Origin of the sequence: Peribacillus faecalis (assembly GCF_014712675.1) — a bacterium.
Taxonomy (GTDB): Bacteria; Bacillota; Bacilli; order Bacillales; family DSM-1321; genus Bacillus_AD; species Bacillus_AD faecalis.
Genome location: NZ_JACXSI010000004.1, coordinates 1 through 57,671, shown reverse-complemented (window position 1 = coordinate 57,671; position 57,671 = coordinate 1). Strand labels below are relative to the sequence as shown.

Here is a 57,671-nt window from a genome sequence, read left to right as displayed (position 1 = left end):
AGTGGCAGAATGCACAACATCGGAGGTGTCAGTGTTATTAATTCCTGGCATCGGAACAAAACATGATTTAGAGCAGGCAGCAAAATTAGGGGCGAAAATGGTCCGTGTGGCAACTCATGTCACGGAGGCCGACGTAGCTGCACAGCACATTCAGTTATCTCGCGAACTGGGATTGAAAACGGCCGGATTCTTAATGATGAGTCATATGGCTCCTCCTGAAAAAATTGTAGAGCAAGCCAAATTGTTTGAGAGCTACGGCGCAGAAATTGTTTATGTAACAGATTCTGCAGGAGCAATGCTTCCGAAAGATGTGACTGAGCGAATCTCCGCACTAAGACAAAATGTGCAATGCGAGATTGGTTTCCATGCGCACAATAACTTGTCGATGGCGATGGCCAACACGATTGCAGCTGTAGAAGCAGGTGCGACTTATATTGACGGGAGCATGCGTGCCTTAGGCGCTGGTGCTGGCAATACGCAAATAGAAGTGATGGTGGCTGTTTTAGAAAAACTCGGTTATGAAACCGGCATTGATTTATATAAATTAACTGACACAGCAAATGTAGTCATCGCGCCACTCATGCAGCAACCGCAAGAGATTACAGGCAGTAGCCTGATTTTAGGCTATTCAGGTGTATATTCCAGTTTTTTACTGCATGCACAGAAGGCCGCCAAACAATTTGGTGTTGATGAACGTGATTTATTAATGAAAGTCGGCGAAATGAAGACAGTCGGAGGGCAAGAAGATTTAATTTATGAAGTCGCACAAAATTTAATGAGATAAGTAAAGGAGAGAATCGCTATGCAGGTAATTTATGTAAATGCTGATAACTTACATGAAATCAAAAAAGAAGCTCCGAATGCAGCGATAGCACTCGGTTATTTTGACGGCGTGCATTTAGGACATCAAAAAGTGATTTGTGCAGCGAAAGAAAAAGCGGAATTACAACAGTTATCAACGGCGGTTCTCTCGTTTTTTCCGCATCCTAAAAGTGTGTTATTTTCAGAAGAAGTTGCTTATTTAGAACCTCTTGAACAGAAGGCCGAAAAACTAGCGAATCTTGGCGTGGATATCTTTTATGTCGTGGAGTTCACAAAGACATTGGCTAAAGTAGAAGCTGATACATTTTTAAATGATTATATTGTTGGATTGAATGCAAAGGAAATCATTTGCGGTTTCGATTATACATACGGCGCAAAAGCAAGCGGAAATATTCACACTCTAGAACGGTATGCAGCCGCAAATAAAGTCGGTCTGACAGTGATTGAAGAGCAAAAATGGAATAAACAAAAAATCAGTTCAACGTTGATCAGGGCACACTTAACAGAGCGAAAGCTGAATGAACTACCGAATCTGTTAGGGGGCTTCTATAAAACGAAATATTGTCAAAAGAGCGGTTTATTGCCGAATTATTCTTTACCGAATATAGGCAGTTATAAAATATTGATTGAGCATCGTCATACATATATTGAATGTGTAGCGACTGTAAAGTGTAAAAAGTATATAGAGATTGATCATGAAGTATCGGGCTTGCCAAATTTATTAACAATACAGTGGATTGATCAATTAGAAACTATCACAAGCTAATCAAAGTGTATGACTTACTCAGCAGTCGGAACACAGGGGCCAGGAATGGAAGAACCGTTACAACCGGTCCGAATATTTCTCTGACGAGTGGCATGCGGGAATAATTGCCGAATCTAAATTTGTGTTTTTTGCATGGCGGAGGAGCATTACCATACTTATTGACACGTATTGTTCAAGCATGGAAGTATGGACGTACATCCGAAAAACAACCTATCCACCAAGCCATTACGCCAAAAAGCTTTACTTCGATGCATTAGTCTATGACACTCAAAATCTTCAATCTATGGTTGGAAAATTCGGAGTTGCTAATATTATGGAAGAATCTGACTATCTGTTCCTCCTTCGTGAAACCCCGGCAGGTAGGTGTTGATTAATGGAGGGATGTGAGTTATTAGAGTTATATGAGAGCACTTCTGCTTCAAGAATATTTTTGCCAAAACTTAAAAACTATTTTGAAGGAAGTTTTCAAAGTCGCTCCACTCTAAAATTAGTACGATCATCTAACATGATGCATAAAATAATCGTATCATTTATGGAGAGGATTGAGAAAATGTATTACGTTCCAAATAGTTATTCATACCATCCCCATAATACTGTCCCCATATATAGACAGTCGGTTTATAGCACGCAAAATTATTCTTTCTTTCAGCCGATGAATCGTCAAGTTCCAGTTGCTTTAACAGATTATGGGGGACAGCCTTTTGTTGTAAATATTCATCAAGCTACTTTACGAAATGATACTTATCGTACAGCGCTATGGACAGGATCACAATTTCAAATTACATTAATGAGCCTCAATAAGGGTGAGGATATTGGTTTACAGATGTTCCCTGACATCGATGTATTCCTGCATGTTTCTCAAGGGAAAGGGCTTGTTCAAATGGGTAAGGACCAAAATCATATAGATTTTGTTAGGAAAATTGACCCGCAAACTGCCATCATAGTACCTGCCGGTATGTGGAATAATATTGTAAATGTAGGGGATGGTCCATTAAAGCTCTATTCAATCTATGCACCGCCTAATCACCCAATTGGCACGATTTACGCTACTAAAGAGCAGGCATATACTGCAGATGGACATGGTTAATCCGGATGGGATTTTGAATGATTTTTGCTAGTAGCTCCTAATCAATGGTTTGGAGCTTCTTTGTTATGCTAACGCTTACGGATAATACGTTTTAGAATAAAAGAACATGCTGTTGCCGCTAACCAAGCATAGAGAATGCAGAATAATGCTATGAGCAATAAGGAAAGCAACTGAAAAGATGTACCGACAGCCGGTCCTAACACAGGAAAACGGAAAAGATAAAGAAGCGCTACGATACCTATAAATAATGAGGCTCCCGCTGTGAGAACAACGAATACTCTTGACTTCGGGAAGGCTACACCAAGTGCTAATCCCAGAATCCCTGTTGTGAAGGGGAAAATAAAGAGTTCGCTCGGTTGGATTAACAATAAAAGCAGAATCGTAACAAAATAAGAAAGAATCCCATATTTAACAGATACAAATGTTGCCAGAAAGATGGGCAAAGTCGTCAAGGGGCTAACAACAAAACCGATGCCGGGCATAAAACCGCCTGCTGACTGAAAGATGGCGGCAGATGAGCTTAATACAGCTGTAAGTAATAGTTTTGCAGTTGATGAAATTTCTGCAGAGTCATACTTGACTTTTAATAAAGGGTGCTGCCAATACGGAGCGGCTTTTCTTTTTGTATTCTTCATAAACTCCGCCTCCAACATAAGTATGCTATTCCTTGTTTTATGATATCATCGTTCTTTTTATGACCTCCTTGTATTAAAGAAACAATTCTAATCATATCTTGATAGAAGAATATGAAGAGAGGTGTGCGGTTTGCCGAAAAAAGTAAAAGTTCGTTTATTGCCGATTGTAGTCAAGGTAAATTTGCCGACTGTATTGAGAACAGCGATTTTTCCGGGTGATTCAAGTGAATCGTTATTTGTTGCAACCCAGGTTGGAGAGATTTTTTACATAAAAGAAGGAAGGTTAAAGATATTTTTAGATATTCGCTCGCGAATTATCAAGTTAGGTGCTTCTGGTGGATATGATGAAAGAGGATTGTTGGGGCTGGCATTTCATCCCGGTTTTTCTGATAACGGTCTGTTTTATTTGCATTACTCAGTAGCGGGTACACAGGGAGCTGGGGCGTTTAGCGAATCCTTCTCGCCAAACCCGTGCGACCCTGCAACGTTAAACTTAAAATGGAACGATAGGGATAAACAATATGATCATATAGATACTGTAGAAGAATGGCGTTGGGCAGCGAATGGCCGACCTCAAAAACAGAGGACATTACTAAACATAAGAAGACCCTTCTCGAATCACAATGGTGTCAATAGCTTAAATTTCTCGCCTGAAACAGGAAGACTCATTTTAACTAATGGAGATGGTGGTTCCGGCTTTGATCCATTTAATTTAAGTCAGGATAATTTGGAGATAGCCGGAAAAATAATTGAAATTGATGTTTCTAAAAATACATCAGGTCAAACTCCGCCCGCCGTTACGAGGTTTGATGAACTTCCTGAATCTATTCAGGAGACACTTACTCTTATGGCTAAAGGTGTTCGGAACATACCGGGCATTTCGTTTCAACGGACCAATAATCAATATATCAAATATGCAGGAAATGTTGGACAAGATTTGGCAGAGACCATTTTTGCATTCAATTCGTACAAACCTATTCCGGTTCCTGAGCTTGTTCGCTCCGGAGCTGCCGAAGAAGGATTGATTAACTTTGGCTGGCGGGCATGGGAGGGAGTTTTCCCAACTTCGATTATAAGGAACTGTTCGACTAATGGCGATGAGAAAACAATGGCCTATTACAATGAAGCGGTGAAATCTTCAGCGGGTCGTCTTTCTCCTTTGATAAGCTATTTTCATCAGGACACCCGCCCGGAAAAGTTTGAAGGAAAGGCTCTTACAGGAGTGCAAGCTTATATGGGGAACGGAATCCCTGATTTAACCGGAAGTGTTGTATTTACCGATCTTGCCCGAAAGGAAAAATTCCAATCTGAGGCCAGAGGAGTTTTAGCTTATGGACGGATAGGAACAGATGATTTTAGCATTATTGAGACTGATTATAATTTTGGTTTAGAGCCGGCGTATTTTGTTAGTTTGGGAACGAATTTGGACCAAACAATCCTCTATTTGGGAGTAAACGGCTCGATGAAAGTGACTGATTTTAACCGAGGTACTGTTTTTGGAGTTATGCTGTGATAATGAATAGATGGCAGGTAAAATACGGAGTTCGCTGTTTGTACCATTTTAAGGCCGCAATGCTTGTGTTCCAAGCTGTTGTGGCTTTCTCTATTTCTAAAAAAAGTGAAGTCTAATTTAAATTGTTCAATATATTGTAATGCCTTATTTTTTCAATTATTAATAGTTTTGTAGTGAAAAATACTTAGTTAAAAACTGTTAATGTAAACCTACTGGTAGAAGCACCTTTATAGGAATGGCATTTGGTACTTGGTGTCCGGTTTGTGGGCTTCTATATGTGGTTAAGGCTGAGAGAAATAATAAACATCAGGAAATGTATTCATCCAACTATTGTTGACTTGTGCTCCGGGTGTGCTTAAGTCGGTGACGCTAATGTCTTCGCTTGTCCAAATATTGCTTGCTATGACGCGATTTAAGTATGTTGTAAATTTCTCACCTTTTGCTCGTTTCAGGCCCCATTGGTCTAATTTGAAATCGTAAATAAGCGAGTCGGGGTTCTTTCCGGTGATTTTTGCGAGGTTTAGAACAATTTCTTTAATCAGTGCGGCTCCGCGACTTTCGTCATCTGCATATTGACTGCCGTTATGAGGAGTGGTAAGATTCGTGTTGCTGAAAATCCAATTATGTCCGCCTGCAAATAAAGGGGACATTGCTTCAGTTTCTGGATGGGCTTCATGATAAGCACGCTCTTTTTCACTGCCTTCCCGGAGCAAATCTGTTACACCGCGAATAGTGAGACCGCCCATACTATGACCGATTAGATGGACAGGATTATTTTCATCCCATTCAGGATATATGCCGAGGTAGGTGCGTCCATATCGGCTGTGACCATGTTCTTCGGCATGAGCCGCTCCGTAATCGACACGTCCGCTTTTAATATAATAATAGTGTTCTACAGAACGATCATAGTTGCTGGAAACTGGGCCGACACCGTTGCGGCATATGTTTCGTGGCCTTTACTGTTCAAGTAGGAGACTAAATCTTTAAATCCTCCCCAATATTTAATGCCTAAAGCCTCATCAGGGCCCCAGCCAGCTAAAACGTGAACGAGCACTATCGGATAATCATTCCCATCTGTTTCTGCCGCTTCACTATTATTTGGTGTCGCTGGCAGGACGCTTAGCAAGACTATTAATACGACAGTAATTTTCCAGCTCTTCAACTTCATTCCTCCTTTATTATTTGCTGTTTTCATATAATAGAACGGAAGCGCTTACAATTAATGAGCTAGAGGGATTAATAGTGTTATAAAGCTTTAGTAGCAGATAGGGTAAACCTACCGCAAATTCGAGATTTTTCGATAATTCTCGGGCGATGACAGGCACTTTTAACAATCTTTTCGACAAAAAACGGGGCGTGACAGGTACTAAAAAGCTACAAAATTTTCAGAAAAATCACTTGCAGCATAAGCTCGTCTGTTATACAATACAAATTATCTGAAAATTAAAATACTTATGGAGGGTTTTATGTTTACGCTTATTGGTGCTATTATTCTATTATTTCTTGGTTATGTTGTTTATGGGAAGTTTGTGGAGAAGGTGTTTGTTGTTAATGACGCCACTCCGACACCAGCTTATACGAAAACGGATAATTTGGATTATGTTCCGATGCCTGCTTGGAAGGGGTGGGTAATCCAATTATTGAATATTGCGGGGCTTGGTCCGATTTACGGTGCGATTGCCGGTGCTTTATATGGACCGGTTGCGATGGTTTGGATTGTGCTTGGCTGTATTTTTGCCGGTGCTGTCCATGATTATTTCGCGGGTATGTTGTCTGTTCGCCATGGTGGCGCCCAATTTCCGGCGCTTGTACAAAAATATTTAGGAAAAGCGATGCGTGTATTCACAGATGTTGTGTCAGTTGTATTAATGATCTTAGTTGCGGCCGCTTTCACTGCAGGGCCAGCAGCAGTCATTTCAGCAAAAACAGGAATCACATTCATAGTAGCAATCGGCATTATTTTCTTATACTTTTTATTGGCTGCCATACTACCGATCAACAAAATTATTGGTAGAATATACCCAGTATTCGGAGCCGTACTATTAATTACAGCAGCAGCTGTTCTAATTGCGTTGCTGACTTCAGATATTAAAGTGCCGGAATTGACATTTGCAAATATGCATCCGGGTGAACTGCCGATTTGGCCGTTGCTGATGGTTACGATATCATGCGGCGCAATATCCGGATTCCATTCAACGCAAAGCCCAATCATCTCCCGTACGCTGAAAAAAGAAACGGAAGGGCGCAAAGTATTTTATGGAGCTATGATTGGTGAAGGTGTAATCGCTTTAATCTGGTGTGCTGCAGGGATGAGCTTCTACGGAGGAACAGGCGAACTTGCATCTGTAGTCTCAGCAGTTGGAGCTGGCGGTGTTGTTGATCAAATTTCAGTCGGATTATTAGGAACAATCGGAGGTCTGCTGGCTATTCTAAGTGTCATCATTCTGCCAATCACTACAGGCGATACGTCATTGCGTTCAGCTCGTATGATTGTGCTGGATTTCATAGGCTCTCGCATTAAAGCGAACCAAAAAACAGTTGCAGTCATCGCAACAGTAGCCGTTACAATTCCGGCATTCTATCTGTCTACCATTGATTATCAATTTTTATGGCGCTATGTAGGGATGACAAACCAAATGGTTGCGACAGTGATGCTATGGGTGGCGACTTCTTACTTATTAAAAGAAGGAAAACTGCATTGGATCACAGGCCTACCAGCTGTATTCATGACCGGAGTTGTCTTCTGTTATCTAATGGTTGCTCCGGAAGGCTTTGGTTTAGAATATAATTTTGCGATGATTATCGGTCTATCATTTACAGCGGCTATCGCGTTATTTTACGCATACCAAATTTTCCGCTACAGCAAGCTGAATGTTCCAGCTTTAGCTAAAGAATAAAAAATGAGGTATCCTGCTTTTATAGCGGGATACTTTTTTTATGACTTAAAACAAAAAATGTAATCTTGAGGTAAAGTATTTGTGGGCAAAGGAGTGAAAATGTTCAGCAATAGTATTTTGGGTATTCTACTACACTTTGGTTTTTATAGAGAAGAAGTGCAAGACTTCATATAAAGGCATCAATTTTCTGCAAACGGGAGAGATTCAAATTCCACCGGATACTCATTGCCGGAGTGGCAGCCGTGCGTTTAAAGATAATTACTGCCAGGCGTTTGTGTTTAATCACCATAAAGCTATTTATGTAGCCAATTTTTAATATTGTTTTCATAAAATATTGAAAACTGCTATGTATAATGAATTTAACTGCTAAAACCGGTAGTTAATAATTATTTGGGGTGATTATAAATGAAAGCAGCTCGTTGGTATAAAGCAAAAGACATTCGTGTAGAAGAAATTGAAGAACCAAAAGTGACAGCCGGTCGTGTGAAAATTGAAGTAGCTTGGACAGGTATTTGCGGAAGCGATCTTCATGAATATGTTGCCGGTCCTATTTTCATTCCGGTAGGAACTCCGCATCCAATTAGTAAAGATGTAGCTCCAATTGTCATGGGGCATGAATTTTCCGGAATAGTATCAGAAGTCGGTGAAGGTGTCACTTCTGTTAAAGTTGGCGATCAAGTTGTTGTTGAACCGATTTTAGCTTGCGGTGAATGCCCGGCATGTAAACAAGGAAAATACAACGTTTGTAAACACTTAGGCTTCCACGGATTATCAGGCGGAGGCGGCGGATTCGCTAAATATACAGTAGTAGATGAGCGATGGGTACATAAAATGCCGGAGGGTCTTTCATTAGAACAAGGTGCAATCGTTGAGCCATCAGCAGTAGCGCTGCATTCTGTACGCATAAGTAAGTTGAGAGCAGGTGACAAAGCGGTTGTGTTCGGGGCAGGTCCGATTGGTCTATTAGTGATTGAGGCTCTAAAAGCGGCGGGTGCTTCTGAAATCTATGCGGTTGAACTATCAAAAGAACGTTGCCAAAAAGCGGTAGAGCTAGGTGCGACTGTCATCAATCCGACAGAAGAAGCAGATGTAGTCGGTCGAATTCGAGAATTGACAAATGGCGGGGCAGATGTTGCCTTTGAAGTGACTGGTATTTCATCCGTTTTACAACAAGCAATTGATTCGACTAAATTTGAAGGTGAAACAATTATCGTTTCAATTTGGGAAAAAGAAGCTTCCTTCCAACCGAATAATGTTGTATTAACAGAGCGCAGCATGAAAGGAAGCATTGCCTATCGTGATGTTTTCCCGGCTGTTATGGAATTGATGCAGCAAGGTTACTTCCCAGCTGAAAAAATCGTTACAAAGCGTATTCCATTAGATGATGTTGTGACTGAAGGTTTTGAAACGCTAGTAAACGATAAATCACAAATTAAGATTTTAGTAGACCCTAAATAAGTAACATGAAAAAATAGCTTGCAGATTCTCGTTAAGGAGGGAATACTGCAAGCTATTTCTGTTTCATCTTCCTTGTTCCAAATGCCATCGATATACTGTTCGCGCGGAGTTTCTGAAACGGTATACCCGTTCTCATTCGCCCAGTTTAAGGCGAATGCGTAAGCTTCTTGAATGCCGTTGTAGCTGCCTTTATGGTAGACGCAAACCGCTTCAATTGGTGAGAGCGTTTTGAATTTAATATTTTCTGTTTCAATTCCTTTTTTGGTGACTGCCTGAGCGTATTCAATTCGCATATTTTCTGGCTTAAAATCTTCGTCAAGATAGGAAACATAACAATAATCAGGCTCAAAGCATGTTAAGGTCGGGTTGGCTTCTTTACATTCAGCTCCGGCGCTTAAGATAAATGCCGTCATGTCGTTGAAATTATGAATCATTCCTTGTTTGTAATAGACAGCGTAGGCAGGGATTTGTTTCACAATAGCTTGATAGATCATTTCTGAATCCTCCTTTAACTTCTGTAAAATGAAATCGATACGAAGCAGTGTATCTTCTAATTGCTGTTTTTCCTGTTCGAGAATCGCTTTACGTGATTCCAAAATTTTCGTCATATTATTCCCGGTCATCATTTGTTTAATCTCTTCTATCGATAAACCAGCTTGCCTATATGAGACAATTTTTTGCAGAGGATAAAGCTGCTCGGTCGTATAGTATCGGTATTTTGTCGTCTCATCGATATATGCCGGTTTCAGTAAGCCGACTTCATCGTAATAGCGCAGCGTCTTTACAGTCGTTTTCGTCATTTTTGAAAACTCACCGATTCGAAACATCGAAACCAGCTCCTTTAATCTACTTTCATTCTATAATCTCCTGCAGCAGGAGAGTCAAAGTGTATGATTGTATCTACCCTTAAATTATCAGGCTATTCCCTATGCTAATGGGATTAATTATATAATAGAAAGAAGGGAAAGAGGTGATTTCAATGAAATGCAGTAGTTGTGGTGGTAGTTCATTTGTACAGGCAACTGATTATATTAATCTTCGACCTTTAGGAAAGAGGAGCGCTTTTGGTTCGGAGAAAGTGTATACTATTTGTTCCGATTGGGGAGAAGTTTTATCAATTAAAATAACGAATCCTGAAAAATTAAAGCAATGAAATAATTCAGCCACAAAATATGCTTTGTGGCTGGATTTTTAAAATTGAATAATAAACCCTTTAAATTGATGAATACTGCACTAAAATGAATTTTAATGAATAGCTTATACCATTTTCTTATAAGTATTAAGTAAACATAATATTTAGTGAGTATTTGGAAAGGGGAGATTTGATGAATAAGAATGTTAAGCTTTTGACTGTTTTAGTTTTGTGCTTATTGTTAGTAGTTGCCGCATGTAGTTCCAATGATTCACAGGAAAAAGATACGGAAATGGAATTGGTGAAAGAAGGGAAGTTGACATTTGCGATGAGTGGTCTATATAAACCTCTCAATTATAAAGAAAATAATGAACTCGTTGGTTTTGATGTGGAGATTGGTACGGAGATTGCGAAACGAATAGGATTAGAACCAAATCCGGTTACGAATCCTTGGGAAACAATTATTCAGGGACTAAAAGGAAAAAAATATGACGCAATTATTGGAAGTATGGCAGCGACAGAAGAACGCGCAAAGCAAGTAGATTTTACGGAGCCTTATTATATTTCTGGGGCACAAATATTCATTGATGAATCAAATGATTCGATTAAAAGTAAAGAAGATTTAAATGGTAAGCGAATTGGTGTTGTTCAAGCGAGTACGTATTTAGAGGATGCAAAAGGTTTCACTGAGGATATTAAAAGTTATCCAAGTGACATTTATGCCCTGCAAGATCTTGCTCCAGGGAGAGTAGACGCGGTTATTACGGATAAAATAGTGGGTATCACTGCTATGCAAGAATCGAATATGAAATTAAAAGCGATTAGTCCAATGATTCGAACAGAAAATATTAATATTGCAGTTAACAAGGACAATCCTGATCTTTTGAAAGCAATTAATGAAGCACTTGCTTCAATGATTGAAGATGGAACATATGAAGAAATCAGCAATAAGTGGTTTGGCGTCAACCTGTTGGAGGAATAACGGTTACTCTAAAGAGGAGCTGGAGTAGAAATGGATTTTTTAAATAATATTGTTGCTATCTTTCAATCACACGGCCTAGAGTTTTTAAAAGCTGCAATGATTACAATTCGCATAACGGCGGTTTCGTTATTAATTGCAATCATAATTGGGTTAGTTTTCGCTTTTTTCAAAGTATCAAACATTACTATATTGAGACGCATTGCAGATTTGTATATTTTTCTCGTACGGGGTATGCCATTAATCGTCCAGCTTATGTTTCTGTATTACGGTATATCTAGTATTATCGTTTTATCAGATTTCACTGCTGGTGCACTTGCTTTAGGAATCCATTCTGGCGCCTATATTGCAGAAATTTTTCGCGGTGCTATCCAATCAATTGATAGGGGACAAATGGAGGCCGCACGTTCACTTGGTATGTCTTATGCACTTTCTATGCGACGAATCATATTACCGCAAGCATTTAAACGTGCAATCCCCCCATTAAGCAACCAATTCATTATTGGCTTAAAAGATTCCTCGCTTGTAGCATATATTGCTGTTACTGAGTTGTTTAACCATGCACTATCTGCTCAAGCTCAAAATTATATGCCGTTTGAGACGTATTTTGTTGTCGGTATTTACTATTTGATTCTTGTTCTTATTTTCACTCTTATTTTTAATAAGCTTGAAGGAAGATTAGATGTCGGTAAAAGTAAAGGAGGGAAGGGCTTTGCTAAAAGTTAGAAACTTATGTAAAACCTTTAATGGTCTCCAAGTCTTACTGAACGTCTCGATGGAAATAAAAAAATCGGAAGTCGTTGTGCTCATAGGTGCTAGTGGTTCAGGAAAAAGCACTTTACTCCGTTGCTTAAACTTTCTTGAAACGAAAGACAGCGGTGAGGTTGAAATTAATGGTGTAACAATTGAAGGTGAGAGGACAGATTTAAATAAAGTTCGCGTAGATATGGGTATGGTCTTTCAACACTTCAATTTGTTTCCGCACATGACTGTTCTAGAAAATGTTATTGAGGCACCTGTTCACGTAAAAAAGCTGAGCAAACAAGCAGCAACTGTTAAGGCAATGAGTTTACATGAAAAAGTAGGACTGGTCGATAAAGCATATTAATACCCTGAGCAATTATCAGGCGGGCAAAAACAAAGAGTAAGCATCGCTAGAGCATTGGCGATGGAACCGAATATTATGCTGTTTGATGAACCGACATCCGCTTTGGATCCGGAGCTCGTAGGTGAGGTGCTTGAAACAATTAGGGAACTTGCAAAAGAAGGTATGACCATGGTAATTGTGACGCATGAAATGGGTTTTGCACGTGAAGTAGCAGACAGAGTCATCATGCTTGCAGACGGTGAAATTATTGAAGAAGGTCCACCGTCTCTATTCTTTACGATCCCAAAAGAGGAGCGAACGCGCCGTTTTCTGCAGCAAGTATTGTGAGTAAATCGCTACTTTATTAAATATGTATAGTAAGCTGGAAATTCACGCAAAGTCGAATATACATCTCTTGAGTCAAAAATATCAGCATGAGCAGAAGCGATTGTTTCAAATCCAACTTTTTCGAATGCTAGTTTCGTTCTAGAAATATGGAAATACTGTGATATGACCATAACGGAGTGCAAGTCTAATTCATCCATGATGGCTTTTGAATTTTCCGCTGTCATATAGGAATTGTAGCCATCTGGGTCTTCAATAATGCTTGCTTCCTGAATTCCTTGTGCAATCAAGTAATTTTTCATTACTTCCGCTTCATCCCATCCTTCTTTACCGGTGCCTCCGCTAACGATAATATAGTTGAAATAGTTTTCCTCGTATAGTTGTACCGCTTTATCCAATCTTGCTTGCAGACGATCAGATGGCTGTCCGTTCAATTCTACTTTATTTCCGAGAACGACTGCGACATCAACCACTTCCAGTTCGTCATTCAATCCATCGGCAATAATAACAGCACTATGTATGATGAGCCATAAAAATAAAATTATCGACAAGCTTAAAGTCAGTTTCTTGAAGAATGATAGTGTCATGAGTTCTCCCTTGTTCTAGTTTTTTTATTAATTATAATAGAATGATAGTATTTTTACTATTTTTTCTTTAATTTCAATTATTTGGAGTGGTGGATATCATAATATTTAAAGAGATAGACAGGGACAATTTTTTTGATGTCATAGATTTACGGGTTAAAGATGAACAAAAAGGGTTTGTAGCCTCCAATATGTTTTCGCTTGCGCAGGCGAAAGCCTTTCCGGAGTGCATTCCTTTGGCTATTTATACAGATGATGTTTTAGCAGGTTTTACGATGTATTGTTTAGATAAAGAAGATCAGGAATATTGGATTTACCGATTGATGATTGATGAGAAATTTCAGTCTCTTGGGTTTGGAAAAGCGGCGATGGAGAAACTGATTAATCGAATTAAAGAGGATCCAAAGCATCGGGTTATATATTTGAGCTTTGAGCCGGAGAATCATCAGGCAAAACAGTTATATGAAAAATTAGGATTTAAACCGGAAGGAAGAGTAATTGATGGCGAGATTGTTTATAAACTGGAATACCCCTCTTAACTACAAGAGGGGTATATATTGCTATTTATAGTAGGGCATCTTCCAATAATTCATACACAAAATTGACTTGTTTTTTGCTGTGCTTTTTAATTTCATCATCGACATGTTTAAATGAATAAGGATGATCGGCAACTTTGAACATGCTGATATCATTGAAGGAATCTCCGATACAATATGTTTGCAGATCTTCATTGAGCAAATTGCAGAGTGTAGTAATGCCTGTGCCTTTGCTGCAGTTTGCGGCTGTGATGTCCAAGTAAATAGTATTCAAAGTGCCTAATGCAATCTCACCATACATTTCTTTTATATGATTTTGGATGTTTAAGATGTGATTGATTTTTTTGTCATTCTGAGCGAGTGCAATAATATCAAACTCATTCATTTTTGGATATTCTTCGTGAAAGTTATATAAATCTGTTTCAACAAAACCGTGAAGATGGAATAAACATGTTTTGCCGTTTACTAAGCCGATTGTATGCTTTCCGTTATAAAAGGAAATATTCATATTTTCATAGTTTAGGCAATGCTGAATGATCTCTTTTCCGATATTGCCGGGCACTTGTTCCCTGAACAGATCCTTGCCTTGTTGATTAACGATGTGCGCGCCATTATTCAATACTAAAAAGTCATAAGGGAAACCGTAAGTATCAATTAGTACTTGAGCTTCTTTTTCGTTACGGCCTGTACAAAAGGCGAAATAATGACCGTTCTCTCTTAATTTTTGAATCATTTCTTTATCTCTCGGATGGCGAACTCCTTTGTAATCAACAATTGTGCCGTCCATATCGCTGAATATAATCTTCTTCATGGTGTCCTCCTTACTATTATATTTTTATTATATTGAAATATTTTTGGATTGGAAGCGTTTTTATATCAGGGAGATTTTGTTAATAAAATTGGATTAGCCATGTTTCTGAAAACATGGCTCGTTAAACGTTGTTATTCAATTTGGAGATATCGTGTTTTCATTGAGGATTACCAACATAGGTCATGCCAATTTTAAAATTGTAAGCCGGATTTAAGGTTTCAGTGTAATATTCCTTTAACTCTTCTGCTTGTCCAATGTCATTGGTCCAAGCGATAGCTTCAATCTTCATGCTATTATTCGGTACATTGTGAATGTACTTGCAGATCGGAACATGACAATTCTTTTCAGCTTCTTCGGATAACTTTGCAAATGTTTTCTCCAAGCTATTATTTGTTACACCAACAAATAAAGCGCTTTCACTTTTAAGGTCGATGATACTAAATACGATGTAAATTTGTTTTACTTCCTCCATATTCTCTACAGTTTCAAAAACGTCAAGCATAACGGGAACAGCTCCTTTCAATGCTAGGAAGTATTGCATTTGAGATGAAGAAGCTTTAACATTAGAATATCACATGTGAAATAATTCACACAATTTTTTTGCTCGAAAAAATAGAGCCGAAACGCAGTAGCGGCACGACTCTAAAGTTTGTTACTTTAATGATTCTGTGAAAGCAGCAGCCCATTTTAAAAGTTGTTTATCACGGCCTCGATTGGCGATGAAAGATAGTCCAATCGGTTTGTGATTGAATGTTACAAGAGGTAGGGTGATTTGCGGCAATCCTGCCAACCCGGCAATGCAAGTAAGCTGCATATTTTTAGCCCGGTTTTGTTCCAATTCGTCGCTGCCGGCGGTTAAGGAAGGGGCGGTTTCGTGGGCAGTAGGGATTACAATCAGACCGTCTGAGTCGAGTAGTTTCGATAAAAATGAACCAGTTTTTGTTTGGAATTCCTTCCAAGGTTCGGCATCGCTTTTTTTCATTTGACTGGCTGCCTGAAAACGCTGGGCGATGCCCGGTCCGAAAGCAGGCTTTACTTTTTTAACCCATTCTCCGTGCTCTTCCCATACTTCCGTACCTTGTATGACACGAAAAGCCTCTGCCCATTCTTGTAAGCCTTGATTGGAAATCGTCAGCCATTGCGCATTGTCAAATTTCCCTTCTAAAATTTCTAGTATAGGTGAGAAGGCTAAACGAACCGTATCATTTAGCAATCCCCAAGCCTCAATCGGAAAGTACAGCTTATAAAAATCATCCTCATCACAATCATTCTCAAGCAAGCAATTACCAATAAGCTGCAGCGTTTCGGCATCGTTTGCCATCCAGCCGACTGTGTCGAAGCTTTTGGAAAGCGGAATGCATCCTTCTATCGAAACAGCCCCGTAGGTTGGCCGGAATCCGTATATCCCACAATAGGAAGAGGGGATTCGGATAGAGCCGCCTGTATCGGTTCCGATAGCAAAATCGGTTAAATGAGCAGCGACAGCCACAGCTGAACCGTTTGAAGATCCGCCGGGGATACAGTCCGGCGCCTTTGGATTGACCGGTGTGCCGTAATGGGCATTTTGCCCGTTCAGGCTGTACATCATCTCATCTGTATGAGTTGTCCCATGCAGTGTTGCTCCGTTATTTAACAGCTTGTCAATGACGGCCGCATTTTGCTTGGCCGGTTCGTGCGTGCGTAGCCAATCGGGATTTCCGGCGCTGTTTGTATAATCTTTTATTGCAAATACATCTTTAATGGCAAATGTATAAAAGTTTAAAAGTCCGGATTGTAAAGGGGAGAGTTTCACATCTTCGTTCATAAAAGCATTATAGTGCTCTTTCATTTTCTGCCTCCTCCAATCTATGTATTATAAATTTAGCGTCCGATTGCCGCTCCATCGCTGCGCGGATCAGTGCCGCCGTGCAAAAATCCTTGCTCATCAATGACAATCGCATTGGCGTGCCCCATAGCTTGGTGAAAATCATCGACGACGTTTACAATATGACCGGCTTCTTTTAAGCGGTCTGTCACGTCTTTGCTGACGCGGCCTTCAATTTTTAATTCGCGTGTCGGGTCACCCCATGTCCTGCCCCAAACAAATCTAGGTTCACTTATTGCTTGCTGCGGATTCATGCCATAATCAATCATTCTAGTCGCAATGATGGTTTGCGTCTGCGGTTGACCTTCGCCGCCTTGCGTGCCGTATACAATCGCAGGTTTTCCATCTTTGCAGGCCATCGCAGGCATTAAAGTGTGGAAGCTTCGTTTATTCGGCTCAAGACAGTTGACTTCATTTGGATCTAATGAAAAGAAAGAACCGCGATTTTGCATTAATATACCGGTATCGCCGGCTACAATTGCTGAACCGAACTCAAAGTACAAGCTTTGAATGAAGGAAATGGCATTTCCGTCTTTATCGACAACAGCAGCGTGTGCGGTATCACGTCCGACCGGCTTTGTATCCATATCGACCGCTTCTTTCCAGCCGATTTCATTTCCAAGCTGGTAGGCATAGCGTTTATCAAGTAACCGCTCAAGCGGAATATCATGAAAGTCCGGGTCAGTCAGTTCTTTATTGCGGTCGCGGAAGCAAAGCTTCAATGCTTCGACGAGAAGGTGATAATATTCATAGGAACCATGCTTAATCATGCCTAAGTCGAAGTCCTCTAAAATATTTAGAGCCATTAAACCGACGAAACCTTGTGAATTAGGCGGTACTTGATACATCGTCAGACCGCGGTAGGTTGTTTTAATCGGCTCTGTCCACTCGCCTTTATGGGCGGTGAAGTCATCCAACGTCAGCAAACTGCCTTTTTCCTGCAAGCTAGCGATAATATGTTTGGCCAAGTCTCCTTTATAAAACTCATCGCGTCCTTTTTCAGCAATTTGCTTTAATGTTTGAGCGAGTTTCTTTTGTACAAATTTTTCATTGATGGCAGGGACTTTGTTGTCGGGGATAAAAATTTCAGCCGTTTCTGGAATGCTTGACAGCAAATCGAAATGGGTTTCGGAGTTTTCATATTGGCTTTTTGAAAAAGGGAAGCCGTTTTCAGCATATTCAATTGCAGGCTGCAGTACATCTGAGAGTGTTAAATTCCCGTATTGCGATATGATTTCGTCCCAGCTGTCTATCATGCCGGGAACAGTAATGGCACTTTCGATACCGCGAATCGGAATGGCTTCCTTGCCTTTATATGCCTCTCGTGTGACTTGTGACCCGGAGCGGCCGCTTCCGTTATAGGAAATCATTTTTCCGCTCTTGGCATCATGAAGCAGCCAAAAAGAATCGCCGCCCATCCCTGTCATATGCGGGTATACGACTGCCAAACAGGCGCTTACAGCAACTGCAGCATCAAAAGCATTTCCGCTTTTTTGCAAAATTTCATCTCCGGCCATTGAGGCCAAATAATGTGGACTTACCACCATAGACTTTGTTCCAACAATTGCATCATTTATCATTATTCGTACCTCCTAAAATATTTATTCTACAAATGAGTAGTTTTGTCCTTTAAATGGAAATGGGGCTTAATCGTTTCGCGCCTAGCTTTACAAATCGGTTTTGTTCAAAAAGTACGTTTCCCCGTTGAATTGTGGCAATAACGCTGCAAGGAAAAGTATGATTCATGTAAAGACTTTGCTTATGTTTGGCAAAGAAGTTTGTTTTGTTGACGGTGAACGATTTATTTAATGATACAATCGCAAAATCGGCATCCATGCCTTCCTTGATTTCGCCTTTTGTGTTTAGCCCGAAACGTTCAGCAGGGGCTTTCGCAGTTAATTGTGCCACCTTTTGGAAGGGAAGGTTGTATTTTATAGCAATCTCAATCATTGATAGTAATGTAAACTGTCCGCCGCTGATGCCGCCCCATGCCTGAAACAGATTATGAGCGCCCGGATCCTTCATATCGTACGGGCAAGGGGAGTGATCGGAGGACACCATATCAAACTTTCCTTCTATTAATAAAGTAATCAATTTTTCTTGCTCATCCGGCAGTCTCAGCGGGGGAGCACACTTAGCGACAGCTCCTTTTTCAATTAAGTCATGGTGATTGAACAGAAGGTAGTGAGGGCATGTTTCTACGGTGACATTCATTCCGCGTTTTTTTGCTACTTCAATTTTTTCGATTGCGTGTGCGCTGCTGATGTGAACAAAGTGAAGGGGGCAGCCGGTTAATTCTGCGTATATTAGCGCCCGTTCGACTGCTTCAGCTTCAGCTAATATCGGGCGTGTTTCCAAGTAATCATCTGCGCTGACTTTGCTTTCTCGAATTTTGATTTCTGTCAATGTATCGGTAATTGGCGCGCTCTCAGCATGAAGTGCTAAAACTTTCCCCAATTCCGTGATTTTCTTCATCCCTTGAAGAAGTGTTTTATCATCCGCCCGTTCAAACTCATCATTGCCGGTTGCTGACATAAATGCTTTAAAGCCGATGACGCCATTATTGGCCAAACCCTCTAAATCATCAAGGTTGCCGGGAACGAGGCCGCCCCATAAAGCGAAGTCCGTCCATGATTTTTTATGGCCGATCTCCGCTTTTTCCAGAAGCGCTTCTTCCGTGATTGTGGAGGGGATTCCGTTCAAAGGCATATCAAAATACGTTGTGCAACCGCCGGCTGCCATCATTCGCGACCCCGTCTCAAAACCTTCCCATTCAGCACGCCCTGGCTCACTAAAATGAACGTGAACATCAATCATACCCGGAAAAACATAAAGGCCGGATAAATCCTGCTCCTCGAAACCAGCTTCCTCAATGCGGGGAGAAAGCTCATAAATCTTTCCATCCTTAATCGCAATGTCCAATTTTTTCACTTCATTTGCGAGGACGACGTTGCCGTTGCGTAGAATGGTGGTGCCTGTCACTCCCTGAGTTTTGTCGAATGAAGTCATTTTGATCCCGCCTTTACTAATTATTTCACTAATGCTGAGTCAACTTCTTTTAGAAGGGAAAGGTCGATATAGTCTTCTTTGGCTGGTATTTTTGAGATGTTGCCGACGCTTAATAAGTATGCGCCAACTTCAGGACCGTTACTGCCGTCCATGAAAGAGTCATCCACAGTCATATCGTATACATTTCTGTTCATGATTTCTGTCAGCTCTTCTTCACTTAAGTGCAGCTCAGGGGCTAGTGTTTTGATTGCTTCTTCACGATTTTCATTAATATAATCTGTTGCTTTTTTCAAAGCGCGAATGACAGCCTTCACTGTATTCGGATTATCTTCTAAATAATCATCCGTTACTTGTAAAGTCGAGTGAACGCTCATCCAATTTACATCTTCATTGCTGCCCAACTCATTTTTTGTACCGCTGAATAAAAATTTTCCGCCTGAGGCAATTGCTTTTGTGATAAACGGTTCCCAAGCAGCCATTGCGTCAATATTGCCGTTTTCCAACGCAGTTAGAGCATCACTAGGTGCTAGGTTAGCAACTTTAATCTTATCGATATCCACATCATATTCCTTCGCCATATTTTCAAGAGCAATTACAACATCAGCTCCGCTAGGTATTCCAATCGTCTTACCCTCTAAATCTTTTGGAGAATCGATTTTTGCGTCTTTACCCGCAACTACTGCTTGAGTACCGGCGATTTGCGCTAGTGGTGCGACAATTTTCACATCAACGCCTGAAGAAGTCAGTATGATATCCATAAAGTTGGTTTGAAGACTGAGTGGTGCGCTACCTCCAGCAACCATAGGTCCGATATCTGGTCCGCTTTCAATCAATGTATTTTTTACTTTTAGTCCTTCTTCTTCAAAATATCCGAGTTTATCAGCTAATATTTGTTGAGAGGATATTTGCGCATCTCTTACTCCAACCAATTCGATTTCTGTTTTTTCTAAACCGTTTGAATTTGAACTTTCGGGTGTTGTATTGCTTTCTTCTCCACAAGCAGAAAGTAGTAATAGTAGACCTGTAACAGTTAACATATTTTTTAAAATTGATTTTTTCATTGATATACCCACCTTTATAAATTATTCGATAGCACCTTTAAAACCGCTGTTTCTCCAAGAAAGCAACTTTTTATCTAAGAACTTCAGAATAGAACTAAGCAAGCTGTATTCTAGTCCAATTAATATAATCGCAACGAACATATCGGTAATTTTGAAATAGTTTCGCGCATCAACGATCATATAGCCTAAACCGGAAGTAGTGCCCATCATTTCCGATACAACTAAAGCAGAAAATCCAAGTCCGAGACTAATCTGACAGCCTGCCAAGATGCTAGGTAATGTGGAAGGTAAGATGACCTTTCGATAAATTTGTGTTTGGCTCGCTCCTAAGCTTAATGCAGAACGAATGAGATTGGAGTTGACCGTGCGTAGGCCTTCTAAGGTGTTTGTTACAATTGGAAAAAATGTGGTCCATGCTATTAGGATGATTTTTGGTATTTCTCCGATACCAAACCAAATGATGAATAATGGAAGCAGCGCCAAAGCTGGGATAGGTCCGACTAAATTTAAAATAGGGGATAGCCAATACTCAATCCATTTGACCCTTTCCATCAATAAAGCGGTAAAGATCGCGAACAATAATCCAATAAGAAAACCAATGAGCACTCTCCCTGTGCTTGCTGCTATGCTTGATAGTATCAATCCGCTTGCGGTCAGTTCCCACATTCTTGTTAAAATTAAACTTGGTGGAGGGAAGAAGTTCGAGTTAAACAGTTCAATAGATAAGTTGATTTGCGCAAATACTTCCCAAAGGATGAAAAAGACAATGGTAGGAAGAAATCCTTTAGGGAGTTCTTTCTTCTTTTTTAAAGCTTGAACCTGAAAGTTTTCTTGCTTTTCTTCTTTTACAAGCTGAAAGTCGACAGTTGTATTTTTCATTTGAATCACCCCTTACATTAAAGTTCTTTCAATTTCTGTAGCCAATTTTCCGAACTTTTCATCGTAGTATTGTCGCGGACGAGGCAAATGAACATTATATTCTTCTGCGATAAGCCCTTTTTTCAAAACAATAATCCGGTCAGCTAAATAGATAGCCTCAGATATATCATGCGTAATAAAGATAATAGTAGGTTTTAATTCCGACCATATCGTAATTAATTCATTACGCATATGTTCTTTGGTGAAAACATCCAAAGCCCCAAATGGTTCATCCATAAGAAGAAAATCTGGTTCGCCTGCCAAAGCTCTAGCAATTCCGACTCTTTGCTTCATTCCACCAGACAATTGGGAAGGGTAGTGATTTTCATATTCTTCAAGATTAATGAGTTTTAAATACTTTTTTGCCTTTTCTGTGGCCTCACTTTTGCTTAGTCCTTGGACAATAGGACCGAATGAAATATTTTCCAAAACGGTGTACCAAGGGAATAAGGCATGTTCCTGAAAAACCAATCCTCTTTGTTTAGAGGGTTTTTCAATTTTTTCTCCTTTGACTTTAATAGATCCGTGAGTAGGCTTTGTGAAGCCTGCTAATAAATTGAGCAATGTTGATTTTCCGCAACCACTTTTTCCAAGTATACATACAAATTCGCCTGGTTCGATCTTGACGTTAATGCCATCTAGAACGATATTATTATCGAAACTTTTCTTTAAGTTCTCAACTACTAATGTCAAATTATCCTCTCCTCCTATGTTAGAAAAATTAACATTGATTCGTTACTTGAATTATACATGTGCGAATAGGTAAAAAACATTGTCATAAATGACTAAAAATTCGCTTCTTTTTGTGCAGTATAGACAGTTGATTGAAGGGTTACTTAACATTCAAAGAACATTCTGTTAATTTATGTTAAAGTTAAATTAAATAGACACCTGGATAATAGGTAGGGGGATTATATGAAAAAGATTTTACTTTCTTTACTGCTACTGGTAACTTTTTGTTTCGGATTATACTTAATTATTGGAATATTTACAGATACGGAACCACCTTTGCCGACAATCACTGCAGGAGATAAAAAGGTGTCAGTATCTAATGGATCGTATTGTTGGGATAATTTTTTAACATCAGTTTGTGCTGATTCAGGTCCGCCTTCGCAAATTGCCAATAATCCCTTGAGTGTTTCGCCTGAAACGAAATTAAAAGTTAAATTTAAAAGTGAACCTGAAGAAAATTCGTTGAGTATTTACAGATGGGTTAATGGTGAATCGGTGACTATCACGTTGGGCAATGATGTTATAATCGCTCCAAGTGAAAAAGGTTTGCGTGTATATTCAATTAGTGGGAACTGGGAAAAGAGAAGTGCAAGCTATGTGTTTGCGATAGAGGTTGAGTGAATCTTTGAAGGTGTAAATTATTTAAATGATGAATAAAATTAAGGCGGTGCCTGAAAAAATCGCATTTGCAATAGGTTTAACTTACTATTAGCCTGAGGAGTATTTCTAGTTATAGTTTCTATTATGTTACCTCTTAATAATTGGATTTTAATAATTGCTGGAGGAATTATATTGTATATGGCTATCCTATTTATTTTAAGTGCTGCTGATCAAAGGCAAGCTCGAATTGAGAGAGAAAAATTCAAAATGCTAGTTTTGAAAAATCGGGGGAGTCGTTTTTGTGATATGGGGAATTAGCTTTGGAATTCCAAATGAACATGGGAGTATACTTTGGGAAGTGCTAAAGTCTATTAGCATAACAGTGTTCGAATGACAAATTGGTAACGGTGAGTCATATATAGTGGTTGATGACAAATTAGAAGAAGTGCTCTTTTCAGCAGATAGCTGGTAATGCAGGCAGGACCTAAAATTGACGAATGTATTCATTTGTTGTTTTAGGTCCTTTTTTGTTTTCTTTTAAACTAGATATCTTTTGCAAATCGGCAAGAAAAGGGAGAGAGTAAGATGAACTGCAAACAAACCACTTTCGACGAGATGAAAGTATTTTTCGGAAATTAAAATTAAAAAATAATATTTTTTAATTTTTTTGAAATTTATTATATGAAAACCGTATATTTTTTATTATAATGATATTTAATGTACGGGAATTGAAGAAGGGTGGAAATGGGAGTGAAGGGGAAGTTAGAAAATAAGTGGATGTGCGCCGTTTTGCCGGCATTGCTCATTCATTGTAGTATTGGTACGGTATATTGCTGGTCGCTCTTTAAAGAGGACATTGCCACTTATATCGGGAAGCCGATTGGTGAAGTGGAGTGGGCATTTAGTATCGCTATTTTTGTGCTCGGCATGTCAGCGGCATTCGGAGGGAAATTCGTTGAGAAAGATATTCATAAATCATCGTTAGTATCAGCGGTTTTTTTCGTTGTCGGTATGGCGGGGACAGGATTTTTCATTTACCAAAAATCATTGCTGGGCATTTATATTTGTTATGGGGTCATTATGGGAATTGGGCTAGGAATCGGTTATTTGACGCCTGTAAAAACGCTCATGCTTTGGTTTGAAAAGCAAAAAGGGTTAGCAACAGGTTTGGCTGTGGCAGGATTCGGTTTGGCAAAAGTCATCGCCAGTCCGCTTATGGAAGCTTTGCTAGGTCCTACGGCGGTGGATGGTACGCTTCAAAATCCGACGAATATTTATAAAATGTTCTATATATTGGCTGGATTATATTTATTGATGATGGTAATCGGACACTTGCTGATTAAAAAGCCAAAAGGATGGGTCGAAACGGAAACGGGCACCCAAACGTTCCGAGTCGGTATCGTTTTGAAAAACCGAACATTCATCGGTATTTGGTTAATGTTTTATATCAATATTACATGTGGATTAGCACTTATTTCTCAAGAGAAAGGAATGCTTTCGTTTATCGGCTTCGTTGCCGTTGGGCTTGTCAGTTCGCTGACGGCGGTGTTCAATGCTGGAGGTCGTCTATTTTACTCATCTTGGGCTGATCGATTGCGAGACCGGAACACTGTATATAAGATTATCTTTCTATCGTGCATTTCTGTCATCATGCTGATTATCGCTTTAGATGGCTTCGGCAATTCGATGGCTTGGCTCATCATCGTGCTGTTGTGTGTGATTAATGCTGGATACGGCGGAGGCTTTTCGACATTGCCGCCATTGCTTTCGGATCGTTTCGGACTGGATAAAATCAGCACTGTTCATGGCTTAGCTTTATCGGCTTGGGCGTTTGCAGGTTTGTCCGGCAATCAGTTAAGCGCATTTATTCTGAAAAAGACACAATCATACGATATGGTATTGTATGTAGTGATGGGCTTTTTCATTGTTGCAACCTTAATTAGTATCTTTATGGTAAAACCAGAAAAGGTATATCGAGAAAATAAACTTGATGATAAAAAAACGGCAGCTTAATAAACTGCTGTTTTTTTCTATTTTCAAAGATAACCTACCGAATCCACTTTGTTTGTTACAAATTTTTAATGTAATCCGCTAAATCTTTGTGTAATTTTTTGTTTTCATCTTCCAGCTCTTTAATTCTTTCCTCTAATTTTTCAATCCTCCGTTGGAGCGAAGTGAACACTGCGTTTTGATTCGCTTCATTTTATGTAAATAAAAGGAGGATAACAGCTATAATAGACTAATTATCCTCTATACCTATACCCTTATATAATTTACTCAGTTGCTGTTTTTGCTGTTAATAGACTTTCTTCGTACGCATCCATAGCCGCTTGCAATGCTTCACCCCGGTTTACACTGCAACCATGGCGGATTAGGACAGCTTCAAGAGCAGAGAGGACGATTAAGATATTTTCCTTTCGGCACGAGTAACCCATTGTGCCGATTCGCCAAATTTTCCCGTGCAGCGGGCCGAAGGAGGAGGCAATTTCGATACTGAATTCATTCAGCAGCATAGAACGGACGGATTCACCATCGATTCCATCCGGGATTATGATGCACGTAACGGGCGTCAGCTTATGTTCTTTGTTGCCGAACAGCTTCAAACCCATCGCTTCAATGCCGGCAATGAGCGCTTTTTCGTGAAGGGCGTGGCGGAGGAAGCGCTGTTCTAGACCTTCTTCTAAGACAATTCGCAAACCTTCTCGAAGGGCGTATAGCATTGAAGTTGCTTCTGTGTGGTGATTTAGCCGTCTGGGTCCCCAATAATCTTGCAACATACTTAAATCAAAATAATTGCTGGCGATAATCGGGCCGCTTCGACCAAGTCTGCGATCTTCATCTGTTTCGATACCTTGCTCGACTTTTTTTCGGCGTTTCAATACTTGCTCAATACGATTGTTGTACGTAATCGGAGCTGAGCCGGAAGGGACGGACAAACATTTTTGTGTACCGCCAACCAGGCCATCAATGCACCATTCATCAACCTTCACATCAACACCTCCGATAGAAGCGACAGCATCGACGACGAACAATATATCCGATTCACGGCAAGCATGACCAATCTCTTTCAATGGTTGTAGGCATCCGGTTGATGTTTCACCATGAACGATAGCGACAATTTTGGGTTTAATTCTTTTCATTTCTGTGATGATGACATCAGGATCGAACACTTCGCCCCAAGCACATTCTATTGTATATACATCTGCTCCGTAGCGTCGGCAAATTTCCGTGAGCAAATGGCCGAATCGTCCGTAAATCGGGATAAGTACTTTGTCTCCCGGTTCAATAATGCTACATAAAATCGCTTCGTTGCCGGAGCGGGAAGTGCCGTCAATCGGAAATGCCCATTGATTTTTCGTTTGGAATACTTGGCGTAACATATCCATTACTTCATTCATTATATGAGTAAAAGCCGGATCGAATTGTCCGACAATCGGTGTCGCCATCGCCCGCAAAACGCGAGGGTCGACTTCGACTGGACCGGGCGTCATAATTGTCCGCAGTGGTGTGTTCAAATCAGCATAACGCATGTTTTCACTCCTTTAATAAGCTAATTTGTATAGAAGTTCCGTTAAAACATCAATACCTGTTTCTAAGTCTTCTAGTTTCGTATATTCCTTCGGAGAATGGCTAAAGCCGGCAACACTTGGAACGAACAGAAGAGCGGTTGGGCAAACAGAACCGAATACTTGTGAATCATGACCTGCACCGCTGACGATATACTGATAAGGAATGCGGTTGCGCTCAGTAATGTCTTCGATATGATGGTTTATATCTTCATTCATGGCTATTGGTTTGACATCCATCCATTTTGTCACAGTCACTTGGAAATCAGAGTTGGAGGTTTTTTCTTTGAGATAAGAAAAAATATGTTCGCAAAACTGATCAAGCTGTACGTCATCATAATGGCGAATATCAAGGCTCAATTGTACTTCATCAGCGATTACATTCGGCACATTTGGTTTGGCGATTAATTTTCCGAATGTGGCAACTAAATCAGTTTCTTCGTTGGCAAGATTAGTTGTGAAATGGATGAAATCAGCTGCCAGTGCAACTGCATCTTTCCGATAGGCCATCGGGGTTGTCCCGGCATGATTGCTTTCGCCGTTAATCGTAATATTAAAGCGGCGCTGCCCGACGATGTGGCTGACGATACCGATTGATTTCTTATTTCGTTCCAGAACGATACCTTGCTCTATATGTACCTCGATAAATGCTTCGATATCGGAGCGGGCAGGGGGAGAATAGAGTGCATCGTCGAATCCTGCCTCTCTCATCGCCTGCAATAGCGGAATGCCGTCGCAATCTGTTAAATAAGCGGCATCCTCGAGACTATACAAATTCGTTATATTGCGTGAACCCCAAAATGTAATCGGGAAGCGACTCCCTTCCTCCTCGCAAAACGAGACAACTTCGATTGTTTTCTTCGGCGTTCCGTAAAGTTTAATCAAATTTTCGACTGCGAGAAGGCTAGCGATGATTCCGTATGCGCCGTCATATTTTCCTCCTTCGACAACGGTATCAATGTGCGAGCCGGTTAAAATCGTATTGCTGTCGCTGTCGCTTCCGGGCAGGCGACCGAATAAATTTCCCACGCAATCAAAATAGGCTTGAAGTCCGGTTTTTTCCATTTTCCCTTTTAAAGCATGTTGTGCTTCTACCCACGTTGGTGAATATAAAAGTCTTGTTACGCCGTCTTCCTTAGTCTTTCCGTAAGAAGCGAGCCACTCGATCATTTCCGAAGCACTCTCTTTTTTTATTCGCATAGCCATTTTGTCCCTCCTCTCTTTCTTTACAAAATAAAAGAATCCATTTTAGAACGAAGATGACTGTCTAACTGTACACCTGCCTTGTTTGAGGCCTACAGTATGTAGGTCGCAGCGACGAAGATATGCGGATGTAGCGCTCTCAGTTGTCCTTACTTGCGGGCCACTTACACTTTTTTAGTTCCCGCATGTCTCCTTTGATCTGCAGCATATGTAAGATAGTGATAATCTGTATATGTCTGCAAATTTTTGAGTATGTGCTTTACCGAAAGGACAGGTGTTGGTTTTCTCATGTCATAAATTCTAACATTAATCATTGTAGTATTATCTTACTGACTATTTCGAAAAACTTCATTGGCATATATGTGCATTTTCTGAATTATTTTCGTGCAACTTCACTAATTATGTTATGATTGATGAAAAATATGGAAAAAATTACTGAGGTGAATAAGGTGAAAGTAATAGATGTTTTGCAAGTCCCATCTTTAAACGAAATGAAAATTTTAGCGGGGGGAAAAGGCTGTGAACGCGATGTGGAAACTGTCAATATGATGGATGCGCCTGACATTATCCCGTATTTGAAGCCGAATGAATTTTTGATTACGACTGCCTATCATTTCAAAGATGAGCCGATGATGCTGAAACAGCTTGTCGTGACGATGGCGGAGAAAAAATGTGCTGCGCTAGGTGTCAAAACGAAACGATATTTGAATGAAATTCCCCCTGAGGTATTTGCGGCGGCAGACGAGCTAGGATTGCCGCTCATTGAAATTCCTGCCTCGCTTTCGCTTGGTGAAATTGTCTTTCAAAGCTTGCGGGCGATTTTGGATCAGCGAACTGATGAATTAACGTACGCTATGGAAATACATAAACAGTTTACGCAATTGATTATGCGAGGAAAAGGCACTGATAAATTGCTGTCTAACCTCTCTGATATGATCGGGCACCATATTATGCTAATTAACCAACATTTGAAGCCTCTCTCTTACTCAACGACTCAAACAAAACTATTTTCCTTTTTAAGCTCATTACAAAAACAGGGCTACACATTTCCTGTTCATCCGATGAAGTTCTCATTTACAATTTTAGCGACAAAACAGACATTTACGGCATTTCCGGTTTACATGAGTGAAAAACGGATCGGCTATTTGCTTGTTTCCGGAGAAATTAAAGACGAAGACCGGCTAAACTCTTTAATTATTGAACAGGCAGCTAACGTACTGTCATTTGCGATGATGAAGGAAACAGCTCTGAATCAATTTAATAGAAGTGTCCGTAACGATTTCTTCTATCATTTTCTTGAAGGAACCTTTTCTACTGAAACGGAAATTATAAATCGTGCGAAGGAATTTTCATTGAATCATAGCTATAAATATATTTGTTCTGTCGGCAAACTGGACATGATTGAAGCAACTGTGACGTATAAACAGCACCAGCAAAAGATTGAGCTGATTTTTGAATTTATCGAAGAAGAGTTGATAGATTCGAAGTCGCCGATTCATTTTTTTACGAAAGGCGAGCAGTGCATCCTATTATATGAAATCCCTCATTTTTCACAAGAGGTCAATAATTTGTTCGAGCTTGTTCTTCAGGAAATTCAGCAAAAAATATCAGCTTATTATAATGATACGATTTCATTTGGTGTCAGTAGTTTATGTCAAAATTTATTGTACGTGCCGAATGCTTATAAAGAAGCGGAGGCGGCTTTGAAAGATGGAATGCTTTCGAAGAAAAGGCAATTTATTCAATCATATCGGATGAAAGATATCATCGAACTGCTACGGGCGGTGCCGCAAGAGGATTTGAGAAGTTTTTACGCCTATACATTAAGAGGCTTCGAGTCGGTCGGTAAGGAGGAAGAGCAGACGTTGCTGCAGACTTTGTCTGTTTATTTGGATACACAGTGCCAAATATCGGAGACGGCAAAGCGCTTATATGTTCATCGCAATACAGTCGTCTATCGTCTGGAAAAATGTGAGGATATACTCGGCGGAAATATAAAAGATAGTGAGATGGCATTGCGGATTCGTTTAGCTTTAAAAATCAAATCATTATTGAATTAGCCACTTTAACTAGAAATTTATTAAACAATTGTCTAAGTTGCCTAATGACATCATTTTCAATTCTTTTTATGATGTAATTATAGATAACAAATTCAAGTAAAGTTTTCTAACATTAGGTAAAGGAGGCGTTGTTTTGGAGGGGAAAGTGAGTAAGCCGAAAATGTGGTCATTAGGATTGCAGCATGTGTTAGCGATGTATGCAGGTGCAATTTTAGTGCCGATTATTGTGGGAGGTGCTTTAGGATTTACAACCAAACAGTTGGCCTACTTAATTGCCATTGATTTGCTGACATGCGGTATTGCGACAATTTTGCAGTCATGGGGCAATAAATATTTCGGCATCGGCTTGCCAGTCGTATTAGGCACTTCATTTGTTGCCGTCACCCCAATGATTGCAATTGGTCAATCCTATGGCGTAACGGCAATATACGGATCGATTATTGTTGCCGGACTTTTTCTCATCTTTTGTTCCGGCCTATTCGGAAAGCTAATCAAATTATTCCCTCCGATTGTAACCGGCACAGTTGTCATCATCATCGGGCTATCGCTTATTCCAACCGGTGTGAAAAACATGGGCGGAGGCGCAAACAGTCCTGAATTCGCTTCAGCGGAAAACTTAATTCTCTCTTTCGGTGTTTTATTCTTCATCTTGTTTTTGAACCGCTTTTTCAAAGGTTTTATGCGTTCGCTGGCTGTATTGCTCGGCATTATTGTTGGTACAATTACAGCAGCCTTTATGGGGAAAGTGGACTTTACAGAAGTAAGGGAAGCTTCATGGCTTCATATGCCGACACCATTTTATTTCGGAACGCCGACATTTGAAATCGTTCCGATCATTACGATGCTGATTGTGGCTACAGTCGTTGTCGTTGAATCGACCGGAGCTTTTCTTGCATTAGGGAAAATCACCGGTAAGGATTTGAAAGAGAACGATTTTGCTAAAGGATATCGTGCGGAAGGAATCGCCTTTATTCTCGGCGGCATCTTCAATGCTTTTCCATACAATACATTTGCGCAAAATGTAGGGCTTGTGCAATTGTCAGGCATCAGAAAAACGAAAGTGACGATTTATGCCGGTTTCATTTTGATTGGTCTCGGGCTTGTGCCTAAGATAGCTGCGCTTGCTGCGAGCGTTCCGACAGCAGTATTTGGTGGTGCGACAGTCGTTATGTTTGGCATGGTCGTTTCATCCGGCATAAATATGATTAAGTCAGTGGATTTGTCCGATCATAACAATTTGCTGATTATTGCTTGTTCTGTTTCGCTGGGACTCGGCGCTACAGTTGTCCCTGAGTTGTTTGCTGTCTTACCGTCAGCTGTCCGAATTTTGTTCTCGGATGGAATCATTACCGGAAGTTTAGCGGCAATTATCTTAAATTTGGTCTTATCTGATAAAAAAGAAGTTGAACCGGAGCTGTCATTACAGCCGGAAATGGTTAAAACGTGAAACGGGGTGCTTAATGTGTACACGATGGAATGGCTGAATCATGCAAGTGAGGAGCAGTTTACCGATGCGCTCGGCGAGATTTTTGAAAAGTCATCCTGGGTTGCACGAGAAGCGGCTGCAGTTAGGCCGTTTCCATCTAAGTTAGCTTTATATGAATATATGGTTGCGATTGTTAGAAAATCTGACAATGACTGCAAACTGAAGTTGATTAACAACCATCCGAACTTAGGTGACCGCGTGCAAATGAGTGGTTATTCAACGAATGAACAGCAACAGGCTGGTCTACAAGGTTTGACAGAAGATGAATATAATCTTTTCCTTCAAGCGAATGAACAGTATATGAAAAAGTTCGGATATCCTTTCATCTTAGCTGTGCGCGGAAAAAATAAACAAGAAATTTATGAAGCGATGATTGCAAGGCTGAAGCAAGATCCCAGGTCAGAGTTCCAAACGGCACTCAAGCAAATTTATCAGATTGCTAAGTTTAGAATAGAAGAAAGAATTATATAAAAGGGGGAAATGAAGATGGAGAACAAACTGACTGAAAAACATGTTTATTATGGTAAAGGTGATGTGTTTGCGTACCGGACATATGCGAAGCCGCTTTCCGGGATTACGGAAATTCCGGAATCGATGTTTAAAGGGCGACATAATATCATTTTTGGCACGAATGTAAAAGTGAAAATCGGCGGTGAAGCCTTCATCCCTTCGTTCGTGGAAGGCGATAATTCACTTGTTGTCGCTACAGACTCAATGAAAAATTTTATTCAAAGGCATCTTGCTTCCTACGATGGCTCCACTTTAGAAGGCTTCACTAACTATGTGTCAGAAGCGTTTCTGGCAAAATACCCACAAATTGATTATGTCTCCATTTTGGCTGAGGATATTCCGTTTGACGTAATGTCCGAGTTCTCGGAAGATACTTTGAAAGCCAGCAATTTAGTATTCCGCAAATCGAGAAATGAACGCTCACGCTCCTCCATTGAAATAATCCGTACAGCAGATGGACCCGCAATTACCGAACAAAGCAGCTCGATATTGGATCTGCAGTTGATTAAGGTAAGCGGTAATTCATTTGTCGGTTTTGTCCGAGATGAATATACTACCTTGCCGGAAGATACCAACCGTCCGTTATTTGTATATTTAAATTTGCATTGGGTGTACAAGGAGCAAGCTGATGCGTTCGGTGACAATCCGGAAAGCTATGTGGCTGCCGAGCAAATCATCGACATTGCGACTTCCGTTTTCCATAATACGGAAACACCGTCCATTCAATATTTGCTGTACGAAATCGGCTGTACTATTTTGAACAGATTTCCGCAGCTGCTGCAAGTGACATTTGAATCGCAAAATCATACGTGGGATACGATTGTCGATGAAATACCGGAGCGTGATGGCAAAGTATATACTGAGCCGAGGCCGCCATATGGCTTTCAGCTGTTCACGGTAACGCACGAAGATTTGAAAAAGGAGTAAGAGGCATGAACGGACTAACGACTCATATACTGGATTTAATGAATGGAAAGCCGGCTTCTGATGTGAAAATCGAGCTCTATGGCAAAATGTCGTCCGGTGAAATGAAGTATATTGCGAGCCGGACCACCAATAGGGACGGTCGCCTGGATGAAGCTTTTCTCGGGCAGAATGCTCTGAAAATAGGAACCTATCAGCTTATCTTTCATGTTGGCGATTATTTCCGTAAACAGGCTGTCGATCTTCCGGAGCCATCTTTTTTGGAAGAAGTGACGGTCCAATTCGGTGTCGCCAGCCCCGAGCAACATTATCATGTGCCGTTATTAGTCTCGCCTTGGGGATACCAAGTGTATCGCGGCAGTTAAAGATAAATTTTTGAGCTCATTATTTATCCCTGCAGTTGCCTGGGGGCTCTAAGGTTAAGAGTCACAGCAACGAAGCCATTCACGGACGCAGCGCCCCTGGTCGCCGTTCCTTACATACTGGAGGATGCATCTTCATTTCGATTCCTGCATGTCGACTTTTCCATAGGAGTTGAGGAGAATAATGAAAGGGTCAGGGTCGGTAAAGGTTTGCTTAAATTTTTACTCACAAGTAGGAAAAAATGGTATGAGAATTGAATTAGTATTGATGCATGGTGAACAAGGGCAGTGGGAGGAGAAACATGAGTTACAAGCAAATAATAATCGGGATGTGCAGAACCGGTATTTTAGGATTTGGAGGGGGACCTTCCGTTATTCCTCTTATCCGGCATGAGTCTGTATCCCGGTATCAATGGGTAGATGATGAGGAATTCGGTGAAATATTGGCAATTGCCAATACGCTTCCCGGTCCGATTGCGACGAAGATGGCCGCATATTTAGGTTATCGAGTAAAGGGATGGAGCGGGGCAGCGGTCAGTGTGATGGCGCACATTTTGCCATCATGCTTTGCAATTGTATTTCTTGGTGCTTTTATCGGAGCGCTTAGCAGCTCAGCTGTTGTGCAAAGTATGATTGGTGCGGTTATTCCGGTCGTTGCTGTTATGCTTGGGCAGATGGCTTATGAATTTGCTGAAAAGGCGGTTAAAGGTCTCGGTTGGGTAATGGGCATTTTACTTTTTGCGATTTCGTTTTTGCTTTTGCAGACAATTGCTCTGCATCCCGGCATTGTAATCGTCATCTTTTTATTCTATGGAGCGTTTCATTTTAAATGGAAGAGTAAGCTTTTACATAAGAAGAATGACGTGAAACGAGGTGAGTCGGCGTAATGTTAGCAGGCATATGGTCTATATTTTTAGCATTTTTCATCGCCAATCTTCTTGGTTATGGCGGTGGTCCGGCTTCAATTCCTCTCATGTATGACCAAATCGTTACACGAAATGACTGGATGGGAAACGATGATTTTTCCAGTATGCTTGCGATTGGGAATTCGCTTCCCGGTCCGATTGCGACAAAAATAGCAGCCTTTGTCGGCTTTGATGTAGTCGGTTGGCCCGGTGTTATTGCAGCTCTAGTGGCAACTGTCGTTCCTTCAGCGGTTGTGCTGATTTTGCTGTTGAAAGTGCTGAATCGCTTCAAGCAATCGCCTGTTGTGAAAGGGATGTCGCTGCTGGTGCAGCCGGTCATCGCGATTATGATGGTACTGCTGACGTACAATTTAGCAGCTGATGCTTTCGAGTCAATTGGTTGGATTCATTCGCTTATTTTGGCCGCAATCGCGCTATTGGCTCTTGGCAAATGGAAGATACACCCGGCATTCGTCATCGTGTTTGCTTTTGTGTATGGCGGCGTAATTATTCCCTTCGTTTAAAGTTGAATATTATGAGAATTAGAGTATAATAGAAGCCAAGTAAATATAAGCAAATGTTTTCTAGGGTTCCGCAAAATTGGTCTGGTCCGAGAGAAAACTCACAGCAGCGTTGTTGTGTCACGGAAGGATAAAAGCCTGGGAGATTCTGATATTCAGACATCTCTCAGGCTTTTTTATTAGTCTTTTTAAACCACACGCTATGCGTGTGTGCAAACGAAACTTCTAGAGTTGTAACAGAAAAAAGCTCCTTTCGTTATAATAAAAGATGGCCGTCAAACCAACTTCAAGTAACGAAAGGAGCTTTTACTCATGTCGAGTGACAATAGTTTATCACATACACGTTGGAATTGTAAGTATCACATCGTATTCATTCCGAAATACAGAAGAAAAATAGTGTACGGAAAATTAAGAAGGGACATAGGTGCGATATTAAGAAGACTATGTGAAATGAAAGATGTAGAAATAATAGAAGCGCATGCGATGCCAGATCATATTCATATGTTAGTCAAGATACCGCCAAAGATGTCTGTATCCTACTTCATGGGCTATCTAAAAGGGAAAAGCTCGTTAATGATCCATGATAGACATGCGAACTTGAAATATAATCACGGGAATCGAACTTTTTGGGCAAAGGGCTACTATGCCAGTACGGTAGGCTTGAACGAAAAGACAGTCGCAAAATACATACGCGAACAAGAACTAGAGGATCAGCTGCGAGACAACATGAGCAAACGAGAATATGTTGACCCATTCAAAGATAAATAGAACAGTAAACGGTTGACGGTCAATTTAGAGGTCCCTTTAGGGGCTTGTTGGTGAAGTGCCCTTCTAGGGCGAAACTAAAACTGCCCGTTTTACGGGCAGATATTTACTGAGAAGCAAAAGACCGGTACCGGTTTTACAAAACAAGAAGAAAATATTTTTGAACTTAGATGGCTGTCTAACCTTACACCTGCCATGCTTGGTCCTAAGTCATCCCGTTCAAGAAACCAAGATCGGGTTTCTTGTGCGAAACGGATGAGAGTCACAGCAACGTTGCTACAGGAAGGCGCAATCACCTCCCAAGAAGAAGCAATCACGGTTGTGAGCGTCCAATGATTACACAAAAATACTTATATACGAGCAGAATTGGAGCAACTTCTATGAATAATCCCGCTAAATGGCTGGTTTTTTATTCAATTCTTCGCTTTTTCACTGTATAACTGCACAATTTGTGACTGAAAGGCTTGTTTTGGGTTGTGGGTAAAGTCTTTGGGAGCGGTGCGCGGGGATTTGAGAGTCGTTGCGGTGAATTTGAGAGCGGTGACGCACATTTTGAGAGTCGTTGCGGTGAATTTGAGAGCGGTGACGCACATTTTGAGAGTCGTCGCGGTGAATTTGAGAGCGGTGACGCACATTTTGAGAGTCGTCGCGGTGAATTTGAGAGCGGTGACGCACATTTTGAGAGTCGTGGTGCGAAATTTGAGAGCGGTGGCGTACATTTTGAGAGTCGTTGCGGTGAATTTGAGAGCGGTGGCGTACATCTTGAAAGTCGTGGTGCAAGCGTGAGAGTCGGGCATGTAAATTAAGAGCGTGGGGGATCCAGAGTTAATTGGAGAAACAATTATGACGGTAATCACCTCGAATTGTCATCTTAGTATAGGAATTGCGCTTCATCAAAAAGGATCGGTGACGGTTTTACAAAACAAGAAAAAAATTTTTGAACTTAGATGTCTGTCTAACCTTACACCTCCCATGCTCGGGCCTAAGCCATCCTACTCAAGAAACCAAATTCGGGTTTCTTGTGCGAGGTTCTTGCGGATGAGAGTCACAGCGGCGAAATCGCTCCGGGAACTTTACAATTTCCTACGTGATTCGTCTTATGCAAGTCGGGACTGAACGGGCCGCTTCCACTTTTCGGTTACCGCATGTCTCATTTTCATTGAAGTAAACTCAAGAGACGGATTCATAAATGAAAAAAGACCGGTGACGTTTTTTCTAATAAGGAGGTATTTAAATGCGTACTGATTGGTTGAAAGTATTGATTGCGGCTGTATTTGAAGTGTGCTGGGTGATCGGTCTCAAGCATGCAGATGATTTTTGGAGCTGGGTTGGTACGGCTGTAGCTATTTTCGTAAGTTTTTATTTAATGATCATCGCCGGTCGCAAGCTGCCGGTTGGCACGGTATATGCTGTATTTGTCGGGTTAGGTACGGCAGGAACTGTGCTAGCGGAAATCATATTGTTCGTCGAACCGTTTAAATTCGGAATAATCGCACTGATTGTGGTTATTTTATCAGGTGTAACGGGCTTAAAGCTTCTGTCATCTCAGCCGGAAAAGGAAGGGGAGAAGGCATAATGGCTTGGGTGTCATTAATATTAGCTGGAATTTTTGAAATGGTTGGCGTGACGATGATTAACGTCGTCAATAAAAATCGCAACTGGCAGTCTGTAGTTCTGTTGATTACCGCATTCGGTGCAAGCTTTTTCTTTCTTGCATATGCAATGAAATTTTTGCCGATGGGCACGACTTATGCCATTTGGACCGGCATTGGCGCATCAGGAAGTGCAATTATAGGAATGATGGTGTATGGAGAGTCAAAAGATTGGAAGCGGGTTTTGTGCATTGTAATGATTTTAGGAGCCGTGATTGGTTTGAAATTAATATAATAAGGAGCTGGGCTCAAAATTGAGCCCGGCATATTTTTATTCCTCTTCTACACGGTTTTTGAAAGTTTCCTCTGGAAGTATATTGGCTACCGGTTTTCCATATTGAGTATGGTCTTTTCCTTCTACGACTGCATTTTTAGGAAAGTTGCCGGGATGTCCTTTTGTTTTGTGTTTGAAATTTTTTCCTCTGCTCATTATTATCTCTCCTTTACAATTAGATTGTCTCCAATGTCAGTTCTTATTCAGCCGCTTATTCGAAAATCATAGACTGTAATTGTTAATTACTGTAGAATTGTGTAAATATTAACTTTTTAGGAAGTGAAAATGACAATGTTTGAAACACGATATAATATGAAAAAAAATAAATCGACAAAAACATTTTGGAAGTGGTTTTTCGTTTGTCTGTCTGTTTTAATGATTATGATTTTAACTTATGGCGTGTATGTGTATATAAAAGTGTCAGAAGCATTAGATCAATCAACCGTTCAACTAGAGAGGAAAGATAACAAATCACAGCTCAGGAATGAGGCTGTATCTTTCAGCGATGATCCGGTTTCAATTTTGCTGATGGGTATCGAAGATTATGCAACAAACGGGGAAAATGGCCGTGCCGATACACTTATTGTTATGACGATGGACCCGAAGTCAAACGAGATTCATATGGTCACAATTCCAAGGGATACGAGAATTCATTTAGAGAATGCCGGTGAATTTTCCGGTATACAGAAAATTAATTCTGCTTATACGTTTGGGTCGATATCCGGATATGGAGATGTAAAACTGCAACTTGAAACAGTGGAAAAGTTAATTAATGTGCCGATTGATTATTATATAGTGATGAATTTCAACGGTTTTCGTGATATTGTCGATGCACTTGGTGGTGTGAATATTGATGTGAAGGAACCGTTTTGGGAAGAGAACTTTTATACGAATGAAATAATTGAATTTGAAAAAGGAAAGCAGCAACTATCCGGTGAAGAAGCACTTGCTTTTGTCAGAATGAGAAAACGTCCGGAAAACGCTATTTATCCAAGGGAAGAAAGGCAAGGGCAGTTTGTAAAAGCAACAATTGATCAGGCCATTTCTGCCGGCACGCTTTTTAAAGTTGGCAAAATTACAGAAGTATTAGGCGGAAATATTCAGGTGAATTTGTCGGCAAATGAAATATTGGCGCTTCAAAAAAAGTATATACAGTCTGACGGATTCTCGATTCAATCGATAGAAATTGAAGGTGAGAATAGGCGAGTCGATGGTTCTGATTATTATATTCCAGAAGAAGAAAGTTTAAAAACTGTCAGCAATGAGTTGAGAAAGTTGCTTAATTTGAATGATTCGGTTTTCATGACGAATGCCGATTTTGTTCAGTGATTGTGTACGAGAAACAGGGGTTAGATGTATGAAAAATAAAGCAAAAGTACTCCTATTAATTACACTGTCCTTCTTTGGTCTTTAAATAGCTGGAAAATATATATCCGATCAAGCTTTCGGAGGCATGTGCAAAAACAGAGTGATTGAAACCTGGCAATCACCGAAAGAAAATAAAACAGCTTACATTTTTGTACGGGATTGCGGTGCTACTACCGGGTATTCGTATCATTTGTCGCTTCTTGATTCAGATGAAGAACTTCCTAATGCAGGAGGCAATACATTTGTTTCTAATCGTCAGTTTGAAATTGAATGGGTCACTAATCGCCTATTGTAAGTTCGATATAGTGAATTAGCCGAAACCTTTGAGAAGAATCGTTTTGTGAATTGGACGAAGATTGAATACGCAGATTAATAGAGTTTCATTGGAACTTTTGCATTTTTTTAACGAGTGCGGATTGGCTGATGCCGAGTGCATCGGCTGTTTTTCGTGTTGTTTTTAGCTCTTTCATTTTTTCAAGTATGATTTCTTTCTCGACTTGGTGCAAAATTTGCTTTAAGGACATTTTTTGATGGTTTTTACCGCCCTTCACAAATGGAAGGTCTTTCCATGAAATGTAGTCACTGTCGAGCGTTACCGCAAGGCGTTCGATCATATGCTCCATTTCCCGGATGTTGCCGGGCCATTGATAGCTTTCTAAAATGTGCATAATGCCTGGTGCAAATTTTTTATGGAGATTGTACATATGATTGATCTTGTTCAGAAATAGATGGGCGAGCGGACCGATATCTTCAATTCGTTCCCGAAGCGGCGGCAGGTGAATAGGAATGATGTTTAACCTGTAATACAAATCCTCGCGAAAGCGGTTTTGCTCCACCATTTTTTTAAAATCTTTATTCGTTGCCGAGACAATGCGGACATCCACTTTCCGGCTCGTGCGACCGCCAACTCTCGTTATATGAAATTCTTGAAGCACCCGCAAAAGCTTTGCCTGTAAGTCAAGTGACATATCGCCGATTTCATCCAGAAAAAGTGTCCCTCCGTCAGCTTCCTCAAATAGTCCGCGTTTTCCACGTTGATTGGCCCCTGTAAAAGCTCCTCTTTCATAGCCGAATAGCTCCGATTCAAGCAGCTGATTCGGTATCGCGGCGCAATTGATTTTTATAAGAGGCTTGTTTGAACGGTCACTTAGCTCGTGAATTAATTTCAGCAGCACTTCTTTTCCTGTTCCGGACTCACCGGTAATTAAAACAGTCGTTTTTACTTTCGCCACTTTCTTAATCGTTTTGACGATTGTTTTCATCGCCGGGCTTTTTGCGATGACACCTTTATGATAAAGCTTTTCGTACAATTCCCGATCCTCTGTCGAGTCAATATCAATATCAGCGTATTTATAACGGAGGGCAATCGCCAATATTTCATCCATTTTCAGCTTATTCAGTTCGGCAATGTCACGCACGTTTAAGATGACGTGATGTACCTCGCTATGCTCATCGGTGACTGGGCTGCCTGTTATTAAAAAATCTTTTCCTTTTATATTGATGATTTTTGTAATCGCTTTCTTTTTGTTGATCACTTGAAGTGCAACCGAGTCGGAAATCAGACCGGATTGGAGCACATTAGCTAATGTATTACCGATAAACTCCTCACGTGGAATGCCTGTCATGAAAGCACAGCTATCATTGATAAAAACCCCTTTTCCATCTTTGTCAAAAATGGCTATGCCGTCAAAGCTGGCGTTAATAAATTGCTGAAGCATTTGATTCTCCATAAATATCACCCTTTGATTCATTATTTCATCATTTGATTACTATTTTCATCATAGCAGCAAAAGCAAGCCTGTTAAATCAATATTTAACCAGTTATCTCAACAAATTTTTCTGGCATCAAACTTGCATAATTCTTTTAGTATCAATGCGAAGGGAGAACTGACTAAAGATGCATCAATTACAGGTGAATCCGTATTTGACTGAAAAACTGTATGCGCCTATCGAACAAGAAATTGATGGACAAGAGCTGAAGCCGATTGAAGGGAAAATACCGGATGATTTAAACGGAGCCTATATACGGAATGGTCCGAATCCGAAATATGAACCTAATGGACGCTATCATTGGTTTGATGGTGACGGAATGCTGCATGGTGTCTATTTTGAGAATGGTCGGGCGATTTACCGCAATCGCTACATTAATACGCGCGGTTTTAAAGAAGAAGTTAAGAACGGCGGTCCAATATGGGGCGGTTTATTGGAGGATGTGAGGAAAAACCCATCCTATGAGCCCCTGAAAAATACATCCAACACCGATGTCGTGTTTCATGGCGACAGTTTGTTAAGTCTCTGGTATCGGGCAGGGGAGCCGTACCGTATCGATGCAAAAACATTAGAAACAATTGGGGGCGAAACATTCAACGATCAGTTGACGTGCAATTTATCGGCACATTCTAAAGTCGATGAAAAAACAGGCGAGCTAATTTTCTTCGATTATGGAAATATATATCCGTACATGATGTATGGCGTAACTTCGAAAGAAAACGAACTGAAGCATCTTGTGCCGATTGATTTGCCGGGCCCGCGCCTTCCTCATGATATGGCGATTACGGAGAACTATTCAATCTTAATGGATTTGCCGCTTTTCAATGACCCGGAATCAGTGAAGAAGGGCCGTTATAAGGTGAAATTTTTCCGTGAGCTGCCAAGCCGATTCGGCATTTTGCCGCGCTACGGAGATAATAGCCAAATTCGTTGGTTTGAAGCGAGCCCTTGTTATATTTATCATGTTGTCAATGCATGGGAGGAAGGAGACGAAATTGTCATCATTGGCTGCCGGGTCAAGGAGCCGGTGCCGTCAGAATCGAAAACGGATGGTCCTATTGAAAGGATGCTATCTTTCTTGCGTCTTGATGCCCAGCTTCATTATTGGAGGTTTAATCTCAAAACCGGCAAAGTCCGGGAAGGTGAGCTTTGTGACCGCAATTCCGAATTCCCGACGATGAATCTTCACTATGCCGGGCGTCCATCGAAATATGCGTATAATGTTACGATTGAAAATACACTCACATTAAAATTCAACGGGTTAGTTAAATACGATTTGCAAACCGGTTCTTCGCAGACGCACTTTTTCGGAGAAGGAAGAAATGGAACAGAAGCAGCCTTCGCGCCAAGAGACAATGCCGTTGATGAAGATGACGGTTATCTGGTCACTTATGTATATGATGAGCTCCGTGATCGCTCCGAAGTGCTCATTTATGATGCCAAACATTTTGACATCGGTCCGATTACCGTTCTAGAACTGCCACAAAGAGTGCCGATGGGTTTCCATGCTACCTGGGTCGATGGATATAAACTGAAATAAATGAAGGAGTGATGAATGAATGATATTAGCCTCTGCTGAAAAAATAAAGGACTATACCGAAAAAGGCTGGTGGGGTGAGCAGAAGATTACCGACTTTTTATTGGAGCGGGTTAAAAAGGATGCTGATAAAGAAGCGCTAGTCGATCCAATGAATAAGCAAGCGATTTGCGGCATCGAGCAGAAGCGTTATACGTTCTCTGATATTGGGAAGCAGTCCGATCAGCTCGCTGATTATTTGATGGAGAACGGTATAGAAAAAGATGATATCGTCATCTTGCATTTGCCGAATATTTCCGAGCTAATCCTTTCGTTTTTGGCGCTTGCAAAAATTGGAGCGATTGCTTGCCCGTTTCCTGTGCAATACCGAGAGTATGAAGTCGAACAGTTGACGAATAAAGTCGAAGCAAAGGCCATTATCACAACGAATGTCATTAATGAACGTAAATATACAGAGATGTACGTAAATTTGCTTGAGCAGATGCCGACGGTTAAACAGGTTTATACATGGGATGCGGCGGAGCATGAACATGTGCTTTCATTGCAAAATATCGAAAAACGCACAATCCGAAATGCAGAACTTCTTCAGGAAGTAAAAATCGGTGTCACAGCAAATGATATTTTTACGCTTTGCTGGACATCAGGTACGACCGGCACGCCAAAAGCTGTTCCGAGAAGCCATAACGAGTGGCTTTTTTCAGCAACTGGCGTCATCGACGGAGCAAGGTTGACGAAGGATGAGCTGCAGCTGAATACTTTTCCATTAATCAATATGGCAGGCATTGCCGGAACATTATATCCATGGCTCATGCTCGGCATGAAGGTCGTTCTTCATCATCCGTTTGATCTTCAAGTGTTTTTCCAGCAAATCGCGATTGAGAAAATCACGTATACACTCGCTCCACCTCCATTATTGAATCAGCTACTGAAAAATAAAGAGCTGCTCTCAAAAATCAATTTAAGTACGGTTCGTGCAATCGGCTCAGGTTCTGCACCGCTTTCGCCGTGGATGGTGAAGGGCTGGAAAGAAGATCACAACATCGATATAATAAATTACTTTGCCTCGAATGAAGGTTCTTCGTTTATTAGCGGACCAAGCGCCATTCCTGACCCTGAAATCCGCGCCAAGTACTTCCCACGTTTCGGTGTAGCAGGATTTGACTGGGATGTTCGGATTGCCGATAAGATGGAAAGCAAATTAGTCGATTTTGAAACGGGAGAGATCATTACTGAAGCCAATCATCCGGGTGAGCTATGGATTCGCGGTGCCGGTGTTTTTGCCGGCTATTGGGGAGATCATGATAATCAGCTTGGCGTCTTTGATGAAGACGGTTTTTTCCGTACGGGCGATTTGTTCGAAATTGCCGGAGAAGGGGAACTAAGTGCTTACTACCGGGTCGTCGGCCGTCTGAAGGACATTATCATTAGAGGCGGTTCAAAGGTGTCACCGGATGAATTGGAAAATATTTTGCAAGCGCATCCAAAAATTGCTGAAGTCGCTGTTATCGGATATCCTTGCGAAATTTACGGAGAAAGAGCATGTGCCTGCATCGTTCCGGCAGCCAATGAAACGGTTACGAAGGATGTTGTAACAGCCTTTTTGAAGAACAGTCAAATCGCTTCTTATAAAATTCCTGAAAAGGTCATTATTGTTGATGCGCTGCCTCGGAACCCGGTTGGCAAAGTGCTGAAATACCGCTTAAAAGAAGATTTGAAAGTGGAGCTGGTATAGCGGATTATGGAGGCCTATATTTTTAATACAGTGCGCACACCGAGAGGCGCTTTCAGAAAAGGGTCATTGAAGGATGTAGCGCCGATTGAGCTGCTGTTGCCTCTTTTGCAGCGTTTGCGCGAAGATAGCAGATTGATAGATAAAGTGAATGATGTCATTTTAGGTTGTGTGACGCAAACGAATTTGCAAGGAGCGAATATTGCCAAAACGGCTTTGCTCGTAGCTGGCTATCCGGAAAGTGTTCCTGGGATGACGGTAAACCGCTATTGCACATCCGGTCTTGATGCCATTTTGTTGGCTGCTGCGAAGGTGAATAGCGGAATCGGTGATTTTGTGCTCGCTGGCGGTGTGGAAAGCTGCTCTCTCGTTCCGATGTTCTCTGATCATGGTCCGTGGTTTGCCGACCCGGTGATCAGCGAGAAAACGAAATTTATTCCAATTGGTCTGTCGGCTGATTTAATGGCATCGAACAATGACTATTCCAGGCAACAACTGGATGAGTATGCCTGTCATTCTCACGAGCGCGCAGCCTCAGCAACGAAGCAAGGCTGCTTTTTAAAATCAATGGTGTCACTTCCATCATTAAGTGAAGATGAATGCATCCGCCTAGGTATGACAGTTGAAAGTATGGAACATTTATCTTCAACATTTAATGAAGATAAACGGCAAATGTGGGAAAGCCGTATTCAGCCGTTTGGCAAGGGAATTATACACTATCACCACCCCGGCAATTCGCCTGTCTTGGCCGATGGAGCGGCATTATTGCCGATCTCGGGTAAGCGAGCAGGAGAAGAAGCGGGTTTAAAGCCGAGAGCACGCATTGTTCATGCAGTTAACGTCAGCACTGATCCGCTTTTGCTGAATGGCGGAGAAGAGGCGACTATACGCTTATTAAAAGAAGTAAATCGATCACCGGACGAAATTGATTTATTTGAAGTCTATGAGGCATATGCGGCGACTGTTTTGCAATATAAGGAGAAATTCGACATCCCGATTGAAAAGCTCAATACTAACGGAGGCGTTATTGCGATGGGGCATGCTTTAGGCGCAACAGGTGCGATGATGACGATGACATTATTGGATGAATTGGAACGGAGAGAGCTGAAAACAGGTATTGTCGCTATGAGCGGAGGTGCCGGAGTCGGTACGGCAATGCTGATTGAAAGAGTGTAGATAGGTGGTGCAGGAATGATGTCGAAAGTATATGTGCTAGGAGGCTATCAAACTGATTTTTCTCAGAAGTGGAGCGGAGAGGATGCGTTATTTCGATTAATGAAAGAAACGACGATCCAGGCGCTTACATCCGTTCAAATTTTGCCAAGTGAAGTAGAGGCGGCCCATATCGGCAATTTTGCCGGCGAGTTATTTACCGGTCAAGGGCAGTTAGGCGGTTTATTTGCATCGATTCATCCGGATTTGTCAACGATTCCAACTTCACGACATGAAGCAGCTTGCGCCTCGGGCAGCATTGCGCTTTTATCTGGCGCGGCCGATATTGAGGCAGGGCGCTATGACTTAGTTTGTGTTTTGGGTGTCGAACAGATGAAAAATGTATCGACTAGAAAAGCGGCTGAATATTTAGGAGCGGCCAGCTGGGTTGGGAGAGAAGCTCAGGAAGCAGAATTTCCGTGGCCGTACCTTTTCAGTCAGCTCGTTGATTTCTATGATGAGCGCTATGGCATTCAATATGAACATCTTGGCAAAATTGCCGAAATTAATTTAACCAATGCGAAAAGAAATCCGCTCGCACAAACGAGAAACTGGCAGCAGGATGCCAATAATTTTACCAATGACGATGCTTGCAATCCGGTTGTCGAAGGACTCATCAGGAAAAATGATTGCGGCAGAACGACGGATGGCGGAGCGGCGATATTTTTGGCGTCGGAAAGGTTTGCTGCGCAATATGCAAAAAGAAATGGCATGACAATCGAACAAATTCCATTTATAAAGGGGTGGGGACATCGGACAGCACCAATGCTATTAGCGGATAAGCTGAAACGAAGTTCAGAAAGTGCCTACGTTTTCCCGCATGTTCGCCAAGCAATTCAAGATGCGTTCAAAAGGGCCCATATTGCAGCTGTTGAACAAATTGACGGCATAGAATTGCATGATTGCTTTACGATTACGGAATATATGGTGATTGATCATTTTGGATTGACGGAGCCGGGAGCAAGCTGGCGGGCGATTGAGGATGGCACAATTGAGTTTGGCGGGAAGCTGCCTATTAACCCGAGCGGAGGCCTAATCGGTAGCGGGCATCCTGTAGGTGCGACCGGGGTGCGGATGTTGTTGGACGCTTTTAAGCAAGTGACGGGAAAAGCGGAGAATTATCAGGTAGAGGGAGCGAAAACTTTTGCGACATTGAACATAGGCGGCAGCACAACGACGGTAGTGTGCTTTGTAATTGGGCTTTAAACATTACAAAACCCTGCTTGTTTTCGTATATAAAACGAGCAGGGCTTCTATTTGACTGCGACTGTGAGCTCCGTATGAATCACATCCTTTGCAAATTAGTATTGGTCTAAATTACTGTAGGCGATTAGCTGTTCCTCCGTTAAATAAGTGATGAAGTCTTGGAAGTTTACTGACTCCATATCATATTTTTCACAAATTGTTGTGTAACACTCATAAGCTTGTTGATACATGTTAATCTCCCTTTCTGTTATAGAACAAATTTATTTAACTAAAAATAATATATAACAGATAATAGGTGTAGTCAATAAGTTTTTTAACAATTCTAAAAATATCTACATTCATGCAAAAAGGCTTGAACAATATACGTTCAAGCCTTACTGTTGATTATTTCGCCGAGACATGTTCGGCAATTTCTATATTAGGCAGAGCATTTCGGTCTTTTTTATAAAACTGATACAGTGCCACTAGCACAGCAAACCAAATCGGCGTCAGCAGAAGCGGCAGTCGTGTCGCGTCCGAGAACAGCATGACTATTAGAATGAAGGCAAACAGCGCTAATACAGCGTAATTGATAAACGGTGTTAATGGAGCCTTGAATGTTGATTTTGCATGTAAGTCCGGACGTCTTTTTTTATAAATGATGTGAGAAATCAGGATCATGCTCCATACCCAAATGAAGCAGATGGCGCTGATTGTTGTCACAATCGTAAAGGCTTGCTCCGGAATGACCTTACTCAGCAAAGCACCGATTGATACAACGATTGTCGATGTGAATAAGGCATTGCTTGGTACGGCATGCCTATTTAATTTCGCCAGCTTAGAAGGAGCATTCTCATCTTTGCTTAATGTAAACAGCATGCGGCTTGTTGAGAACAAACCGCTGTTGCAAGCAGAAGCAGCGGATGTTAACACGACGAAATTGATGATGCCGGCAGCGACAGGAATACCGATTAAAGTGAACACTTCTACAAACGGGCTGCTGGAAGCATCCAACTGATTCCAAGGGTTAATGCACAATATAACAGCCAAAGCACCGACGTAAAATAACAAAATACGCATCGGAATTTTATTGATGGCTGATGGTATGTTTTTCTTTGGATTGGCTGTTTCAGCAGCTGTTACACCAACTAACTCAACTCCGACAAAGGAAAACACGACAAGCTGAAGCGAGAACAGGAAGCCGGATGCACCGTTCGGAAACATGCCGTCAAAGCTCCAAATATTTGATAAAGCAGCTGTTCCGGTATCTGTTTTAAATCCGATGACAATCATCATGATACCTACAACGATTAAGGTGACAATTGTTACGACTTTAATAATTGCAAACCAAAATTCCAATTCGCCAAATAGTTTAACCGTCAGTAAATTCAAGCCAAGCAAAATGACAAGACAGGCAATTGCCGGTATCCATTGCGGTATATCAAACCAATATTGCATGTACATGCCGACTGCGATAATGTCGGCCATTGCTGTCATTATCCAGCAAAACCAATATGTCCAGCCGGTTACAAATCCGGCCCATGGACCAATATATTCAGCGGCGAAATCCGTAAAGGATGAATAACCGCTGTTAGACAGCAATAATTCACCTAATGCTCTCATCACGAAAAAAAGAGCGACACCAATAATAAGATAAGCGAAAATGATCGATGGACCAGCCATATGGATCGACTTTCCGGAACCTAAAAATAATCCTGTTCCGATTGTTCCACCGATTGCGATTAATTGAACATGGCGATTTTTTAAATCGCGTTTTAATTCTTGAGCAGCCATTGCTCTTCCCTCCATTTTTTCTTCAAATAAAAAAGAGATTGGACTTTATCCAATCTCATCTAAGGGCGAGAATAACAATGTTTTATTCGTTATTCTTCTGTCCTTTTGCCTGAGATTGTGAATCCTTCGGCGCTGCACATATCGTACAGTCTCTCCAGAAGCTGCTCCTGCCATAGTTTTATCCACGGCATTCATCGCTACTAAGCTATATTAATAAAATAATAAACGAATGATAGCATGTATTTTTTTATAGGTCAATAATAATGCCATATTTATATTAATTCATATTTTTTGAGAATTAGAGTCAAAAGAACCATTATAAGTTTATAGATTGTTTATGTAAAAAAATACCATTAGAATAAGTGGTAAACAGAAAATGATGATATGGGGGGATTTTAATGAAGACATTGCAAATACCGGACAGTTCAGCTTACAGATAAACACGATGAATTGAGAATGGAAGTTCGGGAGTTTATACAGCTGGAAATAGAAGCCGGAACGTTTGAGCCGAAATGCGATTGCTGGCTTAGCGACTATTCACCAGAATTATCTCAAAAGCTCGGGGAAAAAGGGTGGATTGGAATGACTTGGCCGACGAAATATGGGGGACATGAACATTCGGAGATTGAGCGATATACAACGAAACGACTATTAAAATACTGGAGAAGCAAGCAACAAAGGAAGTTATTAATATGGAAGAATACGGCATATGGCCGGACCCATTATGGACGGCCTTTCGTGAAAACGGTCTCACAAAAGCAGGTATCCCGGAATCATTAGGCGGGAGCGGCGGAGATTTTGAGGATGCCTTCAGCATTTTACGTCTTGCCGGTAAATATTCGGCCCCTCTTTCCGCTTGCCGAAGTGTATATCGTTAACTGGTTGCTGAAGGACATTGGTGAACAGGTGACTGAAGAGATTGTCACAGTATCCTGTTCGGATGAAAAATTGCAACTCGAGAAAAAAGAAAACGGCTTCTTGATCTCCGGAACGCTTAAAGATGTGCCTTATGCGCGATTTGCACAAAAACTGCTGGTATTGACAGGGGAGATAGCAATATTGCTTGATTTAAAGAAAGCCGAAATGAAACACGGCCAAAATTTAGCCGGTGAAGCGAGAGATGAAGTATACTTCTGCAACGTTTTTGTAGAAAATGGACAGCTGATTTCTGTTCAAAAGAAGCAAACGGAAAAAAAACTACGGTACTTGGGAGCGTTGACCAGGACTGTAATGATGGCCGGTGCGCTTGAGCGCATACTTGAATTGGCGGTCAATTATGCGAAAGGGCGCGAGCAATTTGCCAGACCACTACACCGTTTTCAGGTTGTCCAACAACAACTGGCATTGTTAGCAGGCGAAGTTGCCGCGGCGGGAATTGCGGCCGAATATGCGGCGACCTCATATGGAGGGAATCCTTTTTCTAAGGAAATCGCTTTAGCGAAAGTGAGGGTGAATGAAGCGGCCGGAAAGGCAAGCGCAATAGCACACCAAGTGTTGGCGGCAATCGGATTCACACACGAGCATACACTTCACCATAGCACGCGCAGATTAAGGGCATGGAGGGATGAATACGGTACGGAGACTGACTGGGGACTGGGAAACAGTACTGACAGAATTATTATTACAAACGAAGAGCTCAGGATTGTGGTCACTGGTGACGGGTGTAGAAAATCGTTCAGAAAAGGTGGAATTATAGATGAGAGATTTACTTTTTTCGGTAGAAAACAATATTGCAAGAATAGTGCTGAATCGCCCGGAAAGTTTGAATGCGTTCAGTGAGGAGATGATTGAATCGTGGATTGATGCACTTGAAACGGTGCGCGATTCGGATGATATTCGTGTGCTCGTCGTTTCCGGCAATGGCCGCGGCTTCTGTTCGGGAGGTGATATTAAATCAATGGCAAATGGTGAAGGTTTCATAAAGAGCGACGGGTCGAGCGACTACACATCCACTGCGTTGGCAAGAAAAAATTCACTTTGGAAAAAAGTGCAGCGCGTTCCGCTTCTTTTACAGGAGATCGATATACCGGTCATTGCTGTTCTCCACGGATTTGCGTTCGGAGCCGGCTTTGATATTACACTGGCTTGTGATATTCGTATTGCAGCAGCTGATACGAAAATTGCCGAGAGCTATGTAAAGGCAGGAATTGTTCCGGGAGATGGCGGTGCATACTTTTTGCCAAGGCTTGCAGGTATCGATAAGGCGCTTGAACTGCTATGGATGGGCGAGGTTTTGACAGCGTATCAGGCAAAGGAGCTCGGACTCGTTACACATGTCGTTCACGAGGATGAACTGACTGCTTTTGTAGAGACTTATGTGGAGAAACTGGCCAATGCGCCCCAGCAAGTGCTTCGCTTTACAAAAAGGGCCGTTTATCAAGGGTTAGAAATGAACCTGCGCACTTCACTGGATATGATTTCATCATCAATGGGAATTCTCACTGAACTGGAAGATTACCAGGAAGGTGTTAATGCGCTTGTAGAAAAAAGAAAGCCATCTTTCCGCTGATAAATCAAAAGCAACTGCCGTATGCGGTTGCTTTTTGTAAATTATATTAATATACCATTTTATTAAATGAAGTTCAATGACATATGTCCTATTACTCTTTCTTTTCAAGTTGTATACTAATGTTATAGCAAAAATGTAAGCGCTTTAATGAATTGAGTAGTGATTCCGCCAAACCCCAAATACATACATAAAGGAGAAAGAACAATGAAATTTTTTATCGATACAGCAAACATAGCGGATATTAAAGAAATCAATAAAATGGGTGTACTTGCAGGTGTTACGACCAATCCGACTTTAGTGGTGAAAGAAGGTGTCGATTTTCATACACGCATTAAAGAAATTTGCGAGGTTGTATCGGGGCCGGTAAGTGCTGAGGTAATCAGCCTTGAAGCGGACAAAATGATTGAAGAAGGGAAAGAATTGGCTAAAATCGCACCAAACGTAGTCATTAAATTGCCGATGACAGCTGATGGCTTAACAGCTGCTCATGAATTTAAAAAACTTGGCATTAAAACGAACGTTACGTTGGTGTTCTCACCACCGCAAGCATTGCTTGCTGCTCGCGCCGGCGCAACATATGTATCACCGTTCTTGGGGCGTTTAGATGATATCGGCCAGAACGGATTGCAGCTAATTGAGGATATTGCCACAATCTTTGATGTTCACGGTATCGAAACACAAATCATTGCTGCATCAATACGTAATCCGATTCATGTAACAGAAGCGGCAATTAGAGGTGCAGATATTGCAACAGTTCCGGCAAATGTCATTAAACAATTATTGAAACATCCATTAACAGATGCAGGTATTGAAAAATTCCTTGCAGATTGGAATGGAGCAAAAAAATAAGTCGGCAAGTGTTTATTAAGATATTCATTAAAGAGTACATAAATTAAAGTAGGGAGCAATAAGAGGTCCGAATCTTATATGGTTTGGACCTCTTATTTTATTTATGAATAATTTTCTTAACAGCCTCATAAAAATTCCTGCAAGTTACAGTTATTTTCTGCAAATCATGAGTATAAGCAAGAGATTCGTGTTTCAGTATCTGGCAAATTTCGTCTGTACCCCTGCAAATGGTTTTGGTTATTGCTGCAGCAACAGGCGTTATCAGTATTTTAGTTTTAATACTGTCAAAAAATAATGGAAACGGAATCGGTAATATCCGCAATGTTTAAAAAGGGAAAGAGAAAGCTGGAGAGCTTTCTCTTTCTTGCTAAATGATTGTAGCTACTTTTTTTTAGGGGTTTCGTTGGTTGAATAATGAAAAGAATATAAATAATAATCTTCCATTGGTATTTTGAATTTTTATTCAAGGTCATTTTTTATAACTCTGTCAAAATAGAAGAAGCATTGCGGATATACTTTCAAATGAGGAAAGCGGTAGCTATTAAAGGAATAAATACAGGATTATAAAAATTATAGGCGATACCAATTAATGTTTATGGAGAAGCAAAATCAACATAATAATAATATTCACCTAGCCTCCATATAATAGATTTAGCTTAATAGGGCTATTGTAAAAAAATGTAATGTAGTTAAAATTATCAGCATGAAGTCTATCTATCAATAGTCGGGGGTGTTTGTTTGAAAAAGAAGAAATTATTATCCGGTATGGTCGTTGCAGGAATGTTAACGGCTGTTCCGATCAGTACGGTGTTTGCCGGACCGGTAAAATGGGTCGATGTGAATCCGGCAATCGAAAAAGATCATAGTTTATTTAACAGTGAAAACTATGATTTTATGAAGTTCTCGCAAATCGGCAAAAAGCTGGATGAAATCAACAAAAAATCAAACCGCGTTAAGGTAGAAGTCACTGGCACATCTTCCCAAGGTTACCCTCTTTACGTTGTGACAATTGCCGATCCTCAGGCAAACGGCAAGTTTGGAAAATACCAGGCTCTGCGTAAACAAATGTTTAAAAACCCGCAAAAGGCTAGTGACTGGGTAGCAGAAAACCCGGACTTTAAAGTTCCCATTATGATTAACGGCTCCATACACGGTACTGAATTCGTCGGAACAGACGCATTGATGCAATTAATTGAGCGGTTTGCCACACAGAATGATGAAGAAACGAAGGAAATCTTGGCAAATAATATTTTAATCTTCAATGTCGTTCAAAATCCGGACGGCCGCATTGATGCCACTCGTTTTAACGGTGAAGGAGTCGATTTGAATAGGGATTTTATTACGCAATCTCAGCCTGAGACAGAGCAAATGGTTGACTTGTTGACAGAGTGGAATCCGATGGTTTTATTGGACACGCATGGCTATGTCAGAAATTATGGCCCGAACTTGCAGGGACTGATTGAACCTTGTACACCGCCTCATAATCCGAACTATGAATACGATTTATACAATAAATGGGCATATGACCAGGCAGAAGCAATGGAAGCAGAAATTATGAGTGATAAAGATTCGTTCAACGGCGGAATTTATCAATCGATGAAAGGCACCTATATTCCGCAACGGGATGACGCAGAAGGTTGGGATGACTATCCGCCAATTTTCACCCCGATGTATGCGATGTATCATGGAGCATACGGGCACACGCTTGAAGCACCTACCAATGATGAAGACGGGGTTCGGTGGATGTACAATGCTGTTATGGGGGCTTTGAAATTTGCCACTGAAAATAAGCAAGAGATGATCGCCGACCAAATAGAAATCTTCAAGCGTGGCATTACCTTTGACCATCCGACTCATGCAGAGGGGCATTTCCCGAACGCTTATATTTTGCCTGTCGATGAAAAAGACCCAACAGTTACAGAAAAAGCAGTTAATCACTTAATGAAAAATGATATTGAAGTTGTCCGCGCCTCCAAATCATTTAATGCGGCAGGCAAAACATACGAGAAAGGGACATATATTGTAAAAATGGATCAGGCAAAAGCAGGGCTTGCCAATACGATGCTCTGGGACGGCGAAGATATCTCGAATGATGTTGCTTCCATGTATGATATTTCCGCATGGAGCCTTCCTGAATTATGGGGTTTTACAGCTGACCCGGTTTATGAACAGGTGAAAGCAGTTACAGCTAAAGTGAATAAAGCGGAAACTCAAGGTACTCTATCAGGCAAGGGACCATTCCTGATTCCGAACAGTTCTGTTAAAGCAGTTAAGCTCGTTAATCAATTGCTGGAAAGTGGAGTCACAATAAAACGTGATACTCTAGGTAATTTTTACGCGGAAGCTCCGGCCAACAAAGTATCTGTTTCCGTGAAAGCTTCCGGTTTAAAAATCGCTTCAGCCTCAATCCCTTCGGATGCCGTTAAAATTGACAGCATGAAGGTTGCGATTCTTAAGGACGGAGGAATGGGCAAAGTGCAATCACATGCCGGAACAAAATTGGCATTGGAAAGACTCGGTTTTAATGTTACAGAAGTAACTCCAGTGGAAGTAGCGACAAATGGATTGAATGATTTTGATGCATTTATTTATAGCGGTACGGAAAGTCTGATTGCTACAAATCTTAATGCAGCAAATAGAGAATTTGGCTTCCAAAATTCGGCGCAATACGGGCAATTCAAAACTAATTTGGAAACATTCATTCAAAACGGAGGAAAATACATTGCAGTAGGGGCCGGAGCTTCAAGAGCAACAAGAACATTAGGACTTACCGACAATGAAATTCGCACAGCCGGCAGCAACAGCAATGGCATCGTGAAGGTTGATTATAAAGGAGAAGGCCTTACTGCAGGGTACAGTGAAGATGATGTAGGCTTCGTTTACCATCCGGTTTGGTATGCCGGCTTAACAGATGATGAAGTGGCAGCTTCCATTGACAATGCACCGGACTTCTTTATTGCCGGACATTGGAGAAATAATGCGGCTGCACAAGGACAACCTGTTATTGTCAAGGAAAAATCGAAGGATGTGACACTGGTGGGATTGGAAGCAGGGTTTCGTGATCACACAGATTACTTATTCCGTTTGCTTTCCAATGCTATTTTTACTAAATAAGAATAACGTGGTGTCCGGCATATGTTTATGCCGGGTTTTTTACATATAAAAAGGATTGAGAAAATCTCAATCCAAAATAATTACTTCTTGTTAAATCCTTTACTTTCAAGAAACGCCTTCATATGCTCGCGTTTTTTCTGCGCCAGGAAGGCTGCCATCGTTTTCGACCAGTTAGAATCCTTCATATTGGACGATCTTGCGCTGTAATATTGCTGCATCGTATCATCGTATTCACTGATGATTTCTTCATATTGCTCAGCGTTATATGTATTTTCGTGTAAAATTGCTTTTTCTGGAAGACGAGGTTTTACATCGTTATTACGAGCCGGTACACCAAGTGTCAATCCGAATAATGGAAATACAAGTTCTGGCAAGTTCAACAGCTCGCTGATTGCTGCCGGATTGTTGCGGATGCCGCCGATGTAACAGCCGCCGTATCCTAATGACTCTGCGGATGTGATGGCATTTTGTGCCGCTAATGAAGCATCAACTGTTGTAACAAGCAGACTTTCGACATTGTCTGCTTCTATATCGACTCCTTGCATTTTGCCTGCCAGCTGCAGACGTTTGAAATCCGCGCAGAAAACGAGGAAATGCGAGCATTGCGAAATTTGTGGCTTGTTGCTTGCATGCTCAATGATTTGCTCTCTTAAGTTTCGGTCTGTCACGTTAATGATCGTATAAGCTTGAACGAAGTTTGATGATGCTGCCCCTTGAGCTGCTTTAATGATCGCATCAAAATGCTCATCGGGAATCAGCTCATCTTTATAATGACGGACAGAACTATGATTTTGCATCACTTTAATTGTCTCGGAAAAATATTTTTCATTTTTCATGTATAATCCTCCTTTAAGGTTGCCACAACTTTCATAATAGACGATTTTTGACTGAAAAGAAAAGAAAAAACATCCGCGCTAACTTAATAGCGCGGATGCTTTGTTACGCTGTTACCAGCTCATTTAAAATGAATTCTTCTACAACTTTTGCAACGCCGTCATTCATATTTGTATCTGTCACATAGTCAGCAGCTGCTTTAATGTCATCATTTGCGTTGCCCATTGCGACACCAAGGCCGGCAAACTGTATCATTTCAAGATCATTGTAGCTGTCTCCCATAGCAATGACTTCCTCACGCTCAATACCGAGAATTTGGATTAAATGATTTAAGCTAGTGCCTTTTGTAATGCCTTTTTGCATAAATTCAAGGAAGTAAGGCTTAGAGCGCATTACACTGAACTCATCTTCTAATTCGGCTTGCAGCTTAGCCTCGACTACTTTCAATATTTCAGGATCGTGAAGCATTAAGCATTTCACGACCGGTTCAGTAACCGCTTTCTTGAAGGAATCGACAAATTTTACAGGAATTCCTGTAATGGCAGATTCTTCGGCAGTATACATGCTGTCATCCTCTGTCACGATGTCATCTCCAATATAGGTATGAATGCTCACACCTTCACGACGACTAATATCATAAAGTTTATGAACTGCTTCCGGGCTTAATGTTTTACTGAATACTCTTTGTTTATCTTGCCAATCAATAATTTGACTACCGTTAAATGACAAAATGAAGCTTCCGTATTTCGCTAATTCCAGCTCTTCGGCGATATGTTTCATTGCAGAAGTAGGGCGACCTGATGCGAGCACAACTTTTACGCCTTGTTCCTGAGCTCTCATAAGTGCATCTTTCGTTCGGTCAGATATTGTATGGTCATCACGCAGTAACGTATCATCTAAATCTAGCACAATCATTTTATATGACATAATATAGTTCCTTTCTGGATGTTATATATATATCGTACTATAAAATGTGGGCAAATTGTGAGAAATGAAATATTTGTTAAATGGGGAAGCCTTCAACACAGATCTTGTCTCATAAACAAAAGTTGGATATGCGATTTAGTAATGTTTTCTTTCCTTTTAAAAAGGGAATAGTTTCATACATAAAACTGGAGGTGACGTTATGTTTGGCGAACTATATGGTCCATATGACAATCATACGGAAGTGTTGCGCGAGATTCATAGTCTTGAGGATCAGGGCTATAAAAGCAAAGACATTCAATTGCTGGCAGATACGAGAGATGATCTTTATTTTGAGAAAAAAGAGAAAGTGCACTTTTCGACTCTTGAAGACCGCAATAGCTTTCTGCAAACAATGAGACGAGTAATCGGGCATCATAAACCAGAAATTGAAGGTATCGTTGGATCTGAAGATATGTTTGGTTTGACACAGGAAGAAAAAGAAAATTATTATGAGCAACTAAGAAAAGGGAAGATCTATTTGTTTATCTCTCCAAAAAAAATCCAAAACTTTGATGCACACTTAAATGACAGTTCATGGGATGATGATTCCAGTTACGAGGATGCGGTATTCAGAATTAATACGAAAGGCTTGTAATGGTGAAGACTAGCTTCATAACGGCTAGTTTTTCCTTTGTTCAATATCGTGCTGAAAGAGCATGAAATCAAAAGCGCTCATTCCCGGTAGCCGCTGAAAGAAAGCGGAAAGACTTTCATTATCATCGAAGGTAAGCGCTGTCATTTCTTCTTTAATGAAAAATAGTGCCTGAGATGTTTCGCGCTTCATCAGAAAAATCCGAAGCAAATAGAAGCTGCCGATTTGTTCTCTTAATCCAATTACTCCATATTGTCTATTTTGTGGAGAAACCAAAATGCCTTCACTCTCTAAGTGAATTAATTCTTTCGGATAAACAATCTCATATTCTTCATTTACATACATAATAAGCGCCTCCTTTGTATTTAAGGTTCGCTATCACCTTGTAAAATCCTTCCACAAAAATGGTTAATGTGAATGTAAAGGAGGGTAAAGTTATTTAGTGGGGGGAATAAGAATGAAAACGATAATTTTTAAATGCCTGATTGTATTTGTAGTGTTGCTGTTATTGGTGCCGATTGTAGCGGCATTGCTGTAGATGAAACATATAAATGCAGAGGTGTCGCTGCCTCTGCATTCTTAAGGTTAATTAAGTAGCATATTCATAATGAAAAAGGACCGGTGCCGGTTTTTCTTATGTCAATTTTGCATCATATGCTCTGTCAATATAAACGACTTGTGTCAGCAAAATCGGGCTGATGTATTTTCTTAATGCAGGAAAAACATGACCGACGTAATCATTTGGCGAATGGCAATAATATCTTTCCTTCAAATTGATTTTATATGTGCAAGTCAGTTCAATAGCGGGATTGGATTGGGAGTCCAATACCTGTTTTATGCTCTTGACTTTGACTATTAAATCTTTATTTTTAAAAAACAGATCATCTGGCTGGAAATGTCCGTTTTTCACTAATACAACCACAAATCCTTCTGCTCGAATCATTCTTTACACCTCAAACACATTATAGCAAAGCTATTAAATGATTTCATCATTGAAAAAGGGGGCTTTCCGTGATGAAAGGTCCCCCGATGCTTCTTAAGAAAGCATTCCTGTATTGAAGCAAAATGAAGTTTGAACAAAAAAAGCCTCCTTGGTATGATACGAGGTGTCCAGTGCACGGGACCCTTAAATAACCAAAGGAGGACTT

General features: G+C 40.9%; 56 protein-coding genes, 4 pseudogenes and 2 riboswitches (1 of these 62 running past the window's edge). Of the genes and pseudogenes, 37 read left to right on the top strand and 23 right to left on the bottom strand.

Annotated features, from left to right (window positions below; all coding sequences use genetic code 11):
• From dmpG to IEO70_RS02625, 3 genes are all read left to right on the top strand, one after another.
• A protein-coding gene (gene dmpG / locus IEO70_RS02635) for a 4-hydroxy-2-oxovalerate aldolase (RefSeq protein ID WP_190996788.1) crosses the window boundary here: on the top strand, positions 1-784 show its 3' portion. The gene continues 209 nt to the left of window position 1, outside the view; 784 of the gene's 993 nt are visible here — the last part of the coding sequence; its start codon lies beyond the left edge, outside the window; its stop codon occupies positions 782-784.
• A gap of 18 nt (positions 785-802) precedes the next feature.
• Positions 803-1,588 carry an FAD synthetase family protein gene (locus IEO70_RS02630; protein ID WP_190996787.1) on the top strand — a complete coding sequence of 262 codons (786 nt, stop codon included), beginning with the start codon at positions 803-805 and terminating at the stop codon, positions 1,586-1,588.
• Between the two features lie 550 nt (positions 1,589-2,138).
• On the top strand, positions 2,139-2,675 hold the full coding sequence (locus IEO70_RS02625; protein WP_190996786.1) for a cupin domain-containing protein: 537 nt from the start codon (positions 2,139-2,141) through the stop codon (positions 2,673-2,675).
• 68 nt (positions 2,676-2,743) lie between these two features.
• On the opposite strand, the gene IEO70_RS02620 is transcribed toward IEO70_RS02625, so the two are convergent.
• On the bottom strand, positions 2,744-3,310 hold the full coding sequence (locus IEO70_RS02620; RefSeq protein WP_206711476.1) for a YybS family protein: 567 nt from the start codon (positions 3,308-3,310) through the stop codon (positions 2,744-2,746).
• Between the two features lie 130 nt (positions 3,311-3,440).
• Here IEO70_RS02620 and IEO70_RS02615 point away from each other — a divergent pair, with 130 nt between their 5' ends.
• Positions 3,441-4,823: a PQQ-dependent sugar dehydrogenase gene (locus IEO70_RS02615; protein WP_190996785.1), complete on the top strand. Its 1,383-nt coding sequence runs from the start codon at positions 3,441-3,443 to the stop codon at positions 4,821-4,823.
• A gap of 281 nt (positions 4,824-5,104) precedes the next feature.
• On the opposite strand, the gene IEO70_RS02610 is transcribed toward IEO70_RS02615, so the two are convergent.
• A complete protein-coding gene (locus IEO70_RS02610; RefSeq protein WP_456238509.1) occupies positions 5,105-5,701 on the bottom strand; it encodes a lipase-like domain-containing protein in 597 nt (198 codons plus the stop codon).
• 14 nt (positions 5,702-5,715) lie between these two features.
• The gene (locus tag IEO70_RS02605) at positions 5,716-5,985 is read right to left on the bottom strand and encodes a hypothetical protein (protein WP_190996783.1); all 270 of its coding nucleotides are present in this window, start codon (positions 5,983-5,985) and stop codon (positions 5,716-5,718) included.
• Positions 5,986-6,289: 304 nt separating this feature from the next.
• Between IEO70_RS02605 and IEO70_RS02600 the strand changes: the two genes are divergently transcribed.
• Positions 6,290-7,720 carry a carbon starvation CstA family protein gene (locus tag IEO70_RS02600; RefSeq protein WP_190996782.1) on the top strand — a complete coding sequence of 477 codons (1,431 nt, stop codon included), beginning with the start codon at positions 6,290-6,292 and terminating at the stop codon, positions 7,718-7,720.
• A 405-nt stretch (positions 7,721-8,125) separates the two neighbouring features.
• Entirely contained in the window at positions 8,126-9,178 is a 1,053-nt protein-coding gene (locus IEO70_RS19910; protein ID WP_190996781.1) for a 2,3-butanediol dehydrogenase, read from the top strand.
• Positions 9,179-9,246: 68 nt separating this feature from the next.
• On the opposite strand, the pseudogene IEO70_RS19850 reads toward IEO70_RS19910, so the two are convergent.
• Positions 9,247-10,005: pseudogene (locus tag IEO70_RS19850) on the bottom strand (MerR family transcriptional regulator); the annotation flags it as partial.
• 152 nt (positions 10,006-10,157) lie between these two features.
• Between IEO70_RS19850 and IEO70_RS02590 the strand changes: the two are divergent.
• The 4 genes and pseudogenes from IEO70_RS02590 to IEO70_RS02575 all read left to right on the top strand — a co-directional run bounded on the left by IEO70_RS02590 (position 10,158) and on the right by IEO70_RS02575 (position 12,724).
• Positions 10,158-10,331 (top strand): hypothetical protein, encoded by a 174-nt coding sequence (locus IEO70_RS02590; protein WP_190996780.1) that lies wholly within the window; start codon positions 10,158-10,160, stop codon positions 10,329-10,331.
• 172 nt (positions 10,332-10,503) lie between these two features.
• Positions 10,504-11,292, top strand: coding sequence for an ABC transporter substrate-binding protein (locus tag IEO70_RS02585; protein ID WP_190996779.1), 789 nt, complete (start codon positions 10,504-10,506; stop codon positions 11,290-11,292).
• A gap of 30 nt (positions 11,293-11,322) precedes the next feature.
• Entirely contained in the window at positions 11,323-12,015 is a 693-nt protein-coding gene (locus IEO70_RS02580) for an amino acid ABC transporter permease (protein WP_190996778.1), read from the top strand.
• Positions 12,002-12,724: pseudogene (locus tag IEO70_RS02575) on the top strand (amino acid ABC transporter ATP-binding protein). The gene IEO70_RS02580 and the pseudogene IEO70_RS02575 overlap by 14 nt, the downstream one beginning before the upstream one ends.
• 8 nt (positions 12,725-12,732) lie before the next feature.
• Here the strand turns inward: IEO70_RS02575 and IEO70_RS02570 are convergent.
• Positions 12,733-13,308 carry a YdcF family protein gene (locus tag IEO70_RS02570; RefSeq protein WP_190996777.1) on the bottom strand — a complete coding sequence of 192 codons (576 nt, stop codon included), beginning with the start codon at positions 13,306-13,308 and terminating at the stop codon, positions 12,733-12,735.
• A gap of 89 nt (positions 13,309-13,397) precedes the next feature.
• Here IEO70_RS02570 and IEO70_RS02565 point away from each other — a divergent pair, with 89 nt between their 5' ends.
• Entirely contained in the window at positions 13,398-13,844 is a 447-nt protein-coding gene (locus IEO70_RS02565; protein WP_328820851.1) for a GNAT family N-acetyltransferase, read from the top strand.
• 25 nt (positions 13,845-13,869) lie between these two features.
• On the opposite strand, the gene IEO70_RS02560 is transcribed toward IEO70_RS02565, so the two are convergent.
• The 8 genes from IEO70_RS02560 to IEO70_RS02525 all read right to left on the bottom strand — a co-directional run bounded on the left by IEO70_RS02560 (position 13,870) and on the right by IEO70_RS02525 (position 22,197).
• Positions 13,870-14,652 carry an HAD-IIB family hydrolase gene (locus IEO70_RS02560; protein WP_190996776.1) on the bottom strand — a complete coding sequence of 261 codons (783 nt, stop codon included), beginning with the start codon at positions 14,650-14,652 and terminating at the stop codon, positions 13,870-13,872.
• Between the two features lie 157 nt (positions 14,653-14,809).
• Positions 14,810-15,154: a hypothetical protein gene (locus tag IEO70_RS02555; RefSeq protein WP_190996775.1), complete on the bottom strand. Its 345-nt coding sequence runs from the start codon at positions 15,152-15,154 to the stop codon at positions 14,810-14,812.
• Between the two features lie 150 nt (positions 15,155-15,304).
• The gene (locus IEO70_RS02550) at positions 15,305-16,480 is read right to left on the bottom strand and encodes an amidase (RefSeq protein ID WP_190996774.1); all 1,176 of its coding nucleotides are present in this window, start codon (positions 16,478-16,480) and stop codon (positions 15,305-15,307) included.
• A gap of 32 nt (positions 16,481-16,512) precedes the next feature.
• Positions 16,513-18,093 carry a gamma-glutamyltransferase gene (ggt, locus tag IEO70_RS02545; protein ID WP_190996823.1) on the bottom strand — a complete coding sequence of 527 codons (1,581 nt, stop codon included), beginning with the start codon at positions 18,091-18,093 and terminating at the stop codon, positions 16,513-16,515.
• Between the two features lie 52 nt (positions 18,094-18,145).
• Positions 18,146-19,525, bottom strand: coding sequence for an allantoinase (locus tag IEO70_RS02540; RefSeq protein WP_190996773.1), 1,380 nt, complete (start codon positions 19,523-19,525; stop codon positions 18,146-18,148).
• A 20-nt stretch (positions 19,526-19,545) separates the two neighbouring features.
• Complete coding sequence (locus tag IEO70_RS02535; RefSeq protein WP_190996772.1) at positions 19,546-20,586, bottom strand: ABC transporter substrate-binding protein; 1,041 nt, start codon at positions 20,584-20,586, stop codon at positions 19,546-19,548.
• 21 nt (positions 20,587-20,607) lie between these two features.
• Positions 20,608-21,465 (bottom strand): ABC transporter permease, encoded by an 858-nt coding sequence (locus IEO70_RS02530; RefSeq protein WP_190996771.1) that lies wholly within the window; start codon positions 21,463-21,465, stop codon positions 20,608-20,610.
• Between the two features lie 12 nt (positions 21,466-21,477).
• Entirely contained in the window at positions 21,478-22,197 is a 720-nt protein-coding gene (locus tag IEO70_RS02525) for an ABC transporter ATP-binding protein (protein WP_190996770.1), read from the bottom strand.
• A 222-nt stretch (positions 22,198-22,419) separates the two neighbouring features.
• Here IEO70_RS02525 and IEO70_RS02520 point away from each other — a divergent pair, with 222 nt between their 5' ends.
• The 3 genes from IEO70_RS02520 (at position 22,420) to IEO70_RS02510 (ending at position 24,849) form a co-directional block, all read left to right on the top strand.
• Entirely contained in the window at positions 22,420-22,857 is a 438-nt protein-coding gene (locus IEO70_RS02520; RefSeq protein ID WP_190996769.1) for a hypothetical protein, read from the top strand.
• Positions 22,858-23,137: 280 nt separating this feature from the next.
• Positions 23,138-23,230 carry a DUF2691 family protein gene (locus tag IEO70_RS20390; RefSeq protein WP_190996768.1) on the top strand — a complete coding sequence of 31 codons (93 nt, stop codon included), beginning with the start codon at positions 23,138-23,140 and terminating at the stop codon, positions 23,228-23,230.
• A gap of 356 nt (positions 23,231-23,586) precedes the next feature.
• Positions 23,587-24,849: an OFA family MFS transporter gene (locus IEO70_RS02510; RefSeq protein WP_328820850.1), complete on the top strand. Its 1,263-nt coding sequence runs from the start codon at positions 23,587-23,589 to the stop codon at positions 24,847-24,849.
• Positions 24,850-25,109: 260 nt separating this feature from the next.
• On the opposite strand, the gene IEO70_RS02505 is transcribed toward IEO70_RS02510, so the two are convergent.
• Both IEO70_RS02505 and allC read right to left on the bottom strand, forming a co-directional pair.
• Positions 25,110-26,366 carry a pyridoxal-phosphate-dependent aminotransferase family protein gene (locus tag IEO70_RS02505; protein ID WP_190996766.1) on the bottom strand — a complete coding sequence of 419 codons (1,257 nt, stop codon included), beginning with the start codon at positions 26,364-26,366 and terminating at the stop codon, positions 25,110-25,112.
• 12 nt (positions 26,367-26,378) lie between these two features.
• Positions 26,379-27,608: an allantoate deiminase gene (allC, locus tag IEO70_RS02500; RefSeq protein ID WP_235973463.1), complete on the bottom strand. Its 1,230-nt coding sequence runs from the start codon at positions 27,606-27,608 to the stop codon at positions 26,379-26,381.
• A gap of 419 nt (positions 27,609-28,027) precedes the next feature.
• Here allC and IEO70_RS02495 point away from each other — a divergent pair, with 419 nt between their 5' ends.
• The 10 genes and pseudogenes from IEO70_RS02495 (at position 28,028) to IEO70_RS02450 (ending at position 37,025) form a co-directional block, all read left to right on the top strand.
• A complete protein-coding gene (locus IEO70_RS02495; RefSeq protein WP_206711473.1) occupies positions 28,028-29,665 on the top strand; it encodes a PucR family transcriptional regulator in 1,638 nt (545 codons plus the stop codon).
• Positions 29,666-29,825: 160 nt separating this feature from the next.
• A complete protein-coding gene (locus IEO70_RS02490) occupies positions 29,826-31,112 on the top strand; it encodes a nucleobase:cation symporter-2 family protein (RefSeq protein ID WP_190996820.1) in 1,287 nt (428 codons plus the stop codon).
• A gap of 15 nt (positions 31,113-31,127) precedes the next feature.
• Positions 31,128-32,588: pseudogene (gene pucL, locus IEO70_RS02485) on the top strand (factor-independent urate hydroxylase).
• A gap of 5 nt (positions 32,589-32,593) precedes the next feature.
• Complete coding sequence (gene uraH, locus IEO70_RS02480; RefSeq protein WP_190996765.1) at positions 32,594-32,950, top strand: hydroxyisourate hydrolase; 357 nt, start codon at positions 32,594-32,596, stop codon at positions 32,948-32,950.
• 299 nt (positions 32,951-33,249) lie between these two features.
• Complete coding sequence (locus IEO70_RS02475; RefSeq protein WP_190996764.1) at positions 33,250-33,834, top strand: chromate transporter; 585 nt, start codon at positions 33,250-33,252, stop codon at positions 33,832-33,834.
• Positions 33,834-34,376 (top strand): chromate transporter, encoded by a 543-nt coding sequence (locus IEO70_RS02470; RefSeq protein WP_190996763.1) that lies wholly within the window; start codon positions 33,834-33,836, stop codon positions 34,374-34,376. Before IEO70_RS02475 ends, IEO70_RS02470 begins: the two co-directional genes overlap by 1 nt.
• 49 nt (positions 34,377-34,425) lie before the next feature.
• Positions 34,426-34,520, top strand: a riboswitch (guanidine-I (ykkC/yxkD leader).
• Positions 34,521-34,685: 165 nt separating this feature from the next.
• The gene (tnpA, locus tag IEO70_RS02465) at positions 34,686-35,141 is read left to right on the top strand and encodes an IS200/IS605 family transposase (protein WP_190996762.1); all 456 of its coding nucleotides are present in this window, start codon (positions 34,686-34,688) and stop codon (positions 35,139-35,141) included.
• A 473-nt stretch (positions 35,142-35,614) separates the two neighbouring features.
• Positions 35,615-35,944 carry a hypothetical protein gene (locus IEO70_RS02460; RefSeq protein WP_190996761.1) on the top strand — a complete coding sequence of 110 codons (330 nt, stop codon included), beginning with the start codon at positions 35,615-35,617 and terminating at the stop codon, positions 35,942-35,944.
• A 428-nt stretch (positions 35,945-36,372) separates the two neighbouring features.
• Positions 36,373-36,714, top strand: a complete 342-nt coding sequence (locus IEO70_RS02455) for a DMT family transporter (RefSeq protein ID WP_190996760.1) — start codon at positions 36,373-36,375, stop codon at positions 36,712-36,714.
• On the top strand, positions 36,714-37,025 hold the full coding sequence (locus IEO70_RS02450) for a DMT family transporter (RefSeq protein ID WP_190996759.1): 312 nt from the start codon (positions 36,714-36,716) through the stop codon (positions 37,023-37,025). Before IEO70_RS02455 ends, IEO70_RS02450 begins: the two co-directional genes overlap by 1 nt.
• Before the next feature lie 36 nt (positions 37,026-37,061).
• Here the strand turns inward: IEO70_RS02450 and IEO70_RS02445 are convergent, their stop codons facing one another.
• Positions 37,062-37,220, bottom strand: a complete 159-nt coding sequence (locus tag IEO70_RS02445) for a hypothetical protein (RefSeq protein WP_190996758.1) — start codon at positions 37,218-37,220, stop codon at positions 37,062-37,064.
• A gap of 129 nt (positions 37,221-37,349) precedes the next feature.
• On the opposite strand from IEO70_RS02445, the gene IEO70_RS02440 reads away from it, so the two are divergent.
• Positions 37,350-38,393, top strand: a complete 1,044-nt coding sequence (locus IEO70_RS02440) for an LCP family protein (protein WP_235973462.1) — start codon at positions 37,350-37,352, stop codon at positions 38,391-38,393.
• 124 nt (positions 38,394-38,517) lie between these two features.
• On the top strand, positions 38,518-38,727 hold the full coding sequence (locus tag IEO70_RS02435; protein WP_190996757.1) for a hypothetical protein: 210 nt from the start codon (positions 38,518-38,520) through the stop codon (positions 38,725-38,727).
• 85 nt (positions 38,728-38,812) lie between these two features.
• On the opposite strand, the gene IEO70_RS02430 is transcribed toward IEO70_RS02435, so the two are convergent.
• Complete coding sequence (locus IEO70_RS02430) at positions 38,813-40,162, bottom strand: sigma-54 interaction domain-containing protein (RefSeq protein WP_235973461.1); 1,350 nt, start codon at positions 40,160-40,162, stop codon at positions 38,813-38,815.
• 167 nt (positions 40,163-40,329) lie between these two features.
• Between IEO70_RS02430 and IEO70_RS02425 the strand changes: the two genes are divergently transcribed.
• Genes IEO70_RS02425 through IEO70_RS02410 form a run of 4 tightly spaced genes read left to right on the top strand, consistent with a single transcriptional unit; the run spans position 40,330 to position 45,886 of the window.
• Positions 40,330-41,742, top strand: coding sequence for a carotenoid oxygenase family protein (locus IEO70_RS02425; protein WP_190996756.1), 1,413 nt, complete (start codon positions 40,330-40,332; stop codon positions 41,740-41,742).
• Between the two features lie 19 nt (positions 41,743-41,761).
• Entirely contained in the window at positions 41,762-43,471 is a 1,710-nt protein-coding gene (locus IEO70_RS02420; protein WP_190996755.1) for a class I adenylate-forming enzyme family protein, read from the top strand.
• A gap of 6 nt (positions 43,472-43,477) precedes the next feature.
• Positions 43,478-44,644: an acetyl-CoA C-acyltransferase gene (locus IEO70_RS02415; protein WP_190996754.1), complete on the top strand. Its 1,167-nt coding sequence runs from the start codon at positions 43,478-43,480 to the stop codon at positions 44,642-44,644.
• A 15-nt stretch (positions 44,645-44,659) separates the two neighbouring features.
• Positions 44,660-45,886 carry an acetyl-CoA acetyltransferase gene (locus IEO70_RS02410; protein ID WP_190996753.1) on the top strand — a complete coding sequence of 409 codons (1,227 nt, stop codon included), beginning with the start codon at positions 44,660-44,662 and terminating at the stop codon, positions 45,884-45,886.
• A gap of 95 nt (positions 45,887-45,981) precedes the next feature.
• Here the strand turns inward: IEO70_RS02410 and IEO70_RS20120 are convergent, their stop codons facing one another.
• Together IEO70_RS20120 and IEO70_RS02405 are read right to left on the bottom strand one after the other, a co-directional pair.
• On the bottom strand, positions 45,982-46,116 hold the full coding sequence (locus tag IEO70_RS20120) for a hypothetical protein (protein WP_268938706.1): 135 nt from the start codon (positions 46,114-46,116) through the stop codon (positions 45,982-45,984).
• Between the two features lie 154 nt (positions 46,117-46,270).
• Positions 46,271-47,659 (bottom strand): amino acid permease, encoded by a 1,389-nt coding sequence (locus tag IEO70_RS02405; RefSeq protein ID WP_190996752.1) that lies wholly within the window; start codon positions 47,657-47,659, stop codon positions 46,271-46,273.
• Between the two features lie 87 nt (positions 47,660-47,746).
• Positions 47,747-47,827, bottom strand: a riboswitch (glycine riboswitch).
• A gap of 276 nt (positions 47,828-48,103) precedes the next feature.
• On the opposite strand from IEO70_RS02405, the pseudogene IEO70_RS02400 reads away from it, so the two are divergent.
• From IEO70_RS02400 to IEO70_RS02375, 6 genes and pseudogenes are all read left to right on the top strand, one after another.
• Positions 48,104-48,439 (top strand): annotated as a pseudogene (locus tag IEO70_RS02400) (acyl-CoA dehydrogenase family protein); the annotation flags it as partial.
• Positions 48,352-48,537, top strand: a complete 186-nt coding sequence (locus tag IEO70_RS20385) for an acyl-CoA dehydrogenase family protein (protein WP_190996817.1) — start codon at positions 48,352-48,354, stop codon at positions 48,535-48,537. The pseudogene IEO70_RS02400 and the gene IEO70_RS20385, both read left to right, overlap by 88 nt.
• The gene (locus IEO70_RS02390; protein ID WP_190996750.1) at positions 48,464-49,438 is read left to right on the top strand and encodes an acyl-CoA dehydrogenase family protein; all 975 of its coding nucleotides are present in this window, start codon (positions 48,464-48,466) and stop codon (positions 49,436-49,438) included. The genes IEO70_RS20385 and IEO70_RS02390 overlap by 74 nt, the downstream gene beginning before the upstream one ends.
• On the top strand, positions 49,356-50,168 hold the full coding sequence (locus tag IEO70_RS02385; protein WP_190996749.1) for an enoyl-CoA hydratase/isomerase family protein: 813 nt from the start codon (positions 49,356-49,358) through the stop codon (positions 50,166-50,168). Before IEO70_RS02390 ends, IEO70_RS02385 begins: the two co-directional genes overlap by 83 nt.
• Before the next feature lie 204 nt (positions 50,169-50,372).
• Positions 50,373-51,017, top strand: a complete 645-nt coding sequence (fsa, locus tag IEO70_RS02380; protein ID WP_190996748.1) for a fructose-6-phosphate aldolase — start codon at positions 50,373-50,375, stop codon at positions 51,015-51,017.
• Between the two features lie 738 nt (positions 51,018-51,755).
• Positions 51,756-54,131 (top strand): M14 family zinc carboxypeptidase, encoded by a 2,376-nt coding sequence (locus tag IEO70_RS02375; RefSeq protein ID WP_190996747.1) that lies wholly within the window; start codon positions 51,756-51,758, stop codon positions 54,129-54,131.
• A gap of 80 nt (positions 54,132-54,211) precedes the next feature.
• Here the strand turns inward: IEO70_RS02375 and nfsA are convergent, their stop codons facing one another.
• On the bottom strand, positions 54,212-54,967 hold the full coding sequence (nfsA, locus tag IEO70_RS02370) for an oxygen-insensitive NADPH nitroreductase (protein WP_190996746.1): 756 nt from the start codon (positions 54,965-54,967) through the stop codon (positions 54,212-54,214).
• A 103-nt stretch (positions 54,968-55,070) separates the two neighbouring features.
• Positions 55,071-55,892, bottom strand: a complete 822-nt coding sequence (locus IEO70_RS02365) for a Cof-type HAD-IIB family hydrolase (protein WP_190996745.1) — start codon at positions 55,890-55,892, stop codon at positions 55,071-55,073.
• Between the two features lie 199 nt (positions 55,893-56,091).
• On the opposite strand from IEO70_RS02365, the gene IEO70_RS02360 reads away from it, so the two are divergent.
• On the top strand, positions 56,092-56,526 hold the full coding sequence (locus IEO70_RS02360) for a general stress protein (RefSeq protein WP_190996744.1): 435 nt from the start codon (positions 56,092-56,094) through the stop codon (positions 56,524-56,526).
• Positions 56,527-56,550: 24 nt separating this feature from the next.
• Here IEO70_RS02360 and IEO70_RS02355 read toward each other — a convergent pair whose 3' ends face one another.
• Together IEO70_RS02355 and IEO70_RS02350 are read right to left on the bottom strand one after the other, a co-directional pair.
• On the bottom strand, positions 56,551-56,868 hold the full coding sequence (locus tag IEO70_RS02355; RefSeq protein ID WP_190996743.1) for a hypothetical protein: 318 nt from the start codon (positions 56,866-56,868) through the stop codon (positions 56,551-56,553).
• A 289-nt stretch (positions 56,869-57,157) separates the two neighbouring features.
• On the bottom strand, positions 57,158-57,466 hold the full coding sequence (locus IEO70_RS02350) for a cytoplasmic protein (RefSeq protein WP_190996742.1): 309 nt from the start codon (positions 57,464-57,466) through the stop codon (positions 57,158-57,160).
• Positions 57,467-57,671: the final 205 nt, after the last annotated feature.

What these genes read in the sequence shown, in the direction of transcription:
- IEO70_RS20120 (WP_268938706.1), bottom strand. Translation starts at nt 46,116, where the DNA reads ATGTATCAACAAGCTTATGAGTGTTACACAACAATTTGTGAAAAATAT.
- IEO70_RS02530 (WP_190996771.1), bottom strand. Translation starts at nt 21,465, where the DNA reads ATGAAAAATACAACTGTCGACTTTCAGCTTGTAAAAGAAGAAAAGCAA.
- IEO70_RS02455 (WP_190996760.1), top strand. Translation starts at nt 36,373, where the DNA reads ATGCGTACTGATTGGTTGAAAGTATTGATTGCGGCTGTATTTGAAGTG.
- IEO70_RS02625 (WP_190996786.1), top strand. Translation starts at nt 2,139, where the DNA reads ATGTATTACGTTCCAAATAGTTATTCATACCATCCCCATAATACTGTC.
- IEO70_RS02475 (WP_190996764.1), top strand. Translation starts at nt 33,250, where the DNA reads ATGAGTTACAAGCAAATAATAATCGGGATGTGCAGAACCGGTATTTTA.
- IEO70_RS02420 (WP_190996755.1), top strand. Translation starts at nt 41,762, where the DNA reads ATGATATTAGCCTCTGCTGAAAAAATAAAGGACTATACCGAAAAAGGC.
- IEO70_RS02630 (WP_190996787.1), top strand. Translation starts at nt 803, where the DNA reads ATGCAGGTAATTTATGTAAATGCTGATAACTTACATGAAATCAAAAAA.
- IEO70_RS02430 (WP_235973461.1), bottom strand. Translation starts at nt 40,162, where the DNA reads ATGGAGAATCAAATGCTTCAGCAATTTATTAACGCCAGCTTTGACGGC.
- IEO70_RS02555 (WP_190996775.1), bottom strand. Translation starts at nt 15,154, where the DNA reads ATGCTTGACGTTTTTGAAACTGTAGAGAATATGGAGGAAGTAAAACAA.
- IEO70_RS19910 (WP_190996781.1), top strand. Translation starts at nt 8,126, where the DNA reads ATGAAAGCAGCTCGTTGGTATAAAGCAAAAGACATTCGTGTAGAAGAA.
- uraH (WP_190996765.1), top strand. Translation starts at nt 32,594, where the DNA reads ATGAACGGACTAACGACTCATATACTGGATTTAATGAATGGAAAGCCG.
- IEO70_RS02540 (WP_190996773.1), bottom strand. Translation starts at nt 19,525, where the DNA reads ATGACTTCATTCGACAAAACTCAGGGAGTGACAGGCACCACCATTCTA.
- tnpA (WP_190996762.1), top strand. Translation starts at nt 34,686, where the DNA reads ATGTCGAGTGACAATAGTTTATCACATACACGTTGGAATTGTAAGTAT.
- IEO70_RS02440 (WP_235973462.1), top strand. Translation starts at nt 37,350, where the DNA reads ATGACAATGTTTGAAACACGATATAATATGAAAAAAAATAAATCGACA.
- IEO70_RS02590 (WP_190996780.1), top strand. Translation starts at nt 10,158, where the DNA reads ATGAAATGCAGTAGTTGTGGTGGTAGTTCATTTGTACAGGCAACTGAT.
- IEO70_RS02390 (WP_190996750.1), top strand. Translation starts at nt 48,464, where the DNA reads ATGCCTTCAGCATTTTACGTCTTGCCGGTAAATATTCGGCCCCTCTTT.
- IEO70_RS02560 (WP_190996776.1), bottom strand. Translation starts at nt 14,652, where the DNA reads ATGAAGAAGATTATATTCAGCGATATGGACGGCACAATTGTTGATTAC.
- fsa (WP_190996748.1), top strand. Translation starts at nt 50,373, where the DNA reads ATGAAATTTTTTATCGATACAGCAAACATAGCGGATATTAAAGAAATC.
- nfsA (WP_190996746.1), bottom strand. Translation starts at nt 54,967, where the DNA reads ATGAAAAATGAAAAATATTTTTCCGAGACAATTAAAGTGATGCAAAAT.
- IEO70_RS02410 (WP_190996753.1), top strand. Translation starts at nt 44,660, where the DNA reads ATGATGTCGAAAGTATATGTGCTAGGAGGCTATCAAACTGATTTTTCT.
- IEO70_RS02365 (WP_190996745.1), bottom strand. Translation starts at nt 55,892, where the DNA reads ATGTCATATAAAATGATTGTGCTAGATTTAGATGATACGTTACTGCGT.
- IEO70_RS02445 (WP_190996758.1), bottom strand. Translation starts at nt 37,220, where the DNA reads ATGAGCAGAGGAAAAAATTTCAAACACAAAACAAAAGGACATCCCGGC.
- IEO70_RS02580 (WP_190996778.1), top strand. Translation starts at nt 11,323, where the DNA reads ATGGATTTTTTAAATAATATTGTTGCTATCTTTCAATCACACGGCCTA.
- IEO70_RS02520 (WP_190996769.1), top strand. Translation starts at nt 22,420, where the DNA reads ATGAAAAAGATTTTACTTTCTTTACTGCTACTGGTAACTTTTTGTTTC.
- IEO70_RS02620 (WP_206711476.1), bottom strand. Translation starts at nt 3,310, where the DNA reads ATGAAGAATACAAAAAGAAAAGCCGCTCCGTATTGGCAGCACCCTTTA.
- IEO70_RS02505 (WP_190996766.1), bottom strand. Translation starts at nt 26,366, where the DNA reads ATGCGTTATGCTGATTTGAACACACCACTGCGGACAATTATGACGCCC.
- IEO70_RS20385 (WP_190996817.1), top strand. Translation starts at nt 48,352, where the DNA reads ATGGAAGAATACGGCATATGGCCGGACCCATTATGGACGGCCTTTCGT.
- IEO70_RS02355 (WP_190996743.1), bottom strand. Translation starts at nt 56,868, where the DNA reads ATGTATGTAAATGAAGAATATGAGATTGTTTATCCGAAAGAATTAATT.
- IEO70_RS02490 (WP_190996820.1), top strand. Translation starts at nt 29,826, where the DNA reads ATGTGGTCATTAGGATTGCAGCATGTGTTAGCGATGTATGCAGGTGCA.
- allC (WP_235973463.1), bottom strand. Translation starts at nt 27,608, where the DNA reads ATGGCTATGCGAATAAAAAAAGAGAGTGCTTCGGAAATGATCGAGTGG.
- IEO70_RS02535 (WP_190996772.1), bottom strand. Translation starts at nt 20,586, where the DNA reads ATGAAAAAATCAATTTTAAAAAATATGTTAACTGTTACAGGTCTACTA.
- IEO70_RS02435 (WP_190996757.1), top strand. Translation starts at nt 38,518, where the DNA reads ATGTGCAAAAACAGAGTGATTGAAACCTGGCAATCACCGAAAGAAAAT.
- IEO70_RS02600 (WP_190996782.1), top strand. Translation starts at nt 6,290, where the DNA reads ATGTTTACGCTTATTGGTGCTATTATTCTATTATTTCTTGGTTATGTT.
- IEO70_RS02415 (WP_190996754.1), top strand. Translation starts at nt 43,478, where the DNA reads ATGGAGGCCTATATTTTTAATACAGTGCGCACACCGAGAGGCGCTTTC.
- IEO70_RS02425 (WP_190996756.1), top strand. Translation starts at nt 40,330, where the DNA reads ATGCATCAATTACAGGTGAATCCGTATTTGACTGAAAAACTGTATGCG.
- IEO70_RS02585 (WP_190996779.1), top strand. Translation starts at nt 10,504, where the DNA reads ATGAATAAGAATGTTAAGCTTTTGACTGTTTTAGTTTTGTGCTTATTG.
- IEO70_RS02495 (WP_206711473.1), top strand. Translation starts at nt 28,028, where the DNA reads ATGGAAAAAATTACTGAGGTGAATAAGGTGAAAGTAATAGATGTTTTG.
- IEO70_RS02405 (WP_190996752.1), bottom strand. Translation starts at nt 47,659, where the DNA reads ATGGCTGCTCAAGAATTAAAACGCGATTTAAAAAATCGCCATGTTCAA.
- IEO70_RS02385 (WP_190996749.1), top strand. Translation starts at nt 49,356, where the DNA reads ATGAGAGATTTACTTTTTTCGGTAGAAAACAATATTGCAAGAATAGTG.
- IEO70_RS02450 (WP_190996759.1), top strand. Translation starts at nt 36,714, where the DNA reads ATGGCTTGGGTGTCATTAATATTAGCTGGAATTTTTGAAATGGTTGGC.
- IEO70_RS02550 (WP_190996774.1), bottom strand. Translation starts at nt 16,480, where the DNA reads ATGAAAGAGCACTATAATGCTTTTATGAACGAAGATGTGAAACTCTCC.
- IEO70_RS02470 (WP_190996763.1), top strand. Translation starts at nt 33,834, where the DNA reads ATGTTAGCAGGCATATGGTCTATATTTTTAGCATTTTTCATCGCCAAT.
- IEO70_RS02360 (WP_190996744.1), top strand. Translation starts at nt 56,092, where the DNA reads ATGTTTGGCGAACTATATGGTCCATATGACAATCATACGGAAGTGTTG.
- IEO70_RS02350 (WP_190996742.1), bottom strand. Translation starts at nt 57,466, where the DNA reads ATGATTCGAGCAGAAGGATTTGTGGTTGTATTAGTGAAAAACGGACAT.
- IEO70_RS02570 (WP_190996777.1), bottom strand. Translation starts at nt 13,308, where the DNA reads ATGACACTATCATTCTTCAAGAAACTGACTTTAAGCTTGTCGATAATT.